Here is a 57,671-nt window from a genome sequence, read left to right as displayed (position 1 = left end):
AAGAGAGTTGGCGAGCGTTTCGCCTCTCTGTGTTTGAGCTGGATGATGAAGAGAAAAGTGAACTGTCTACACACTCGACCGAGCTTGGTCTTGAGCCCAACACCTTGACGCACTGCGGCATTTTACAAGAGATATCAGACAGCAGCAGTCGCAATGACTACTTGCTGACGGATAAGCCGCGTCTTGCCAGCAGCGAGCTCAACCCGTTTCGCCACACTCGCAACCCTGAATCAAACCCCGCTTGCCTCTATTTTGATGCCAAATCCCGTCGCAAAGAGCCGAGGTATCAGTTTCAATCGCCTTTGCAACTGAAAACCGCCGATGGCCAGCGTCACGCTGGGGTTACGTTAGATATCTCCAAGCATGGCGCGAGCATTGCACTCACCTCACCTTGCGGGTTAAAAGCGGGCGATCTGTGTCATGTCGACTTTAGTGAATTAAAGCTTTACGATAAAAAACTCCCGCTTGATGAAGTGCCGTATACGGTGATACGCATCAGCCCTGGCGGCAAGAGGATGCAACTGGCGATCATCGAAGAGCGCCAGACGATGAAGACTATTGCCTTCTTTGGCTCGCTGATTGATCACAACCAAAATAAATTAGTCGCCAAACAAGAGCTACTGCCCAGTAATGCCCTGCTTGAAGGGTTGCACGATATTTTGTTGGATAAAATGGTCAGCTCACCGCTGTTTTTTGAAAAACGCGGCCCGAATCTGCGCCCACGTGTTATCGGGGTCAACTATCCTTTGCCTCCTTACCTTGGACTCCTGGCTAAGCTTGGTGAAGAGAAGAACTTTTCTCTCGAACCTATCTACAAAGGTCGCACCAATACCCTTATCGCCCAACCGATGCGCCGAATCGAAGGTGCTGAACCTCAATATCATGAGATCTACTTGAGTGCGGCAAAGTTTGGTACGCGCATTCAGTCAATCGAATCGAAGTTGGTCAGCGAATTTGAAACACTGAAAGATCGTATTCGCTTCGTCAAACAAGCGATGTCAATTGGCGAATTTTACGCCCTGAGAATATGCGCCGCACCCGTGTTTGATCCTATGACCGCGCTGGTACGCACTGACTTAGCCGAGCTTGCTAACATCAGCCTCCACAAGGCAAAAAGCTTAGAGAAAGAGATCGGTACCATCGTCGGTTACGGTGAGCTAAGCGACATCACAGAAGAAGTCCTGATCCGCCTTGAGCTCACGCGCTAATCCGCTCTTTCGCTTGATCCCATCACCCATCACCCAACATAAAAAAGCCCACTCGAAGGAGTGGGCAATGAGGTTGTCAATTCGGCTCTTATCACTGAGCCTATTGTCGAATCAAACGATTAGGCGTTTTCAGCGATTTTTGCGTGCAGCTCTTGTACAGAAGTGACCGATGCACATGCATCCGCGGTGTGAGACATGCACGTTGCAAACGCTGCGTTTAGCGTTGTGGTGTAGTTCACTTTCTCTGCCAATGCGCCACGACGCAGTACTTTTGAGTCTTCAATCGCTTGGCGACCTGCCGCCGTGTTAACGATGTAGGTGTACTCATTGTTCTTGATACGGTCAAGAATGTGAGGACGACCTTCGTGCACCTTGTTCACCAAGCGAGGGTTGATACCCGCTTCACCAAGAATCACTGCAGTGCCGTGCGTCGCATCCAACTGGTAACCGAGTTTTACTAGCTTAGACGCTAGGTCAACCACGCGTTGCTTATCGCCTTCACGAACAGAAAGAAGCGCTCGGCCACCTTCTGGGTAGACGTTACCACAACCCAATTCTGCTTTCGCATACGCTTCAGCGAATGTCGCACCCACGCCCATGACTTCGCCAGTAGAGCGCATTTCAGGGCCAAGCAGTGGGTCGACGCCAGGGAACTTGTTGAATGGCAACACCACTTCTTTCACTGAGTAGTATGGTGGGATGATCTCTTTGGTAAAGCCTTGAGACTCTAGAGATTGTCCAGCCATCACACGTGCCGCGATTTTCGCCAGTGGAGCACCGGTCGCTTTTGACACGAATGGTACGGTACGCGCAGCGCGAGGGTTAACTTCGATGAGGTACACTTCGTTGTCTTTCACAGCGAACTGCGTATTCATCAAGCCGCGAACACCCAACTCGAACGCCAACTTCTCAACTTGCTCACGCATCACATCTTGAATCTCTTGACTCAAGGTGTAAGCCGGTAGAGAACACGCAGAGTCGCCTGAGTGAACACCCGCTTGCTCGATGTGCTCCATGATACCGCCGATCACAACGCGCTCACCGTCACAGATGGCATCCACGTCGACTTCCGTTGCGTCATCAAGGAAGCGGTCAAGTAGGACTGGAGATTCGTTCGATACACTGACTGCTTCGTTGAAGTAACGACGCAAGTCTTGCTCATCGTAGACGATTTCCATCGCACGGCCACCCAGTACGTAAGATGGGCGAACCACCAATGGGAAACCGATGTCTTTCGACTTCTCGATCGCTTGTTCCATTGTGGTGACTGTCGCGTTTTCTGGCTGTTTTAGACCTAGACGCTCAACCGCTGCCTGGAAACGCTCACGGTCTTCTGCACGGTCAATCGCATCTGGGCTGGTACCGATAATTGGCACACCTGCCGCTTCTAGCGCTCTTGCGAGTTTCAGTGGCGTTTGACCACCGTATTGCACGATCACACCTTTTGGCTTCTCAACACGAACGATAGACAGAACATCTTCCAACGTCACAGGTTCGAAGTAGAGACGGTCAGAGGTATCGTAATCGGTGGATACTGTCTCTGGGTTACAGTTAACCATGATGGTCTCGTAACCATCTTCGCGAAGGGCAAGAGAGGCGTGTACACAGCAGTAGTCAAACTCGATACCTTGGCCGATACGGTTTGGACCGCCACCCAACACCATGATCTTGTCTTTGTCAGTCGGGTTCGCTTCACACTCTTCATCGTAAGAGGAGTACATGTACGCCGTGTCAGAGGAGAACTCCGCCGCACAGGTATCTACGCGCTTGTAAACAGGGTGAATATCGAACTGATCGCGCAGACGACGAATTTCGCTTTCAGACACACCAAGCAGTGCTGACAAACGCGCATCTGAGAAGCCTTTACGCTTCATCACACGCAACACGTCTTCGGTTAAGCCAGCAAAACCGCCTGCTTTAACGTGGTTTTCTAGATTAACGAGTTCTTCAATCTGAACTAGGAACCAACGATCGATGTTGGTAAGATTGAATACGCCTTCTACCGACATGCCTGCACGGAATGCATCAGCGATGTACCAAATACGCTCAGCGCCCGCTTCTTTGAGTTCGTGACGAATGGTGGTGAGTGCGTCAGGCGCATCAAGATCAACCATTTCGTCAAAGCCATTCACGCCAACTTCAAGGCCACGAAGTGCTTTTTGCAGCGACTCTTGTTGGTTGCGGCCAATCGCCATCACCTCGCCCACAGACTTCATCTGAGTCGTCAGACGGTCGTTCGAACCGGCAAACTTCTCGAAGTTAAAACGAGGAATCTTAGTCACGACGTAATCGATGGTAGGTTCGAATGATGCTGGCGTTGCACCGCCCGTGATGTCGTTTTGTAGCTCGTCAAGGGTAAAGCCAACCGCCAGTTTCGCGGCAATCTTAGCGATTGGGAAACCTGTTGCTTTAGACGCAAGCGCAGACGAGCGCGATACACGTGGGTTCATCTCGATGATAACCATACGGCCATCTTTCGGGTTGATACCAAACTGTACGTTTGAACCACCTGTCTCAACGCCAATTTCGCGCAGTACCGCTAGAGAGGCATTACGCATCAACTGGTACTCTTTATCAGTCAGAGTCTGTGCGGGTGCGACAGTGATGGAGTCACCGGTGTGGATGCCCATTGGGTCGAAGTTCTCGATAGCACATACGATGATACAGTTGTCCGCTTTGTCGCGAACCACTTCCATCTCGTACTCTTTCCAACCGATCAGTGACTCATCGATGAGAAGTTCGTTAGTTGGCGACAGGTCTAGGCCACGACGACAAATCTCTTCGAACTCTTCTTTGTTATAAGCGATACCACCACCCGTACCACCCATAGTGAATGACGGACGGATGATACAAGGGAAGCCCACCATATCGAGCACTTTGTACGCTTCTTCCATGGTTTTCGCCGTGTCCGCGCGAGGACACTCAAGGCCGATAGACTTCATCGCTTTATCGAAACGTGAACGGTCTTCCGCTTTGTCGATAGCATCAGCGGTTGCGCCGATCATTTCTACGCCGAACTCAGCAAGCACGCCGTGTTTTTCAAGGTCTAGTGCACAGTTCAGCGCTGTTTGACCACCCATTGTTGGTAGTACGGCATCCGGGCGTTCTTTCTCGATGATCTTGCGAACCACTTCCCATTGGATTGGCTCGATGTAAGTCGCATCGGCCATGTCTGGGTCAGTCATGATGGTCGCAGGGTTAGAGTTAACAAGGATGACTCGGTAACCCTCTTCACGCAGTGCTTTACACGCTTGTGCACCAGAGTAGTCAAACTCACATGCTTGACCGATAACAATCGGGCCTGCACCTAGAATTAGAATACTTTTTAAGTCAGTACGTTTTGGCATTCTCTACTACTCCGAATTAAGCGATGTTTTGCGTGTCTGAAATAGACTGTTTGATCAGTTCGATAAAATGGTCAAAGAGCGGCGCCGCGTCGTGTGGACCTGGGCTTGCTTCTGGGTGACCTTGGAAGCTAAATGCTGGCTTGTCAGTACGGTGGATACCTTGTAGAGAGCCATCAAATAGTGACACGTGAGTAGCACGTAGGTTCTCAGGGAGTGTCGCTTCATCTGCCGCGAAACCGTGGTTCTGAGACGTGATCATCACAACGTTACGGTCTAAGTCTTTCACCGGGTGGTTAGCACCGTGGTGACCAAACTTCATCTTCACTGTCTTCGCACCAGAGGCAAGAGCAAGAATTTGGTGACCAAGACAAATGCCAAAGATAGGTAGGCCTTTTTCTAGGAAAACCTTGGTCGCTTCAATCGCGTAAGTACACGGTTCTGGGTCACCAGGGCCATTAGATAGGAATACACCATCTGGGTTGAGTGCCAATACCTCTTCTGCACTGGTCTCTGCAGGCACGACCGTTAGACGGCAGCCACGATCAACCAACATACGTAGGATGTTACGCTTAGCGCCGAAGTCGTACGCGACAACGTGGTAAGGCAGCTCGCTCTCTGCTTTTGCTTCTGGCAATCCACCTTCTAGCGTCCAAGAACCTTGATTCCATACGTACGCTTCTTTGGTTGACACCACTTTGGCCAAGTCCATACCTTTTAGGCCAGGAAACTCTTTTGCTTTCGCTAGCGCTAATGCCTCATCGAGATTGTCACCCGCGATGATACAACCGTTCTGAGCGCCCTTCTCACGCAAAATACGCGTCAGTTTACGAGTATCAATATCCGCAATGCCGACAATGTTTTGCGACTTTAGGTAATCAGAAAGCGTTTGTTCACTACGGAAGTTTGATGCGATAAGGGGAAGATCGCGAATCACAAGGCCTTGTGCATGAATTGAAGAAGATTCTTCATCTTCGGTATTGGTACCGGTGTTACCAATATGTGGGTAAGTAAGGGTGACGATCTGCTGGGAATAGGAAGGATCAGTGAGGATTTCTTGGTACCCCGTCATCGAGGTATTAAAAACAACTTCACCAACGGACGACCCATCTGCTCCAATGGAAACTCCGCGGAACACTGTCCCATCTTCTAGGACTAACAGTGCTGATTTACTCAAGACAACCTCCAGAATAAAAATGCAAAAATAATAAATTTAACTGCAAATTTGCCTTCCTGTGCGCAATAAAAAAGCGGTTTTAGGTATTTCAGACAAATTGGCGGTATTCTAATGAGGCCTGTGACATGTGTCAACACACACGTAAAAAAACACCGAAACTTTAGGGCTCTTTAGACAAAAAACAGACCAAAAGGCCTAAAAGAACAACTTTTGTAAATGAGTAATCGATTTCAATTCAAAAAACTCAAAATCTCTCTTTGTGTCACCTGTATCAGATCACACTTTTTTTCTTCGCTCTTACGCAAACGATCAACATCGGAAGCAAATACAAACTTTAAAGACATTAAAGACAAAACCAACACCAAGCCACGAAAATAAACAATAAAACTTAAAGAAAAAAGAGCATAACCTGAAGTTAACTCATTCTCTTTCAACGCACATATATAAAAAACGCCGGGCAAGCCCAGCGCATAATTATTTATTTACAGTTCATTGAGTCCTAGGACATCCGTCATGGTATAAAAACCAGGGGATTTTTGGCTAAGCCAGACGGCAGCTTTGACCGCACCATTGGCAAAGGTCATTCTGTCCGTCGCTTTATGAGTGATCTCTACACGCTCACCAATATCAGCAAACATCGCCGTGTGTTCGCCGACAATATCGCCTGCGCGAATGGTGGCAAAACCGATCTCATCTTTGGTTCGCTCGCCGGTAATACCTTCACGAGCATACACAGCAACATCGCTGAGCTGGTTACCCATAGCGCCAGCAATGGCTTCTCCCATACCAATTGCGGTACCGGAAGGCGCATCCACTTTATGACGGTGGTGCGCTTCAACGATTTCAATGTCGCAGTAATCGCCCATCACTTTGGCTGCCTTTTCAAGCAGTTTGAACACAAGGTTAACCCCAACAGAGTAGTTAGGCGCCATCACGACAGGAACGCTCTGAGCAATCTCATCAATAGTCGCTCTCTCTTGCTCACTAAAACCAGTGGTGCCAATCACAATGCTTTTGCCATGCTGACGGCAAAGTTCTAAATTCGCTAGCGTGCTCGCCGGTGCCGTAAAATCGATAATGACATCAAAGTTGTCGATCTCTTTGGCAAGATCATCCGTCAGCACGACATCAAATTTGCCCTCTCCGCACAGTTCGCCGACATCGACACCCACCAAAGAAGATTCCGGACGCTCGGATCCTGCACCAACACGGGCGTCTTGATTTAAAAATGTCGCTCTGACTAAGTTACGACCCATTCGACCGGCCGCACCCGCAACTGCAATTCTGACCATTGCAAAAAACTCCTTGGTTCTTGTTCCATTTGTGCCAATAAACTATCAACAATCTCGGCTTGAAACCAGTATTAAAACTCTTGAATGACACGCTTTAGAATAGGCACGTTTGCTTCAGGAAAGGTGTAGTGACGCAAATCCGCAATCGCCACCCAGGCACCTTGCTGTCCCTCTTTGCCGTACGGCTCACCAGAAAACTCATGCACACAGATAAAATCAAACTTGAGTGATTTATCCGGATAGTCATACTCAAGATGTTCAAACGGGGTTTGATTTGACACGACAATCCCCACTTCTTCTTCCAGCTCGCGCGCCATCGCTTGCTCTATACTTTCCCCCGCTTCGACTTTACCGCCGGGAAACTCCCAAAAGCCGCCCTTATGTTTGTCATCCGGACGCTTGGTGATGAAAATCTTCGATTTGTCTTGGTTGAAGATGATCGCCGCAACGATATGAATACGTTTCATTGACTGGTTCCTATTTGGTTGTGCTATCCATCAGACGGATACAAAAAGAGCCGCCAAAGCGACTCTTTTCCTATAGATCTCACGTTAATCGCTTACGCAATTTTACCGTGACACTGTTTGTATTTTTTACCACTGCCACATGGGCAAGGTTCATTTCGACCCACTTTACGCTCTTCGCGCACCATTGGCTGATGAGCATCATCACTTGCGTCTTCATCACTCAATGGGTTATCGGCGCTCGCGTGTTGCGCTTGTGCCAAACGAGCCGCCTCTTCTGCTTGCGCTCGACGCTGAGCTTCCATACGTTCCACTTCTTCTTGCTGCTGAACGCGCACTTTAGACAAGACAGTGATCACGTCAGATTTCAGTGCTTCAAGAAGACCTTCAAAGAGCTCGAAAGATTCACGTTTGTACTCTTGTTTCGGGTTCTTCTGCGCATAGCCACGTAAATGAATACCCTGACGCAAATGGTCCATCGCAGCCAAATGCTCTTTCCACAAGGTATCGAGCGTTTGCAACATCACTGATTTTTCAAAGTTGCGCAGCACTTGCTCGCCCACCACGGCTTCTTTCTCTTTGTAAACAGAGATAGAGGTCGCAATGATTTTCTCGCGCAGCGCTTCTTCATACAGTTTATCGTCTTCTTCAAGCCACTGCTTGACCGGCGCATCAAGGTCGAAGTCATTTTTCAGGCGTGCTTGAAGCCCGTCCACATCCCACATATCTTCTAGCGATTGTGGTGGGATGTACTCATCTATAACAGCGTTAAGCACGTCGTCACGGTTTTGCTCAATCATCTCACTGATGTCGTCAGCGCTCATCAGTTCATCGCGCAGCTCATACACCACTTTACGCTGGTCATTCGCAACGTCATCGTATTCCAGCAATTGCTTACGAATATCGAAGTTACGTCCTTCCACTTTACGTTGCGCTTTTTCAATCGAACGTGAGAGCATTTTCGATTCGATTGCTTCACCCTCTTCCATACCACTTTGGATAAGGCTAGCCATACGATCCGAGGTAAAGATACGCAGCAGTGAGTCTTCCATCGATAGGTAGAAACGAGAACGAACCTGCATCCCCTTGACGACCAGAACGACCACGAAGCTGGTTATCAATACGACGTGATTCATGACGCTCAGTACCGATAATGTGTAAGCCACCAGCTTCCAGCACTTGATCGTGAACGACTTTCCATTCCGCTTTAATCGCGTCAATTTGCTCTTGAGTTGGGTTGTCCAGTGTCTCCACTTTTGACTGCCAACTGCCGCCGAGGACGATATCCGTACCACGACCCGCCATGTTGGTTGCGATGGTGACTGCACCCGGTTTGCCCGCTTCCGCGACGATCTCTGCTTCTTTCTCGTGGAATTTTGCGTTAAGCACGTTGTGCTTGATTTTCGCTTTCTTCAGCGCATTAGAAAGTAGCTCTGATTTTTCAATCGATACGGTACCCACCAGCGTTGGCTGACCTTTTTCAACGCGCTGTTTGATGTCTTCGATAATCGCAGCGAATTTCTCCGCCTCGGTGCGATAAACCATGTCTGGCATATCATCACGAATCATTGGCTTGTTGGTTGGGATAACCACGGTTTCAAGACCATAGATCGATTGGAATTCAAACGCTTCTGTATCTGCGGTACCCGTCATACCAGACAGTTTCTCGTAGAGACGGAAGTAGTTCTGGAAGGTAATCGACGCCAGCGTTTGGTTCTCGTTTTGGATCTTAACGCCTTCTTTCGCTTCCACCGCTTGGTGTAGACCTTCAGACCAACGGCGACCAGGCATAGTACGACCCGTATGTTCATCAACGATCACCACTTCACCCTCTTCAGTGACGATGTAGTCAACGTTCTTCTCAAACAATACGTGCGCACGCAAGGCAGCATTAACATGGTGCAGTAGACTGATGTTCGTCGGTGAGTACAAGGTGTCACCTTCGACCATCAAGCCGTTTTTAATCATTAACTCTTCAACAAACTCTTGACCGGTTTCAGTCAAATACACTTGCTTGGATTTCTCATCCACCGTGTAGTGACCATCACCACGGTACTCTTCGGAATCTTCTTTGTCTTGCTTCTGGAGTTGTGGGATGAGCGTGTTGATGCGAGTGTACAGCTCAGAGCTGTCTTCAGCAGGGCCAGAAATGATCAGCGGCGTTCTCGCCTCATCAATCAAGATGGAGTCAACTTCATCGACCACTGCGAAAAAGCGCACGCGTTGAACGCGGTCTTCGGCGCGAAACGCCATATTGTCACGTAGGTAGTCAAAACCGAATTCGTTGTTGGTACCGTATAGAATATCCGCTTTGTAGGCTTCTTTTTTCTCTTGAGGTGGCATGTTCGGCACGTTAACGCCTACCGTCATACCGAGGAATTCAAACAGCGGTCGGTTGGTTTCTGCGTCTCGCTTAGCGAGGTAGTCGTTGACGGTCACGACATGAACCCCTTTGCCTGGCAGCGCATTCAGGTATGCAGGGAGTGTCGCGGTGAGTGTTTTACCTTCACCAGTACGCATTTCAGCGATTTGTCCGTTATTCAGAACCATGCCGCCGATAAGCTGAACATCAAAGTGGCGCATCCCATACAAACGTTTTGATGCTTCACGAACCGTCGCGAAAGCTTCAGGCAGCAGACTGTCTAGTGTCTCACCTTGATCTAAACGCTGACGAAATTCGACGGTCTTTTGTTTTAGCTCTTCATCAGATAGAGCCTCAAACGTCGGCTCAAAATTGTTGATCTCTTTTACTATTTTTCTCAGACGTCGCAGGGTTCTGTCGTTGCGACTGCCAATTACCTTTGTCAGTAGCTTAGTTATCATTTGCTATGAATCTCTCTTAACTCAGATCGGGCCCGATCATCTTATAATGCCTTCAGTCTCTACCAGTTTTAAACTAAGAATACTGAGATAAATCACTTTCCTCAGATATTGTGCTATTTACTTTAGAATTCAAGGCTAGAACTGATTTTAGTGGCGCCTATCTTATGAAATTTTCACCCTGACAACCAATAGCAAGGTAATTTGTTTGAAGCGCACTTTATTTTTTGTGCCTATATGACGTAAGTTTATCCAATGCAATGCTACCTACTCGCACGAGCTTCGCTTAGAATGAAACAGACCGTCCAGCAATATAAGGCCCACTATGCGTGACCACCGCCCTACTTTAGGCGACGACATCATCGCTCAATCTCGCTTGTCGACACTGCAACAACACGCCGAAGAGATCATCTTGATCAACCGAGCACTGCAGGCTATTTTGCCTCGTGGTACGGAAAAGCATTGCCGGGTGGCAAACATCCGTGAAGGGCAATTAATCCTCGAGGTGGCTAGCGCAGGGATCAAGATGAAGATCGATCGTGATCGTCTGCATATTTTGAATCAATTACGATCTCACGGATTCGCTCGACTGATCGCTGTCAACGTACAAATCAATCCGGAGCTATATCGATCGAACACTGAGAAAAGCGAGCAGCCAGCGCCACAAAGGGATCCGATCTCTTCCACTGCCGCGAGCTATCTTGAAATGATCGCCTCAAACGCCTCGCCGAAAGTAAAGGCACGACTTGAAAGCTTGGCGAAATTAACCAAGAAATCGTAGAACGTCGCTACACTGATATTTGGCTGATATTGGTTAGGGCGATCAAAAAGGCCAGATCATTCGATCTGGCCTTTAAAATTTTTAGCCTGTTGGCTCAATACCCGCGCTCTATGCAAGCACCATATTAGGCTCTGCAAAAGCCACTGGTGCTGGTGTCTCTTCTTCAAAGGTCACCCACTCCCACGCTTCTTGGTCTGCGAGGACTGCACGAAGCAGTTGGTTATTGAGACCATGGCCCGATTTGTAAGCTCGGAATTCGCCAATGATAGGGTGACCACACATGTACAGATCGCCAATGGCATCAAGCACTTTGTGCGTCACAAACTCATTTTCAAAGCGAAGACCTTCTTCGTTCAGAATACGGTATTCATCCAATACGATGGCGTTGTCAAAACTGCCACCCAGCACCAAGTTTTGAGACTGGAGGTATTCGATATCACGCATGAATCCAAAGGTACGAGCTCGTGAAATCTCTTTCACAAAACCGTTGGTCGAGAAATCAAACACCAAGTGCTGCTCGTCGGCATCAATGGCCGGGTGATTGAACTCGATTTCGAAATCCATACGGAAGCCATTGAACGGAACAAACTCCGCCCACTTGTCTTCTTCTTCAAAACGGATAGGTTTCTTGATACGAATAAAACGTTTTGCGACATTTTGCTCTTCGATACCCGCTTGTTGAAGCAAGAATACGAATGGACTTGCGCTGCCATCCATAATTGGGATTTCTGGCGCATCGACTTCAACGATAACGTTATCGATACCCATACCCGCAAGGGCAGCATTCAAGTGTTCAACTGTTGAAATACGGACACCTGCGTCATTAACCAGAGCGGTACACAATTTGGTGTCGCGCACAGAGTCTGGGTTCGCAGGGAAGTCGACCGCTGGCTCTAAATCCGTGCGGCGATAAATGATACCAGTATTTGCAGCAGCTGGGCGTAGCGTGAGCGTGACTTTACGACCAGAGTGGAGACCCACACCAGTTGTTTTCACTATTTCTTTCAGAGTACGTTGTCTGATCATCTACCTTGCCTCAACAATATTGCCACAAAACGCGGTCAATCTTTAACATCGACCGCGAATCCTACCACATAATCGAACAGTGTCAAATTATGGATGCCATCAATCAGCTTGGCGACGTAGGAAAGCAGGAATATCTAAGTAGCCACTTTCTTTATCGGCTTTCGGTGCAGCAGCGCTTTGGCTTGCCCCACCGCCAACACCTGACGTCGTCGGCTGAGGTGAAACTTGTGGTTTCTCTTGCAAAGATGGTGCCGCTTTTTCTTCCACTTTGTTGACGCTCGCTTGAGGCGTCACCGTTTGTTGTGGTTGAGTTTGCGTAACCGGCTTCGCTTTGCCACCCGCAACCAGAGTAATGTCAGGCTTTTTCTCGTTACCGATACCTGTCGCTACAACGGTGACACGGATTTCATCAGCCATGTCTGGGTCGAGAGAAGTACCAATCACCACAGTTGCATTGTCAGAAGCGAACGCCTTAACTGTGTTACCCACAGTTTCGAACTCATCGAGGCGCATATCCAGACCCGCTGTGATGTTGACCAAGACGCCACGAGCGCCCGCAAGATCAATATCTTCAAGCAGTGGGCTAGAGATTGCCATCTCTGCCGCTTCTTCCGCACGGTCTTCACCTTTCGCGACACCACTGCCCATCATAGCGTGACCCATTTCCGACATCACAGTGCGAACATCCGCAAAGTCGACGTTAATCATGCCAGGGCGAGTGATAAGCTCAGCAATACCTTGTACCGCGTTTTTCAATACGTCATTTGCACTTGCAAATGCTTCGAGTAGTGTGATGCCTCGGCCAAGAACCTTGAGCAACTTCTCATTGGGAATCGTGATAAGCGAGTCCACATGCTTTGAGAGCTCTTCAATACCTTGCTCAGCAAACGCTAGGCGCTTTTTGCCTTCGAAGCTAAATGGCTTAGTGACTACAGCGACGGTCAATACGCCGAGTTCTTTTGCCACTTCTGCAATAACAGGTGCCGCACCGGTACCAGTACCACCGCCCATTCCGGCCGCGATAAATACCATATCGGCACCTGACAACTCTTCTTTAATTCTTTCTCTATCTTCAAGAGCAGCGTCACGTCCTACTTGCGGGTTTGCCCCTGCACCTAGACCTTTTGTCATGTCGCCACCAATTTGGATGACACTACTGACACTGGTTTTTCGAAGCGCCTGAGCATCAGTATTGATACTGATGAACTCAACACCTTCGATGGATTCACGCACCATGTGTTCGACAGCGTTACCGCCGCCGCCACCAACCCCAACGACTTTAATTACTGCATCGTCAGACATTTCCATCATCGGTTCAAACATGTGTTATCTCCGTTTTTCCTGCTGCTCAGGTTAAAACTCTTTTTGTATCCAATTACGCACTCGAGCAAAAAAACCGGTAACTGACTGGCGAGAAGGCTCGTTGTATTCCGTCTCATCATTTACCTGACTGTCGCGCGCGTAATGAAGTAAACCCACAGCCGTAGAATGATACGGCTCTTTGACATAATCCGTTAAGCCGCTCACCTCTAGTGGCTTGCCAACTCGTACTTGGTTGCGGAACACGCGCTCCGCACACTCAACCAAACCTTCAATTTGTGATGCGCCACCTGTGAGCACCACACCTGCGGCAAGATGGTGTTTAATCCCCTCTTCACGCAGTCTTTCTTGAACAGTATCGATCGTCTGGTTCACCAGACCCATTAACTCAGTATAACGAGGCTCTATCACTTCAGATAGAGTTTGACGTTGTAAACTTCGCGATGGACGCCCTCCAACGCTAGGAACGTTAACTGTGTCATCTTTGCTGACCAATTCACTCACTGCACAGCCATATTTGACTTTAATCTCTTCAGCATCGCTGACTGGCGTGCCAAATGCAAAGGCTATATCACTAGTCACCGCATTTCCTGCGTAAGAAAAGACCTCAGTGTGACGCAATGCGCCGCCGGTCCAAATGGCCACATCCATGGTGCCTGCACCAATATCAACCACACACACGCCAAGTTCACGCTCATCTTCTGTAATGACCGCATTACTTGACGCAAGGCCAGAGTAGACCAAATGCTCCACCGTTAAGCCGCAACGCTCAACCGCTTTAATAATGTTTCTCGCCATATCATTGTGGCAAGAAATGAGGTGCACGCTGACTTCCATGCGCACCCCTGACAGACCGAGTGGATTTTTGATTCCCTCTTGGTAGTCGATCGTAAACTCTTGTGGGATGACATGCAAAATACGCTGCTCATCGCCAATTTTAATAGACTTAGCGGTATGAATCGCACGATCCATGTCTTCTTGTGACACTTCTTCTTCGGAGATAGTGCCCATCCCCTTTTCGATACGGCTAGCAATATGGCGACCAGACAGCGAAATGTAGACGTTGCGAATTTGGCACTCAGCCATCAACTCCGCTTGGTCCACCGCGCGCTGAACCGATTTCACTACCGACTCTAGGTCGTTGACTCCGCCTTTATCCATACCACGCGACGGGCTAATCCCAGCGCCAATAATATTAATTTGACCATCAGGCAATACTTCGCCCACCAGAGCCGATACGGTTGCAGTGCCTATATCAAGACCAACAATAATGTTGTCATCAGCGGTCTTAGTCATCTGTACTCTCTTGTTCTAACTCTTGATCAGGGAACCATCCAACGGATGCTCCCGTGTCATACCTGAGGTCAATGTAGCTCACTCTTAACGTGTCGCTACCTAAATTCTGATACAGAGAAACAAATCGATTGATGCGTTCCTCTAACGACTCTTTACCCAATTCCAAACGAATGCCGTTATCTAGAATAATTTGCCACGCTCGGCGCTCGTTTTGCACCAAGGACGTAATCGACAAATTGAGCGCGGTAAATTTCGGGCTAATTCGACGCCACACGTCCAACACTTCTTGGCTGGTACCCTGTGGGCCGTAGAGCTTTACCCGCTCTTCTTCTAGTTGGCTGATGTCACCATTGAAGACGTCTCCCTGCTCATTCAGCAATGCGTTGCCATTCCAAATTGCCGCCGCTTGGTGCTCAGTAAGAAACACTTTGACGGTGTCTGGCCATTGCTTGCGTATTGAGGCGTGAGAGACCCAAGGGATCGCTTCAGCCATCGTCTGCAACACCTTGATATCTTGTGACATAAAGGTTCCGACATGATCCAAATGCGCAAAAGCACGTTGGACATCGAGGGCAGAGACGTAGTGCAATTCACCTTGCAAGACAATTTTAGAGAGTGGCAGACGCTGGTCATCCCACATCCATGAAATCGTTGAATAAAGAAGGGAGCCAATTAACAGCAAAACCACCAGTAAAAACCCACCGCCAACCGCGTGGTTTTTAACAAGTGGGGAAGAGGTTAGATGACGGCTTTCATTAAAAGCACTTTTAATCAAAGTCCATAGTCCTTGCTATTTGTTCGCAATTTTCCCTATCTTCTTTTGCAATAAGGCAAAAGCACTTATTTTAACTTTCGGATTATACTGGCGTCACTGAAAGTATCAAATACTGAAAGTGAGAAATCGCCGCTTAAAACACAGAAAGTGCATCAAACCACGATTTTTCACCCTTAAATCTACGCCTGACGCATCTTATCGATATTTAACTCAAAAGCCGCCAACTGTTTTGCCACTTTACCGACATCCCCAGCCCCTTGAGTAAGCACTAAGTCACCGTCTTGTAAGACATTCGCAAGAACGGAAGGTAACGTACTGCTGTCCGGGACAAAAATGGGATCAATACGGCCACGTGAACGAATCGTTCTGCACAATGATCGACCATCTGCACCAGCAATGGGCTTTTCACCTGCCGCATAGACATCCAGCATGATCAAGACATCCACTTGTTCCAGCACGTTGGCGAAATCATCGTAGAGGTCTCGCGTTCTGCTGTAACGGTGAGGCTGAAAGATCATCACTAAGCGCTTTTCTTGCCAACCGTTTCTCGCGGCTTGAATGGTCACATCCACTTCTGTCGGGTGGTGGCCATAATCATCAACCAGCATTGCATGTCCCTTGCCAGTTTCGAACTCACCTAGATGATCAAAGCGGCGGCCGGTTCCTTGAGTGCCTGCCATGGCGCGTAAAATCGCCTCATCGCTGACATCATCTTCCGTTGCCACGGCGATGGCCGCTGATGCATTGAGCGCATTATGGCGCCCCGGAATATTCAGGGTAATGTCTAGGTTAGCGCGATGTTTACGTACGACAGTAAACTTGCCCTGTTGGCCTTCTTGGCGATAGTTTTCAATGCGCACATCGGCATCTTCTGAAAAACCGTAAGTAATCACTTGGCGGCTCACTTTAGGAATCAGTTCACGCACGACCGGGTCATCGACACACAAAATCGCTTGGCCATAAAACGGCAGGTTGTGCAGGAAATCGATGAACGTTTGTTTGAGCGTTTCAAAATCGCCGCCATAGGTGTCCATATGATCCGCTTCAATATTGGTAACGATACTGACCATAGGCTGCAAATGGAGAAACGAAGCGTCGCTTTCGTCCGCTTCCGCAATCAAGATACGGCTAGAGCCCAGTCGCGCATTGGTTCCCGCGCTTTTGACCAAGCCACCGTTGACGAACGTCGGGTCTAAGCCTTCTTCAGAATAAATCTGCGTGACCAAGGCCGTTGTCGTGGTTTTACCATGTGTGCCCGCCACCGCAATACCGTGACGAAAACGCATCAGCTCAGCCAACATTTCTGCGCGGCGAACCACAGGGATACGGGCTTCGCGGGCAGCCTTAATTTCTGGGTTTTGCTCGTTGATGGCAGTAGAGACAACCACCACACTGGCGTTGGCGACGTTGTCTGCATGGTGACCGATATAAATCGTCGCCCCTTTTTGCGCGAGCCCCTGCGTAACCGGATTCTCTGCGATATCTGACCCCGTGATTTGGTAGCCTTCGTTGAGCAACACTTCTGCGATGCCACTCATACCCGCACCACCGATGCCGATAAAGTGAATGCATTTCACGCGGCGCATTTCTGGCACCATGGCACGAATCTGCGCCAAATCTTGTGTATGTTGAATTGTCATAATCGTTCTCTATTTCTGTGCCAGTTCGATGATCGCCGTTGCCACCACTGTATCAGCGTCCAGTTTGGCGGCCGCGCGTGCCTTCTCTGCCATAGAGAGAAGATCATCACGGCTCAGATGGCGAATACCTTCGGTCAATGACGCCACACTGAGCGCCGGCTGCTCAATCATTTTTGCGGCGCCGCATTCTACCAGATGATCCGCGTTCAACGCTTGTTGGCGATCTTTGTGCATAAAGGGAATAAAAATCGCCCCGACCCCCGCCGCTGACACTTCCGACACCGTCAACGCACCAGAGCGGCAGACCAGAAGATCGGCCCAAGCGTATGCCGCAGCAACATCATCGATGAATTCCACCACTTCAGCCTGCTCGACGTTTTGATCTTGATAGGCTTTTTTCACAGAATCCGCGTTATTTTTACCCGCTTGATGACGAACTTGATAACCACTTCCTAGGTTGGCCATCACCTCTGGTAAGGTTTGATTTAAAATCCTCGCACCTTGACTGCCACCCATAACCAAAATACGAATCTCATCGCTACGCTCACTCATGCGCACTGTTGGGCTTGGCAGTGAAATCACATCCTCACGCACGGGGTTCCCCACCACTTCTGCATGAGTAAATGCACCCGGAAACGCCTGAAACACCTTGCTCGCAATACGTGATAACCATTGATTGGTGAGACCTGCAACCGCATTTTGCTCGTGCAGTACTACTGGAATGCCCAACAGTTTCGCTGCCACGCCACCTGGGCCACTGACATAGCCGCCCATGCCCAATACCACATCCGGTTGCCAGCGTTTCATGTGCGCTTTGGCCTGAAAGATCGCATTGATGATTTGAAACGGCGCCGCGAGAAGTTTCGCTAACCCCTGTCCACGCAAGCCTTTGACTTTGATAAAGTCGATATCGATACCGTGTTTGGGTACCAACTCGGCTTCCATTCGATCCGCAGTTCCTAGCCAGCGAATTTCCCAACCTTGCTGCTGAAGTTTTTTGGCAACGGCTAAGCCAGGGAAAACATGACCGCCCGTACCACCGGCCATGACCATAAGTTTTTTAGTCTGAGTCATTATTCGATTTCTGTGTTGAGTCAGGCGCATCAACCCGGCATTCGAAGTCAATGCGAAGTAAGATAGAGACGGCCACCGCCATGATAATCAAGCTAGATCCGCCGTAACTGATAAGCGGCAAGGTGAGACCTTTGGTCGGCACCATACCGGCCGCCGCACCGACATTGACTAAGGTTTGAAACGCAAACCAAATGCCGATACCAAATGCCAGATAGCCGCCAAAAAGATGCTGGTTCTCAAACGCTTTTCTGCCAATAAAAATGGCTTTGATCACCAAGCTAAAAATCAGCATTAGCACGAGCACAACGCCAACAAAGCCCAACTCTTCCGCTAACACGGCAAACACAAAGTCCGTGTGCGCTTCAGGTAAGTATTCGAGCTTTTGAATTGAATTACCAAGGCCTTGACCAAACCACTCACCTCGGCCAAAAGCCATCAATGACTGCGTCAATTGGTAACCGCTGCCGAAAGGGTCTTCCCACGGGTCGAGAAACGAGGTGACGCGGCGCATGCGGTAAGGCTCGATCCAAATCAATCCGACTACCGCTGAAATGCCGACCACCATCAAGGCAAGAAACTGAGTCAGCTTGGCTCCGGCGATAAACAGCATGCCAAACAGCGTCACCAACATCACGATAACGGTGCCTAAATCGGGCTGAAGAAGCAGCAAACCGGCTAATGTTCCAAATACGATGATGGGCTTAATAAACCCACCAAAGAAGCTCGATTGAACCTCATCGCGTTTACGCACTAAGTATCCGGACATAAAAATAAACAGTGACAATTTCGCCACTTCGGCAGGCTGTAAGTTAAACAGTCCTAGCGGAATCCAACGTGAGGCGCCATTGACCGATTTTCCCGCCACCAGCACCACGCACAGCAAGAAAATAGACAACAGCAGCAACCAAGTACTGTAGTCGAGCCATTTGCGCATCGGGACTTGTAAAATAACCGCGGACGTTCCGAGCGCGAGGACAAGAAAAAGCGCATGGCGAAACATAAAGTGGAAAGGCTGGTCAGTAAGACGCGAACTGATAGGAAACGATGCGGATGTCACCATCACCAAACCTGTCAACATTAACCCAAGCGCAATCCAGACCAATTGTCGATCGTACAGTGAGTCTGGGCTGTCACTGGTGAGCCAATGTTGCACTCTGTGGATGGCACTGGAAATCGGCATATCGTCCTTGCTGTTATGCGTAGGTGAGAGCAAGCTCGCGGAATGCATCACCGCGCGCCATAAAGTTGTTGAACTGATCAAAGCTCGCACAAGCCGGTGAAAGCATCACCATGTCACCCTCGCTGAGCTGAGGGGCAACCCACTCAATCACATCACTCATACGGTCAAATCGTTTGGCACTAGGATGCAAGGGCATAAACGCCTCACCATCCACGCCAAAGCAGCAAAGCTGCACGTTGAGCTTCGACAGTGGCGATACCAATTCGGAAAAATCTGCCCCTTTACCGACACCGCCGACAAGTAGGTAGAGTCGTCCTGTCAAGGATAGTCCAGATAGCGCCGCCAACGTACTGGCAACATTGGTCGCTTTAGAATCATTGACCCACTTAACGCCGCGTTTGTCAGCCACCACTTGGCAACGATGTGTTAAACCTTGATAAGCCTTGATAGCCGGTAAGGCTCCCTGGAGCTCTATACCCGCTTGATTCAGCAGCGCCAGTACCACCATCACATTCGCAACATTGTGCTGGCCCACCAGAGCAAGCTCATCGGTCGCTAAAATAGGGCTATCTTGAAACACAATCCAGTCACGACCTTGAGATTGGCGTAAATGGTAATCAGCCTCTTGCTTGAGCGAGAACGTCACGAGCGCGCAAGTGTTGTGTTCTGGGTAGGTTTGCTTGTCGTCTGCATTCACAACCCCTTTGATAGCATGGTCGAAAATGCGTAGCTTGGCCGCACGATACGCCGCCATTCCAGAGTAGCGGTCCATATGGTCTTCACTCAGATTGAGAAAAGCCGCGGCCACTAGATGCAAAGAAGAGGTTGTCTCTAATTGAAAGCTCGACAGTTCAAGAACGTAAAGATCCGCCTCTTGCTTTAGCAGATCCAGCGCGGGAACGCCGATATTTCCACCCACGGCGGTCTTGACGCCCGCAGCGTTCGCCGCTACACCGGTCAGATCCGTGACGGTACTTTTGCCATTCGAGCCAGTAATCGCGATCACCGGTTTGCTGACATGCCAAGCAAATAGCTCAATGTCGCCCACGACCGGCGTGCCTTTAGCAATCACTTGCTGAATCTCAGCCGTCGCCAACGCAATACCCGGGTTGACCACGACCAAGTCTGCACGCTCTAGCCATTGCGTTTGCCATCCACCACTGTGCAATGCAACATCACTCGGCAGCGACTCTTGACCTGGCGGGCACTGGCGCGTATCGATCACCTTAATGTCGAGCGCATTCGGTAAACGCTTAAGGTAATTCACCACCGACAAACCGGTGATACCCAAGCCAACCACGACGACGTGGTGAATCGACTCCCATCGAGAGGGGTTGGCATGAATAGACTCGCGCATGGCCATTCCTTTTATCCTATTGGCGAAACAAAACGGGGATTAGCGAACTTTCAGCGTCGCCAGTCCAATCAAAACAAGTACGATAGAGATGATCCAAAAACGAACGATAACCCGAGGTTCCGGCCAGCCTTTTAACTCGTAGTGATGGTGAATCGGCGCCATACGGAAAATTCGCTGCCCACGCAATTTGTATGAGCCCACTTGAAGGATCACCGATAAGGTCTCCATCACAAACACGCCGCCCATGATCACCAATACAAACTCTTGACGCACCAACACCGCAATCGTACCAAGCGCACCGCCAAGAGCCAGTGAACCGACATCGCCCATAAAGACTTGTGCAGGGTAGGTGTTAAACCATAAAAAGCCTAGCCCCGCTCCCACGATCGCCGTACACACGACGACTAACTCTGATGCGTGAGGCACGTATGGAATGTGCAGGTAATTGGCGAAATTAACGTTACCAGTAGCCCAGGCAATGGCGGCAAAACCTGCAGCGACCAGCACCGTTGGCATGATCGCCAACCCATCCAAACCGTCGGTTAAATTGACCGCGTTGCTGGTGCCGACAATCACAAAATAAGTCAGCACGATATAGAACAGACCTAACTGCGGCATAATGTCTTTGAAAAAGGGCACCACCAGTTGTGTCGCCGCGGTATCTTTACCGTGAGCATAAAGTGCAAACGCCACCACTAATGCGATCGCGGATTGCCAGAAATACTTCCAACGCGCGATCAAGCCATCGGTGTTTTTGCGCACAACTTTGCGATAGTCATCGACAAACCCGACGGCGCCGTAGCCCGCAAGTACGGCGAGCACAGCCCAAACATATGGGTTAGCCAGATCCGCCCAAAGCAGAACCGTTGTCATGATCGCTGTTAAGATCATCACACCGCCCATGGTTGGCGTGCCACGCTTACTAAAGTGTGACTCTGGCCCTTCGTTACGTACCACCTGACCAATTTGCAACATCTGCAAACGGCGAATCATACGAGGCCCCATCCACAAAGAGATCGCTAAGGCCGTCAATACACTGACAATGGCTCGGAACGACAAATATTCGAACAGGCGAAAAAATGAAAAGTATGGCTGTAGCAGCTCCGCAAGCCAAATAATCATGCAAACATCTCCTTCACAGCAGCCGCGACTTTAAACATACCGGCGCTATTGGCACCTTTGACCAGCAAAGTTTGTGGCCCTTGGTGCGTCTTTATCTGCTGCTTAATATAATCAATCATGCTCTCATGAGAGCAAAAATGTGTCCCCTGGCAAACCTGGCTGATAACCTCTGCGTCATCACCATAGGTCAACACATAAGGGAAGTTAAAGGGGGCAGCATGTTCACCGACTTGACGATGAAGTGCAAGGCTTTCGTCACCAAGCTCTGCCATATTCCCCAAAATTAGCCAGCGCGTCCCATCAAAACTCGACAAGAGATCCACCGCCGCTTTCATGGCGGGGACGCTGGCGTTGTAGCTGTCATCGATAAGACGAATCTCATCGGTCAATGCGACGGTTTCGACGCGCCCTTTCACTTTGGCAAGACTTTCTAGCCCTTTGACAATCATCTCATCGCTGGCACCTAACTCTTTCGCCAGAGCCGCCGCAGCCAGTGCGTTGGCAACATTGTGCTGACCAATAATACCGAGTTTGACGCTCAGCTCACTACTTGGAGTGCGCAAAATAAAACTTGCCTCACCCAACGCGTTTAACACCACGTGAGTAGCAAAGTAATCTGCGCTTGCATCGGTCATAGAAAAGGTTTTGACCTGTTTATCGGCCAAGACACCACTCCAATGCTCACCACCATGACTATCGAGATTGACGATCGCCACTGAGCCAGACGCAAGCCCTTGGTAGATCTCTCCTTTTGCTTGCTTCACGCCCTCAATCGAACCAAAGCCTTCTAAATGCGCCGCCGCAACGTTGTTCACGAGGGCAACATCGGGTTTGACCAAGGCGGTCGTATAGGCGATTTCACCAATGTGGTTGGCGCCGAGTTCAATCACGGCATAATCATCTTCCGGCGTCGAACGGAGCAAGGTCAACGGCACACCTATATCGTTGTTGAAGTTACCCGCAGTAAACAGCACTTGTCCTTGAAGACTCATGATGCTAGCGACCATCTCTTTCACCGTGGTTTTACCGCAGCTTCCTGTGATCGCCACCGTCGGGGTTCGGCATAACTGATGAACGAAGGCGCCTAACTGCCCTAGCGCCACTTTGGAGTCTTTGACCAATAGCTGAGGGATATCAAGCGGCAAAACGCGACTGACCAACAGCGCCGCCGCGCCGGAATCAACGGCTTTGGCCGCAAAATCGTGCGCATCAAAACGCTCACCGACCAAGGCAACAAACAGCGCGCCCGTTTCGATGGCACGCGTGTCAGTTGACACACTCTCGATCGCCACATCTTGGCCAATCAACTCCGCCGACAGTGGCTCGACTAATTGAGATAACATCATAGTGATCATAAAGGAGACTCCAATAGCTCTGCCGCCGACTCACGATCAGAGTAGTGCACGGTTTTATCTGCCAAAACTTGATAATCTTCATGGCCTTTGCCTGCAAGCAAGATAATGTCTTGCGCTTGGCTGTTAGCTAGCGCGTAACGCAAGGCTTGATAGCGATCATGCTCGACAATCGCCAAGTTTGGCTTCGCCATGCCATCCAGCATATCTTGCACGATGGTCTTAGGATCCTCGCTGCGCGGGTTATCATCGGCCAAAATAACCTGATCAGCCAGTTGTTCACCAATCGAAGCCATCATTGGACGCTTACCCGTATCCCGATCGCCACCGCAACCGAAAATCGCCCACAGTTTGCCGTGACAATGAACGCGCAGCGCTTGCAACGCTTTTTCTAATGCGTCTGGCGTGTGCGCATAATCGACCACCACTTTTGCTTTCCCGGGTGAAGCGAACAGCTCCATACGTCCAATGACGGGCTCTAGTTGAGGCGCTGTCGCCATCAAGGCCGATTTATCAAAACCCAACTCAAGCAGCGTTGTCATCGCCACAAGCACATTACTGGCATTGAACTGGCCGATGAGGGGTACCTGAAGCTCACCTTGGCCATAGAGACCATCAAAGTGCAGCTCGATACCCTGTTCTGAATACAATACATGATGAGCAAACACGGCACGTTTGTGGGTCGTTGGAGAGAGAGAAACCGCCGTCACGTGATCAAGCTCAGTCAGCCACTGGGCACCGACGGCGTCATCGGCATTGATGATCGCGTGCTGGCAGGCATGATCAGTAAAGAGCATTTGCTTAGCACGAGCGTATTCATCCATCGTGCCGTGGTAATCGAGGTGATCACGACTTAGGTTGGTAAACACGCCCGCTGCAAACGGAAGCGCTTTCACCCGGCCTTGAACCAAACCATGAGAGGAGATTTCCATCGCAGTGTAGTGTGCACCTCGCTGCTGAAGCTGAGACAGCATCTGACAAATCGTCACGGCACTGCCTGTGGTATTGACCGCAGGCTGCAAGTTCTCGAGAAAACCATTACCCGCAGTGCCGAGAACCGCCGCGCGCTGCCCTAGCAGCTCTAACCATTGAGCGATGAGCTGCGTCACTGTGGTTTTACCGTTCGTACCGGTGACGCCAATCAGATGATTCCCTGCGACTGGATATAGGGAGAGCGCCAACTGAGATAAACGCTGATCAAGTGCATCGACATACACCACAGGCACCGACTGAATGTATTCCACCAAACCATGCGGAGCACGCGAACACGCCTGTGCAATAACGGCATTGGCCCCTTGAGCAATCGCGGCCGGAATAAACCTCCTCGCATCCAAAGCGTGACCTTGGATGGCAACAAAGGTCGATCCTTTGGTTACTTGGCGACTGTCGAGCTCAAGTTGGCGAACAGGTATCGCGAGCTCATCGCCCAACTCAAGCCAAGGTCGTAATAATTGCGTTAATGTGAGTGTTGTTGGCATTGGCTCTCTCACTTACTCATTTTTAAATCGGTTTTCATCAGGGGCAACATTAAGCAGTTGCAGTGTCCCTTTAAGAATTTCAGCAAACACGGGACCCGCGACCGAGCCTCCGTAGTAGTTATCACCTTGAGGCTCATTGATCACCACTACCAGCGCCACTCGCGGTTTGCTGGCCGGCGCTACCCCCGCGGTATAGGCGAAGTATTCATCTCCGTATCCCCCCGCGATCGCTTTGCGTGATGTGCCGGTTTTCGCCGCAACTCGATAGCCCGGCACTGCCGCTTTGGTTGCAGTGCCGCCCGGCTGTGTGACAGTTTCTAGCATTCTCAACACCATTTTCGCGTGCTCGCTGTCAATGACCTGACGTGAAAAATCTTGTTGGTTGTTCTCTATGATGTGCACGGGCTGATAGACGCCGAAGTTGCCCAAGGTGGAATACGCATGCGCCAGTTGGAGCGGGGTAATGGTCAAGCCATACCCGAATGATAAGGTCGCAATTTCAAACTTCGACCAGCGACGGCGATTGGGGAAGATACCGGAGGTTTCACCGACCAAGTTTAATCCCGAAGGTTGACCAAATCCGACCGAACTGTACATACCAAGCAGAGCCTCAAGCGGCATATCGAGTGCCAGTTTGGTCACGCCGATGTTACTCGATTTCTGCAAGATGGTCGTCAGATCGGCTTTGCCCACTTTCGACGTATCTCTAACCTTGCTGCCACCAATTTCAAACACGCCATTGCCGGTATCGATGACCGTATTGGCATCGGCGCTGCCATTGTCGAGTGCCGCTAATACCACAAAGGGTTTCACGGTTGAGCCCGGCTCAAACGCGTCGGTGATCACACGGTTGCGCATTTTCGCTGATTGAAGGTCACTACGATTGTTGGGGTTGTAGGACGGCGCATTCACCATCGCCAACACCGCGCCCGTTTGTACATCAAGCACCACAGCCGATCCTGACGTTGCACGGTGATCGGCGACCGACTGCTTAATCGCTCGATACGCAATCGCTTGAATTCGCTGATCGATGGTCAGCTCAAGCGGTTTGCCCTCTTCACGCTCTTCGAGTGAGATATTTTCAACGACTCGGCCATAACGGTCTTTACGAATGATCTGTTTACCCGCTTCTCCGGTGAGCCATTTATCATAACTGCGCTCAACCCCTTCGAGGCCGTGACCATCAATTCCCGTCACACCCACTAAGTGTGCACTGACTTCGCCTGCGGGGTAATAGCGACGTGATTCCGCTTTTAATCCTACGCCAGACAGCTTCAGCTCTCGCACGTAATTGGCCATAGCTGGGCTAACTTGCCGTTGCAAATAGACAAAGCGTCTTGAGCGGTTACGATTGATTTTGTCGATCAGCTCCTCGCGCTTAAGGCCCAATACATCGGCCAACGCGTGCCAACGATCAATATCGCTCAGGCCACCATGTTTGAAAATATTAACAGGGTCGGCCCATACAGCCTCAACGGGCACGCTGACCGCAAGTGGCTCACCATTACGATCGGAAATAATGCCGCGCGCCGAGTGCAAGGTTTTCGCGCGCACTGAGCGAAGATCGCCCTGTTTGATCAAGTTGCCCGGCTCAACCACCTGAATAAACGCAATACGAGCAACGAGAGCCATAAAAATGCAGAACACAATAAAGATCACCAAATAAAAGCGCCAGCGAATCAGGCTCGCCGGAGTGTCCTTTTCTTGCGGTTTGATGGGTTCGACGTTCTTTTTGCTCATGGGAGTGTAATGATGACTTCTTTGTCTGAATCGGGGCGCTTCATCTCGAGCTCTTTGATCGCCACATCTTGGACTCGGCTGTGCTCAGCCAGAGCCGTCTCTTCCAAGATTAAGTTGCGCCACTCGTTATCAAGGCGCTCTCGCTCACCAAGAGCACTATCTTTCTCAGAGACCGCCTGTCTCGTGTGATGGGTAGTAAAGACCACCGCCATAGCGCTGGAAAAAATCAACATCAATAAAAGCAGCGGCACTCGACCTACGGTCAGTAGATCGAGTGCGATAATTTTAGCGAGGTTCCCTTTTGCCTGACTCATAGGAGGTTACAGCTTCTCGGCAATCCTTAACACCGAGCTGCGCGAGCGCGCATTGAGCTCAATTTCTTGTTGGGTCGGTTTAATCGCCTTACCCACCGCTTTGAGGTTGGCACTACCAAGCGCACGAATCTGCGCTTCAGTCATTGGGATGCCATGTGGCACCTCTGGGCCTTTGCTCTCTTTGCGGATAAAACGTTTCACCATACGATCTTCAAGGGAATGGAAGCTGATCACTGACAGTCGTCCCTGCGGCGCAAGAATGCTCGCGGCGCCCTTGAGTGCGGTGTCGATCTCTTCAAGCTCACTGTTGATGTAGATTCGAAAGGCTTGGAAGGCGCGCGTCGCTGGGTGTTTTTTCTCTTTGAAGCTTTTCGGAGCCGCGTCGGAAATCAGCTTCGCCAGCTGACCGGTGCGCACCAAGGGCTCGTTCTCTTCGTTTTCACGATAGGCAACAATGGCTTTGGCAATTCGGCGAGCATGCTTATCTTCGCCAAACTCACGAATTACCCAAGTAACATCATCAAGGTCTGCTTGTGCGAGCCATTGAGAGACCGGCATGCCGGAAGTGGGGTCCATACGCATATCGAGGGGGCCATCTTTCATAAAGCTGAAGCCGCGTTCTGCGTCGTCAAGCTGTGGCGATGACACGCCAAGATCAAGCAGCACGCCATCCACCTTACCCACGAGATCATACTGTTTCGCGTATTCAGCCATGCCTGAAAATGGACCATGGATGATGGTAAATCGCGGATCATCAATCTTGTTGGCTTCTGCAATCGCTTGTGGATCACGGTCAATACTATAAAGGCGTCCGTTTTCACCAAGCTGAGATAAAATCGTACGGCTATGACCACCTCGTCCAAATGTGCCATCGATATAGACGCCATCAGGTTTAATGGCCAATCCATCAATCGATTCATGAAGTAAGACGGATATGTGTTTAAATGCTTCGGTCATAGTTATCTCGGTTTGCTCTCGCATTCACGCGCTAAGGGTTCCAGTGTACTGATTTAACGCTCATTCGCCACCTTTAGACACAAGGAAGGCGTGATTTTGCGCTAAGTTTATTGCTTACAAAATAAATTTCGTCAGCGTAAAGCAAAAAACCCATCATAACCTAAGTTACGATGGGTCTTAAAAAGGTGGAGCCGACATATAAGCCGGGTTCTGTACCGTTTGCACGGTGGTAGCCATTCGTCTAGGCCAGCAATCACTCACTGGCTCGAGCAACCTACCCGCCCCCTTACGCGAGCAACGCAATGTGGAGGCCTATTTGGTCTTGCTCCGGGTGGAGTTTACCTTGCTACGAACTGTTGCCAGTCGCACGGTGCGCTCTTACCGCACCCTTTCACCCTTACCTGTGCTCATTCCGAAGAAATTGAGCCATCGGCGGTCTTCTCTCTGCTGCACTTGTCGTAGGCTTGCGCCCCCCAGGCGTTACCTGGCACCCTGCTCTATGGAGCCCGGACTTTCCTCCCCTTCATCAGTCTCCCCCACACAAGGTAAGGGGACATCAATAAAGCAGCGGCTACCGAGTCGACTCCGGTGGCGGATTGTATAGAGAAGCCATCAGCCTGTCTAGGGGAATGTGTGTGAGCGCCTAAATAACCAACAACTTGACTAGATTAGAGATGTTCCAGCCCCCACTTATAGAGTGCATTTTTTTTCAGGTTGTAGATCTCAGCCGCCAGCGCTGCGGCCTTTTTTAACGGCAGTTCTTGGGTCAAAATAGCCAATGTTCGAGTAGCTTCATCCGGCAGGCCATCATCACTGTCGGCGCGATAACCGTGAATTAATAGCGCCATTTCGCCTTTTTGTTGGTTTTCATCACTGCGCACCCAATCAACGAGCTCACCCAGCGGCATGCCTTGAATGGTTTCGAACGTTTTCGTCAGTTCTCGCGCTAACACCACTTCACGCTCAGGGCCTAAGATCTCCAGCATGTCAGCAAGAGAGTCAAGAATGCGGTGTGGCGACTCGTAAAAAATACAGGTTCGCTCTGCCTTTGCGATCTCTAAGAACTTGTCTTTACGACCTTTGCTTTTGGCAGGCAGAAATCCCTCAAAACTGAAACGGTCAGAGGGGAGACCGGAGGCGCTTAATGCTGTGACCACCGCACATGCTCCAGGCAAAGGCACAACTTTGACGCCCGCTTGACGACATTGAGTGACCAAATGGTAACCTGGGTCACTGATCAGTGGCGTTCCTGCATCCGAGACCAGCGCAATGGAGTGCCCAGCTAACAATTTATCAACTAACACTTGCGCTTTTTGCTGTTCATTATGATCATGGAGGGCGAAAGTTCGAGTTGGGATATTGAAGTGAGACAGCAGCTTACCCGTGTGACGGGTATCTTCTGCAGCAATCAAATCCACCGATGACAACACCTCTATCGCTCGCTGAGTAATGTCGCCCAGATTACCGATCGGGGTGGGTACAATGTAGAGGGTTGGCACCTCTGTCGGTAAGGTTTTGCTATCTGTCATTTGTTTACCATCACTTCAACGATTAATATAGACACAATTTTATACGGAATTACGAAAGAACTCATGGCTAACAATCACCATAAGCGCCCAAGTGTAACACGCTTACTTACTCCTGTAGCACTCGCTATTACATTGGCTGCGTGTTCCTCATCGCCGAAAACGCCGCAGTCTGTCGATATTTTACTCGATCCCTCTCAACCGGTAGAAACCTACCTAATGCGGGCAGACAGCACGACCGGCAGTTTGCAAGTGGATTGGTTGATCATGGCACTGAAAGCCTCCGTTGAGGCCGGTGACGTGGTGCAGTCAGAGTTACTGATTAAGCGCCTTGCGAGACAAAGCCTCACGCCACAGCAGCAAGCAGAGTGGCAATTGACTCGTGCCGACTTGCTCATCAGTCAAGGTCAGCACAGCGATGCCTTGTCTCAGCTGAATTTTCCAGTGTCTTGGTCACTGCCTCGTCAGCAGTGGCAAGAGTACTATCAAAAACGCGCCGCGCTGCAGAGCAAGCAAGGTCTCTACCTTGACGCGTCGCGATCCTTAATTGCCCAAAGCGAACTACTCAATGCCTCAGAGCAAGCCTCTATCGCCGATGGCGTCTGGCAGAACCTGTCGCAGTACTCGCTGTCTGAGCTTGCCAAACTGCGTGTGGCACCGAATGAAACCGTGCTGACAGGTTGGCTAGAATTGGCCAATGACAGTAAAGCGTTTGCCAGCAACATTCCGCAATTAAAATCGCGCTTGGAACGTTGGATGGCGAGCAATCCTGACCATCCAGCCGCGCTGTATACACCCCAAGCCCTCAGCGACATTCTGGCACTCGATATTACAAAACCCGTGAACACTGCGCTGCTGCTGCCTCTTTCTGGCAAGTTTGCTAAACAAGCGCAACTGATTCGCGATGGGTTTATTTTCAATATGATGAATGATGATGCGCGTGATGAGAACGCGACCCTGACCGTCATTGATACCAATACACTGGATATGGCGAACTTAGACGCGACGCTAATCGAAAAGAACATCGACTTTATCGTTGGTCCGCTATTGAAAGAGAACATCGAAGCGCTGCAAGAAGCACAACAAGCCAGTGCCCACTCACTGCCGATGTTGGCTCTCAATATTCCGGATGAAACCAACTTTGGTCACAACACCTGCTACTTAGCGCTTTCTCCTGAACAGGAGGTGGCACAAGCGGCGAAGCACTTGTTTGAACAAGGCGCTCGCTACCCACTCATCCTTGCGCCGCAAGGTCGTTTGGGCGAGCGCGTCGTCGAGTCCTTCGAACAAGAGTGGGATAAATACAGTGAGAATAAAGTGGCAGTGAGTCTCTTCGGTGACAAGCGCCAGTTGCAAAAGAACATCAACACCATTTTTGGTTTGCAAGAGAGCCAGCAAAACATCGCGCAAATGGAATCACTGTTGAATATCCCACTTGAAACACAGCCACGCAGCCGTCGAGATGTGGATGCGGTGTACATCGTGGCGACCAGTGCCGAAATTACCCTGATCAAACCCTTCATCGAAGTGGCGATCAACCCAGACACGACGCCTCCTGCACTCTACTCTAACTCTCGCAGTAACAGCGGCCAACGTCAGTACGAGGATTTGACGGGCGTCAGCTACAGTGATATTCCACTCCTTATCCACCCTGATGTCCACCTGAAGCAGCAGATGGACAGTCTGTGGGCCAACAGCTCACACGCGGAGAAACGACTTCAAGCGATGGGGATGGACGCCTACACCCTGATGGAAGTGCTGCCACAAATGAAAGTGATCGAAGGCTACTCAGTCGAAGGACAAACAGGAATTCTGAGTATCGATGAGCACTGTGTCGTACAACGTGAAATCAGCTGGGCTCAACTCGGTAGTGCGCAATAAACGCGCGCACGGCGAACACTATGAACGCCTGGCTGAGCAGCACCTGCTGAGTCAGGGGTTAGTCCCGCTTGAACGCAATTTTACTGCGAAAAGCGGCGAGTTAGATCTGATCATGCGCGATGGCGACGCCATCGTATTTGTTGAAGTTCGTTACCGAAAGAGCACTTCGTTTGGTCATGCGGCTGAAACCGTGACCTACAGTAAAATGCAAAAACTCGTGCGAGCCGCCAATGTGTGGCTCCTCAAGCATGGCCTTTCGGTGCACGATACCCATTTTCGATTTGACCTAGTGGCGATTCATGAGCAAGGTAGCCAAATCGAATGGATAAAAAACGCAATCACTCAAGGATAATCAATGCTAGAGAGCATTAAAGACAGTTTCAAAGAAAGCATTCAAATTCAAATTGCCGCCGCAGAAGCGCTACCCGATGCGATCACTCACGCAGCGCAAGGTATGGTGGCAAGCTTACTCAACGGTAACAAGATTCTATGTTGCGGTAATGGTGGATCCTCATCGAACGCACAACAATTTGTCTCTTGCTTGCTCAATCGCTTTGAAACAGAAAGACCTAGCCTGCCCGCGATGGCGCTGACTGCCGACAACACAACGCTGACCGCCGTCGCCAACGATTACCACTACACTGAGATTTTCTCAAAACAAGTGCGTGCTTTTGGCCAACCTGGTGATATTTTACTGGCGATCTCAACCAGCGGTAACAGCAAGAACATCATCAAAGCGATGGAAGCGGCAGTGACTCGCGATATGACCATCATCGCGTTAACCGGCAAAGACGGTGGCGAGATGGCTGGGTTACTCGGTGAGCATGATGTGGAAATTCGCATTCCATCTCACAGAACCGCGCGAATTCATGAGGTTCATATGGTGACTTTACACTGCTTGTGCGATCTTATTGACCAAGTGTTGTTTCCTGCTCACGAAGAGTAAGCCATGAAGTCATTGAAAACGATTATCTTTGTTTTAATTACCAGCCTATCCCTCACAGGCTGTGCCGGGTTGTTTATTGCCGGCGCTGCAACAACGGCCGCTATTGTGATTGACCCACGCACCACACAAGAGATCTGGAACGATAACAATATTGAGTTCGAAGTGGCGGGAATCGCAAACAAAGAGCCGGTTCGTGGTAATGCTCGTGTTACCGCCAGCTCCTACGAAGGAACAGTCGTCCTAATGGGGCAAGCAAACGATGCGGCGTTGAGTGAGCAAATTGAACAAAAAGCTCGTGAAGTGAAAGGCGTTAAAACCGTCTATAACCAAATTCGCATCAAAGCGCCGCTGAGTGCTGGCGAAGTAAGTCATGACAGTTGGATCACAACCAAAGTGAAATCAGCGATCTTGACCGACTCTGAGCTGAGCGGCATCAAAATCAAAGTGATCACAGAGGATAAAGAGGTCTTCTTGCTTGGCTATGTCTCACCACAACATGCCGATAAAGCGACCGACATTGCGCGTAATATCTCTGGGGTAAAACAAGTCATCCGCGCCTTCCAGATTGCAGAAAGCAACGAATAAACGACTCGTCGCTTATCCCTAATCGAGCTGTTCCCTAATCGATATATAAAAAAAGCCGCATCACAATGCGGCTTTTTGCTATCGTTTCATTCGCGTTACTTGATGACACGCAAACTCGGTCGACCTTTGGGCCTAGGTGGTTCATCACTTGGCTCAGTCTCTTCGACCTCTTCCTCAGTCGCTACAGACAGTGGGAATAGAGGTTCATCTTCCAAGCTTTCTTCAATCTCACCAAGGTAAGCATCTTCGGGTTCAAACATCGTCCCTGCACCATTTTCACGGGCATAGATGGCCTGAACAGCATAAAGAGGCACGATCACAGAGTGTGGGCGGCCACTGAAACGGGCGCTGAAGGTGATCGCCTCATTGCCTAGTTCCAAATTACCCACAGCGCGAGGCGCAATATTGAGGATAATTTGGCCATCTTGAATAAACTCTTCCGGCACACGAACGCCTGGTAATGTTGCTTCAACAACAAGGTGAGGCGTTAAATCGTTGTCCACCAACCAGTCATAAAATGCACGAAGCATATACGGTCGGCGTGGGGTCATTTTCTCGATATCCATGCCAACCATTAACGCATTAGACGCATTTCACGTTCAGCTTCAGTCAAGGATGCTAGGAATGAATCACGCTCAAAGACACGGTTCATGTAAACCTTCAGCTCTTTTGAGCCTGGGCCAACCAGTTCGATTCCCATTTGTGGTAAACGCCACAATAAAGGAGCAAGGTAACAATCGACCAAGCTGAACTCTTCGCTCATGAAGTATTCGTATTCCGCGAAGACTGGGCCAAGAGTCAAAAGATCCACTCTGAGTTTGTTACGTGCAGATTCTGCTTCATCAGCTGTGCCGTTAAGCACTTTTTCAGCCAATGAGTACCAGTTTTTCTCGATACGGTAGATCATCAAACGCGTGTTACCGCGAGCAACCGGATAAACCGGCATCAATGGAGGATGAGGGAAACGCTCGTCCAAGTATTCCATGATGATCTTTGAGTCATACAGTGACAACTCACGATCTACTAAGGTTGGTACTGATTTGTATGGGTTCAGTTCACCAAGTTCCGCAGGTAGGTTTGCTTCATCAACAAGCTCTACTTCAACACTTACGCCTTTCTCTGCTAGAACAATACGTACCTGATGGCTATACATATCAGATGCACTTGAGAATAGAGTCATCACAGAACGTTTATTGGCAGCTACAGCCATGGAGCCCTCCAGCACACTTACATAAATAAAACAATGGAGGCTAAGCCTCCATTGTCAACATAAAAATTTGGAAATTAGCTCAGTATGATAGCACAATTAATGCACATCACGCCAATACTCTTTCTTGAGCAGCACAACCACGATACTAAAGATCACTAGGAAGCCCATTACCCACCAACCTAGCGCATGGCGCTCAAGTTTCACTGGGTCACCGGAGTACTCAAGGAAGTTCACCAAATCGCGTACCGCGTTGTCGTACTCTTCTTGGTTAAGCTCGCCCGTCCCATCCGATTCAATACCGACGACCACTTGCACCTCTTCACCATTCACGACTTTGGTGCCGTAAACAGGTTTAGGAATGCCTTGCAGCTCTTCCAATACATGCGGCATACCGACACTTGGGAACACAACGTTGTTGACCCCAAATGGGCGCGCAGGATCTTCATAAAACGAACGTAGGTAAGTGTACAACCAATCCGTACCACGCACTCGAGCGACAAGCGTCAAATCAGGTGGTGGCGCACCAAACCATTTAGCGGCCGACTCTTCAGGAATGGCATTTTCCATCAAGTCGCCAACCTTGGCTTCTGGGTCAAAAATCAAGTTCTCTTTGAGCAGATCCACTGGAATGCCAATGTCACGTCCAACACGCTCATAACGCTGATACTGCGCGGAGTGACAGCCAAAACAGTAGTTCATAAAGAGCTTGGCACCGTTTTGCAACGACGCTTGATCTGAGATGTCGTTGTTCGCTTTATCGAGTGGAACGCTCACACCCGCTGCCATTGCCAACGATGGCAGCATTGCAAATAAAACTACAATCCATTTTTTCATTTGAATGTCACCCTTTCTGGTAATGGTTTCGTCGCTTCATTTTTGCTGTAGAAGAACAGCAAGACGAAGAACATGAAGTAACCCAAGCTAAAGATCTGCGCAAGGAGTGTGTACGTCGGAGTCGCTGGAAGCGCACCCAAAATACCCAAGGCGATAAAGCTGATGGTGAACTGGATGATATTGAATAAATGGAACTTACTGCGGTAGCGGTAAGAGCGAACTTTACAACGGTCAAGCCAAGGCAAAATGAACAGCACAGCAATCGATGCGCCCATAGCAAGAACACCGATAAGCTTATCTGGCACCGCACGTAAGATGGCATAGAATGGCGTAAAGTACCAAACAGGGGCAATGTGCTCTGGCGTTTTCAGCGGGTTTGCCGCTTCAAAGTTTGGCGGCTCAAGGAAGTAACCGCCCATTTCTGGGTTGAAGAACAACACATAACAGAACAGGAACAAGAAACCAGCCACACCAATCAGATCTTTCACCGTGCCGTAAGGGTGGAACGGGATAGAGTCGATGATGTCGTATTTCTTAGTGTAGTACTCATGGAATTTAAATTGAGGTTGGTAATCATCACCCATTGAGCCTTTTGGCAGCTTAGTTTCGATACCATCTGGGTTGTTTGAACCCACCTCGTGCAGCGCAAGAACGTGCAACACAATCAGCAGCAGCAACACGATTGGCAGAGCGATGACGTGCAAGGCAAAGAAACGGTTCAATGTGGCGCCCGAGATAACGTAGTCACCACGAATCCAAAGGGTGAGATCATCACCAATGACCGGAATCGCGCCAAAGAGTGAGATGATAACCTGAGCACCCCAGTAGGACATTTGGCCCCAAGGCAGCAGGTAACCCATGAATGCTTCGGCCATCAAGACCAAGAAGATCAACATACCGAAGATCCAAAGCAGCTCACGAGGCTTCTGATATGAGCCGTAGATCAAACCACGGAACATGTGCAGGTAGACAACAACAAAGAACGCAGACGCGCCTGTGGAGTGCATGTAGCGAAGTAACCAACCGTACTCCACGTCACGCATGATGTATTCAATCGATGCAAACGCCCCATCGCCTGATGGCACGTAGTTCATGGTTAACCAAATCCCCGTCAGGATCTGGTTCACTAACACCAACATTGCTAGAGAGCCAAACAGATACCAAAAGTTAAAGTTCTTCGGCATTGGATACTCAGACAGGTGCTTTTTGTACGCATTCATTGCGGGTATGCGTTTTTCTACCCAATCAAGTAGAGCTTGCATTATGCCTCCCCAGTTTCATCAACACCGATAATGATTTTGGTATCACTCAGGTACATATGTTTAGGGACCACTAGGTTTAGTGGTGCCGGAACGCCTTGGAATACTCGACCAGCCATATCAAATTTTGAACCGTGACATGGACAGAAGAAACCGGATTTCACGCCTTGAACTTGCTCACTAAAAGTGTCGGGTAGATAAGTCGGCGAGCAACCTAGGTGTGTACAAATCCCCACAGCAACGAAGTACTCTGGTTTGATAGAACGGTAGGCATTTTGTGCATATTCAGGCTGTTGTTCTTCGCCTGACTGCGGGTCTCGAAGTTGGCCTTCGAGGTTTTTCAATCCATCGACGACGGCTTGTGCACGACGGACAACCCAGACAGGCTTACCACGCCACTCAACACGAACCATCTGCCCTTCTTCGAGCTTTCCGATTTCCACTTCAACAGGGGCACCCGCAGCTTTTGCTTTTTCACTTGGGTTCCAAGATTTTATAAAAGGAACGGCGACAGCAGCAGCTCCTAAACCACCGACAACCGCAGTTGTCGCAGTCAAGAAACGTCTGCGGCCGTTATTTAAAGGCGCATTGCTCATCCAAACATTCTCCCATTTGCTCCCTATGGTCTGGGCCTCGTGACCCTATTAAAATCCCTTAAAGAGCATGGCTAACAAAATACGAATTTAGTTGTATTTATTTGATGGCAAATGATAAATAAAACCCTACTTTTTGACAAGATAAAGCTACCTTTTTGTAACATTCATCAAGTAATTCGCCTATGACGTCACAAAAGATGAACAGCGGCTGAAGCAGAGTTGAGAAGCGTAGTAGGAAAGCCAGAATGGGGGAGACTAAAAAACAAAAAGCCTGGCATGAAGCCAGGCTTTTGAGACCACAATCCAGTAAAAACTGGACGCCAATCTTTGCAAGAAAGATTAACGCTTAGAGAACTGTGGACGACGACGTGCTTTACGTAGACCAACTTTCTTACGTTCAACGCAACGAGCGTCACGAGTGACGTAACCTGCTGCACGTAGAGTAGGACGTAGAGACTCATCGTATTCCATTAGAGCGCGAGTGATACCGTGACGGATAGCACCTGCTTGACCTGAAATACCGCCACCTTTAACAGTCACGTATAGGTCTAGTTTCTCAGTCAATTCAACTAGCTCTAGAGGCTGTTTAACAACCATGCGAGAAGTTGGACGACCGAAGTACTCATCAAGGCTACGCTTGTTGATTACGATGTTGCCGCTGCCTGGTTTGATGAAAACACGTGCAGCTGAGCTTTTGCGACGGCCAGTGCCGTAGTATTGATTCTCTGCCATTTTCGAAATCCCCGATTAGATGTCTAGTACTTGTGGTTGTTGAGCAACATGGTTGTGCTCAGCGCCAGCGTAAACTTTAAGCTTACGGTACATAGCACGGCCTAGAGGACCACGTGGAAGCATACCTTTAACCGCTAGCTCAAGCGCCATTTCAGGCTTACGATCGATCAACTTTTCAAAAGTGATTGATTTTAGGCCACCTGGGAACTCAGAGTGACGGTAGTAAACTTTGTTTTTAGCCTTGTTGCCTGTTACAGCAACTTTCTCAGCGTTGATAACGATGATGTAATCACCAGTGTCAACGTGAGGAGTGTATTCAGCTTTGTGTTTGCCACGTAGGCGAGATGCAATTTCACTTGCTAGACGGCCAAGAGTTTTACCTTCAGCGTCTACAACGTACCAGTCGCGTTTTACAGCTTCTGGTTTAGCAACGAAAGTTTTCATGCTAACAATAACCCGTTAATTTATTAAATTTACACTTAAAGGAGCTTTCGCTCCCACTGACTAAGAGTCCAGTCAACACCCCTTCGAGTGGTTGGTTCTCTCGACCCGTTATCTCGAAATACCTTCGATAATCAAGGTCTGCAGTAACGGTGGGTCGCAGGATTATAGAGAAGTCAGTAGAAAAAATCACCTTTTTTTCAGTGAAAATTGAATTTTTTTTCGCCTCTCCCTTCCCTCGCAAGCGTGTCACGCTAAATGCTCGCGCGCAAGATACTCATGACTTTGCATTTCGATCAAACGAGACTGGCAGCGTTTAAATTCGAACGCCAATTGACCTCCGGTGTATAGCGCATCGAGTGGCACTTCTGCCGAGATGATCAAAGTGACATGACGCTCATAAAACTCATCCACCAACGCGATAAAACGCCGCGCCGCATCGTCTATGGTGTGGCCCATCTGTTTCACGTCAGCCAGCAACACTGTATGGTAGAGTTTAGAGAGCTCAATGTAATCATTTTGACTGCGTGCACTTTGACACAGCTGCGCAAACGTCGCATGCAGGACACCTTCAGCGCTTTGGACGACTTCTACCTGACGGTGGTTGATTTCAATGCGCACTTCACCGACTTTCCCATCGCCCACCAGTTGATGAAAGTAGTGATCCAGATTTTGACTGGCCTTATCATCCAGAGGGAAATGGTAAATTTCCGCTTGCTCAAGGGTGCGCAAGCGATAATCAATGCCGCTGTCGACATTCAATATGTCACAGTGCGTTTTGATTAATTCAATAGCAGGCATAAAGCGCGTACGTTGCAAACCATTTCGATAAAGATCATCGGGAGGAATATTGGACGTGGCCACTAAAATGACGCCGCGTTTGAACAGCGCTTGAAACAAGGTACCCAAAATCATCGCGTCAGTGATATCCGACACGAAGAACTCATCAAAACAGATGATCTCCGCTTCTGCCTTGAAGATGTCGGCGACCTCCTCTAGCGGATCGTTCCTTTCCCCCAGTCGATTCAACTCATCGTGAACTCGATACATAAAACGGTGAAAGTGCACACGCATTTTTTTCTCAGAGGGCAGCGCATCAAAAAACGTGTCCATCAGATAGGTTTTTCCTCGTCCGACGCCCCCCCAAAAATAGAGACCTTTCGGCGCTGTCACAGGTGTGGCAGTACGCTTGCCAAACCATGCTTTCCAGCCGGTGACTTGAGGCTGGGGCTGCGCTTGATAATCAATAAATTGGTGATAGAGACGATCCAGCGCTGACACCGCTTGCAACTGAGCAGGGTCAGACTGAAAACCGTTTTTTTGGATATCGTTTTGGTAAATCTCTAGTGGTGTCATGACTTCACGGCCTATTAGGGAGTCGTTGAAACTGCTAACGAGAGCACACGCATTTTTCTTTATCGGCTCAGGAAGTCATAGTACCATGTCAAAACAGCATGTGTAATCAATACGTAAAAAACATGTTAAATAACAATCATAAGGAGCCATTATGCCTTGGATTTACGCCCTCGTAGGTTTGCTTGTTGGTGCCGTTTTAGGCGTGCTTTTTTCCCGTATCAGCACTCCAGGTTACAAAAAACAGAAGAACATGCAAAAAGACCTCGACAACACTAAGTTTCAACTCGAGCAACAAAAGCAAGACCTTACCGATCACTTTGCCCAAACGGCTGAAATGCTTGATGCCCTCGGCAAAGAGTACACCAAGCTTTACCAGCACATGGCCAAGACTTCTGGCGAGCTTTTGCCGAATATTCCTGAACAAGACAATCCTTTTGTTAAAAAAATCACAGAGCAAGCCAGTACAGAATCTGAGGTAATTTCCGAGCAAACACACAGTGTGGATACACCAATGGATGAAGCACCTAAAGACTACGCTCAAGGTGCGACGGGGCTTCTTAAAGAACAAAAGAAACCCATCGTCGATGAAAAAGAAGTGCTGTCTGCTAAAGCTTCTTGATTGAATTTCATGAACTTTACAAAGGTTTTTGAGTCATAACTCCCATGAGTGGCCATTGAGTTTTGATTTTGACGTACAAATATCAGACGAGAGCCTTCACTTAATAGGAGTATCCGATGAAAAAACCTTTGCTTGCCTTAACCGTTCTATCCTTAAGCTTAAGTTCCATCATCGCCCCCATGCCGGCGAGCGCAGCCCTACCACTCTCCGTCAATGGAGAGCAGCTTCCTTCTCTTGCCCCGATGCTTGAGAAAGTGACGCCAGCTGTGGTGAGCATTTCTGTTGAAGGTACCCAAGTATCACGTCAACAGATCCCCGATCAGTTCCGCTTCTTTTTTGGTCCAGACTTCCCTACCGAGCAACTGCAAGAGCGTCCATTTCGTGGCTTAGGCTCAGGCGTCATTATCGACGCCAAAAAAGGGCATGTCGTGACCAACTACCACGTCATCAACGGCGCGGAAAAAATTCGCGTCAAACTGCATGATGGTCGCGAGTATGATGCCGAGCTAGTCGGGGGCGACCAGATGTCAGATGTGGCCCTGCTCAAGCTAGAAAAAGCCAAGAACCTCACTCAAGTCACCATCGCGGATTCTGATCAGCTGCGCGTCGGCGACTTTACCGTCGCGATAGGTAACCCGTTTGGCCTCGGCCAAACCGTGACCTCAGGTATCGTCTCGGCCTTGGGACGCAGTGGTCTCAATATCGAAAACTTCGAGAACTTTATTCAGACCGATGCGGCGATCAACAGTGGCAACTCTGGGGGGGCTTTGGTCAACCTCAAGGGGGAGTTGATTGGTATCAACACTGCTATTTTGGGTCCTAACGGCGGCAACGTCGGGATTGGCTTTGCGATTCCATCGAATATGATGACCAACTTGACCGATCAAATTCTTGAGTTCGGTGAAGTGAAACGCGGCATGTTGGGTGTACAAGGCGGTGAAATCACCTCAGAGCTGGCAGAAGCACTAGGCTATGAGTCAAGTAAAGGCGCCTTTGTCTCACAAGTGGTGCCAGACAGCGCTGCTGATGACGCGGGGCTGCAAGCCGGTGACGTGATCGTGTCGGTCAATGGTAAAGAGATCAACTCGTTCAGTGAACTGAGAGCGAAAGTCGCCACCTTAGGCGCGGGTAAACAGATCACCTTGGGTATCGTGCGAGACGGTAAGTCAAAATCCTTCGATGTCACCCTAGGCGAACAAACCGATGTGAAAACCACCGCCGATAAGCTGCACGAAGGGCTATCAGGCGCTCAACTGACCAACACCAATGCGAGCGACACTGTTCAAGGGGTGAAAGTGGCATCGGTTGAAAAAGGCTCGAAAGCGGAAGCGTATCAGCTTCAAGCGGACGACATCATCATCGGCGTCAATCGCAAACGAGTGAAAAACTTGGCTGAGTTCCGCAGCGCACTGGAAAAACAACCGGGCGTATTGGCACTCAATATCCAACGTGGTGAGCGTACCCTGTACCTTGTGATTCGCTAACCCGTTCGAGATTTTCTTTGGTTAAGGCAGCCTTCTCACGGCTGCCTTTTTGTTGATGCTCGCACTGCGCCGCTCACTAACTTCACGTCTGACGGGGTTAGTGCTATTCTTGGCCATCTTACCTGTTGAAAATGAATAACAAATGAGGAAAGCATGCTGCGATTTTTATTGCGCTCAGTCGGATTGGGGTTAATCACAGCATTGCTCTTGTTATTGGCGATTCCGTCGTTGCGCTCCAATATTTTACCGAAACATGTGCCAACTGACCTTCCTCTCTTCTCCCGTGAACAAATTTCGTTTAACCAAGCGGTTAGAAATGCTGCGCCAGCCGTGGTCAACATTTACAGTCGAAAATACACCGAATCCGATCGCACTAAGCTCTCGACACAGGGGCTAGGTTCTGGGGTTATCGTCAGTGAAAAAGGCTATATCATCACCAACTATCATGTTGTCGCTCAGGCGGATCAAATCATCGTCGCAGTACAAGATGGTCGCGTTGCCGCTGCGCAATTAGTCGGGAAAGATCGCCGTACAGACATCGCGATATTGCAGATCGAGGGCAGTAACCTGCCGGTCATTCCGCTCAATCCAGAGTACACCCCAAAAGTTGGTGATGTAGTGCTTGCCATCGGTAACCCGTATAACCTAGGGCAAACCACCACATTTGGAATTATCTCCGCAACCGGTCGCTCCTCCATCAGTGCCGATGGCCACCAAGCCTTTATTCAAACCGACGCGGCAATCAACGAGGGGAACTCGGGGGGCGCTTTGGTCAATACTCGTGGTGAATTGGTCGGCATCAATACGGCCTCTTTCCAACAAGCAACTGAGCTCGAAACCTACGGTATCTCTTTTGCGATTCCCTACTCGTTAGCAAATAAAATCATGCAAAAAATCATCGCCGATGGACGCGTAATTCGTGGCTATATCGGTATCGATGGTCAAGACATCAACTCTGTGACGTCGCGTTTACTCGGCAATGAGCATCTCGGTGGCATCGTGGTGTTGGGGGTCGACCCGAATGGACCTGCCGCGCAAGCTGGGTTTGAATCGCAAGACATCATCTTGAAAATCGACGGCAATAAGATCAATGGTCGTCAAAGTGTGTTAGACATAGTGACAGAACTTCGTCCCGGTACGGTTGTGGATGTTCTTATTCTGCGTAAAGGGGAAGAGAAGACATTGTCTGTGACCATTGCTGAAGATACTCGCCTCAATTAACGCGACTTTTAGAACACACATAAACCAAATAAAACGCCCACCTTATTGATTAAGGTGGGCGTTTTGCTTTTCTATCACGATGATCTTAGCGTTAAGACTCCGACGTCTCGCTGTCCGAACTGACGTTGCCTACATCAATCTCAATGGCTGTCACACGCTGCAAGCCACGTGGCAGCAAACCACCACGACGACCACGCTCACCGCGGTAGTTGTCGAGATCGTTAGGCTTCAAGCCCAACTTGCGCTTACCGGCGTACAGCGTCACGGTTGCCGCTTTCGGCACTGCAATCAGGTGAGAGACAATCTCTTCACGCTCTTTGGCTTTGGCGGCAGGGATATTGATGATCTTGTTGCCTTTACCTTTACCAAGCTGAGGCAAGTCTTTAATTGGGAACAAGAGCATGCGACCTTGGTTGGTGATGGCCAAGATCTCATCATTGTCTAAATCGCCCACGGCATGAGGTGGCATGACTTCCGAGTTGGCAGGCAAGGTGACCAGCGCCTTACCACTGCGGTTTTTCGACAATAAATCACTGCCTTTACAAACAAATCCGTAACCGGCATCAGAGCCCACCAACCACAGCTGATCTTCTTCGCCCATCACAACCTGACGAACGGTCGAACCTGCACTGATGTTCAAACGACCGGTGATCGGCTCACCTTGGCTACGCGCCGAAGGTAACGAGTGCGATTCAAGCGAGTAACTGCGACCATCACTGCCAAGGAAAACCGCCGGCTGATTGCTCTTACCACAGGCATGAGCGAGATAGTTATCGCCAGACTTGTAGTTCAAGCTTTCCACGTTCACATCATGGCCCTTCGCGTGGCGAATCCAACCTTTCTCTGACAGCACTACCGTGATCGGTTCACTTGGTACTAAATCACGCTCTGTAAGCGCTTTGGCTTCTTCACGCTCGACCATAGGTGAACGGCGGTCGTCGCCGTACTTCTCAGCATCGGCTTTGATCTCTTTTTTTAGCAAGGTGTTGAGACGACGTTCAGAACCCAGCAGTTGCTCCAGTTTTTCTCGCTCTTTTTGTAGCTCGTCTTGTTCACCACGGATCTTCATCTCTTCCAATTTGGCGAGATGACGAAGTTTGGTGTCTAAAATCGCGTCAGCTTGAATGTCGGTGATGCCAAAGCGTGCCATTAACACGGCTTTTGGCTCATCTTCCGTGCGGATGATTTCAATCACTTCATCCAAGTTGAGATAAGCGACTAGCAAGCCTTCCAAAATGTGCAAACGCGCCATGACTTTATCCAGGCGATATTGCAGGCGGCGACGCACTGTCGAACGACGAAACTCGATCCACTCAGAGAGGATTTGCACCAACCCTTTCACTTGAGGGCGGTTATCCAAACCGATCATGTTTAAGTTCACACGATAGTTTTTCTCGAGATCCGTTGAGGCAAACAAGTGATTCATCAATTGGTCGCAGTCAACGCGATTGGAGCGTGGCACCACCACGATACGCGTTGGGTTCTCGTGATCCGACTCATCACGCAAGTCATCCACCATCGGCAGTTTTTTCGCTCGCATCTGGGCGGCGATTTGCTCAAGTAGTTTCGCGCCGGATACTTGGTGTGGCAGCGCGGTGATCACAACATCACTGCCCTCTTTGTGCCAAACCGCGCGCATTTTCACACTGCCGCGACCGGTGCGATAAATCTTCTCTAGGTCCGCTTTGGGCGAGATGATTTCGGCTTCGGTTGGGTAATCAGGGCCTTGCACAAAGCCCATCACATCATTGAGGTCCGCTTTAGGGTGGTCAATCAGATGAATGGTTGCCTCAGCCACTTCGCGCACATTGTGCGGCGGAATATCCGTGGCCATACCTACTGCAATACCGGTGACGCCATTAAGCAAGATATGCGGTAAACGTGCCGGCAGCATTTGCGGCTCTTTCATCGTGCCATCAAAGTTAGGCTGCCACTCAACGGTGCCTTGACCTAACTCACCCAGCAATACTTCCGCAAACTTTGACAATTTCGCTTCGGTATAACGCATCGCAGCGAAGGATTTCGGGTCGTCCGGCGCCCCCCAGTTCCCTTGACCGTCAACCAATGGATAACGGTAAGAGAAGGGCTGAGCCATCAACACCATCGCTTCGTAACAGGCTGAGTCGCCGTGCGGGTGATACTTACCCAGCACGTCACCCACCGTACGAGCGGATTTTTTGTATTTCGCCGATGCCGAGAGACCGAGCTCCGACATGGCGTAGATAATGCGTCGTTGAACCGGTTTTAATCCGTCACCGATATAAGGTAACGCACGGTCCATAATGACGTACATTGAGTAGTTTAAATAGGCGTCTTCCGTGAACTTGCGCATTGGCAACTGTTCGACACCATCATAGGTAATTTCTGTCGACATTCACTATACCTCTGCCAAATCGCCGTTGCTCTGTAACCATGAGCGGCGGTCATCCGCACGCTTTTTACCCAACAACATATCCATCATCTCTAATGTCGCTTCATTGTCATCAATGGTTAGCTGCACCAGACGGCGGGTGTTCGGGTCCATAGTGGTCTCACGCAATTGCAGTGGGTTCATCTCACCCAGACCTTTGAATCGCTGTACGTTGATCTTGGCTTTTTTCTTCGACAAACGCTCCAAGATGCCTTCTTTTTCATCGTCATCCAGTGCGTAAAACACTTCTTTTCCGCAATCGATACGATACAAAGGAGGCATAGCAACATAGATGTGTCCCGCTTCCACCAGCGCACGGAAGTGGCGAGTAAACAGCGCACACAGCAGCGTGGCAATATGCAGACCATCGGAATCCGCATCGGCAAGAATACAGATCTTGCCATAACGCAGTCCTTCAAGATTGTCGTTGTCTGGGTCAATGCCTAGTGCCACGGAAATATCGTGCACCTCTTGCGAAGCGAGCACTTGGTCAGCCGAGACTTCCCACGTATTGAGAATTTTACCCCGCAGTGGCATCACCGCTTGGAACTCTCTATCACGCGCCTGTTTGGCAGAGCCGCCCGCCGAGTCACCCTCGACAAAGAAAATTTCGGTTCGGTTGAGATCTTGCACCGAGCAATCGGTCAGTTTACCCGGTAAGGCTGGGCCAGAGGCCACTTTTTTACGCACGACCTTCTTGCTCGCTCGCATGCGGCGATGAGCATTGGCAATACAGACTTCAGCCAATTGCTCTGCCAGTTGCGGCTTTTCGTTCAGCCACAAGCTAAAGGCATCTTTGACCACCCCAGACACAAACGCTGCGGTTTGGCGCGAAGAGAGACGCTCTTTAGTTTGGCCTGCAAATTGCGGATCTTGCATCTTGACCGAGAGCACGTAAGAACAGCGATCAAAAATATCATCGCCCGTCAGTTTGACGCCGCGTGGCAGCAAGTTGCGGAACTCACAGAATTCACGCATCGCATCCAACAAGCCTTGGCGCAAACCATTGACGTGCGTACCGCCTTGTTTGGTCGGCACCAAGTTAACGTAACTTTCCGTGATCATCTCGCCGCCTTCTGGCTGCCAAATCACGGCCCAATTGGCCATTTCTGTCTCAGCAACGAATTCACCAATGTACGGCTCCTCAGGCAAGACCGGATAGCCTTTAACCCCTTCTGCGAGATAATCTTTTAGGCCATCTTCGTAGAACCATTTATGCTCTTCGTTGTTAACTTGATCGACGAAAGTGATCTCAAGTCCTGGGCAAAGTACCGCTTTTGCGCGCAGGTTGTTGACCAACCGAAGGACAGAGAACTTAGCACTGTCGAAGTATTTGGCATCTGGCCAGAAGTGAACGGCGGTCCCCGTATTACGGTTACCACAGGTGCCCGTCACCGTGAGTTCTGTGACTGCGGCGCCATGTTCAAAAGCAATTTCGTGCACTTGCCCTTGACGCCTAACGGTCACTTCCACGCGTTTTGACAACGCGTTTACCACAGAGATCCCCACTCCGTGGAGACCGCCAGAAAATTTGTAATTGTCGTTGGAGAACTTACCACCCGCATGGAGCTTGGTCATGATGAGTTCTACGCCAGAAATTCCTTTCTCTGGGTGAATATCCACCGGCATGCCGCGGCCATCATCAATCACTTCTAATGATTGATCGGCGTGCAGAATGACTTTGATCTTCTTAGCATGTCCAGCGAGAGCCTCATCCACTGAGTTATCAATCACTTCTTGCGCTAAGTGGTTGGGTCGCTCTGTTTCGGTATACATGCCAGGACGATGTCGTACTGGGTCGAGACCTTCAAGAACCGAGAGGTCTTTCGCATTATATTGTTCAGTCATAATACGGAGTTCGTTATAAAGAATGAAAACATGACTGTGCGCTGATGAAATCAGGCTTCGAATTGAAAAAGTGGCTCGTGTGACAAATCAACACTTTTGCCAAAACCGCACAAGTATAGGTGGAACATAGTCTGGAAGAGTATCAACTATGTCAAGTGAGACAGCGAAGTAACAAGCAAATTTATGACTCTTCCCTCAATGAGGGCTAGAGCGCTAGGAACTCCACGATCGCCGCAGGGTAGTATTCAAAGCCGACAAAACTGTGATCGCCGCCTTCGATAACGGTCTGTTTCGCACCAGCGAATTTGCTCACGGCTTGACGGTAGTCCAACACTTCATCGCCGGTTTGTTGCAGCAGCCAAAAATCACTCGGATTTGCAATCACCTCAGTGTCGAGCGCTTTAAGCTCCTCGATATGGCACGCTTGTAAACAATACTCTTCTTGAGTGTAGGGGTTTTTCTGAGGGCCTAAGAAATCCGCCAATAGTTCATAGGGCTTGATAGCAGGGTTAATCACTACCGCTTTAAAGCCAAATTTTTGATTGAGCCACATCGATAAATAGCCACCGAGCGAGCTGCCCACCAGGGCTATCTGATAGTCATGTCGATGCTGTTCGACAATCGCCAGTAAATGCGCGGCCGCTTGCTCAGGAAAGCCGGGCAGACGGGGGATCTCTACTCGAATATCTGGGCGGTGAAACTGGCAATAATCTCGCATCACATTGGCTTTTAGCGACTGAGGTGAGCTGTTAAAGCCGTGAATGTACAAGAGCATTGAAGGTTTCATGATCAGTATCCTGCTGAGCTAAAGTCCGGTTGAAATTGCCCTTCTGGCAATCGCTGAACACGAGTCTCAAGCGAGCCATCGTCATTAAGAATCAGTTCTCGCCAGCCTGGTGAGCGCGCATCAAGCGCAAAGTCGTTCGAGTTGGGTTTAAATTGCACGCAAGTAGACGGCGTCGCCATCACTTGTACACCCTGATGATTCACGTTCATATCTTGATGGACATGACCACACAGCACCGCTTTGGTGTTGTTGTGTTTACTCACAACCTGCCAAAAGTTATCTGCGTCTTTTAAGCAGTGCTGATCAAGCCATGCACTACCAACCAAAATTGGGTGGTGATGCAACAAAACCAAAGCGTGTTTGTCTGGGTATTGCGCCAGCTTGCTATCGAGCAGGTCTAACTGACTGTCGCTTAAACGACCATGAGGAACGCCAACCACTTGCGAGTCAAGTAAGATAAGTTGCCAATGCTCACCGAGTAACACATGCTCAGCAGGTTGAATTTGTGAAGATGGCAATACCGAGGTCATACTGGGCTTGAAATCGTGATTGCCCGGTAGCCAAAAGCACGTTTTCTCAAGCGGAGCAATACCATTGACGAAGCGTTGATAGGACTTTTCGGTGTGATCCTGAGAGATATCGCCAGTCGCCAGAATGGCATCAAACTCGACGTGACGTTCGACAATGGCGTTGACCACTGCGTGGAAGCTGTCGCGCGTATTGACGCTCAGTAAGCTGCCATCTTCGGGTTCAAAAAGATGCGTATCGGTAATCTGAACTAATTTGATACTGCCATTCTGCGCTGTATTAGACACTACTTTCAAAATATAAACCTAGATATTTAACGGAGCTTTACTAATGCCCTGCTTCAAACAAAACGACAGCCAATCGCCTAAAAAGCGGTTGAGTTGCACTTTTTCATCTTGTTGAACCATCTTATCGTTCGGATAGTCGTAACGAGGGTTCACCCGTTTTAGATGCTCGCAACCACACACTTCCGCCACGCGAGCATCGTGGTAGAGCCTGACAGACATTTTTGGCAATGGAAATACTGGAACGTCATCACTTTGACAAATATCGACCAAAGTTGTGTACTTTGTGACTTCGCACACTTGAATTTGATACGTCATGCTCGCCGCTTCATAGCAGCGAACGTCGTCGATGCTCGGCTGCGCAGGCAGCAAGGCATTCAACTTGGCGTAATTGGTCTCATAAGTCCGCATCAGATCCGCTAAATCAACATGATACGGTTTCTTCATTGCTACTTGTGTCATCATTCTCTCAAGTGAGTTATGCCTTAGTGGCCCAGTTGGCTCGGACTCGTTGTTGGTTCAATTGCAACCATTGTAGCGCGATGATCGAGGCACCATTTTCAATCGAACCATCCAACACCGCTTGGTACGCGTGTTCACGAGTCATCACGTGCACTCGAATGTCCTCTCCTTCATAGTCTAAACCATGAACGCCATGCGCTTTAGAGGCATCCACCTCTCCAACAAAAACATCCAGCTTTTCAGAGCAGCCACCAGACGATGGATAATAAGAGGTCACTTTCTCAAGGCGCCCAACTTCAATCCCTGCCTCTTCCACCGCTTCTCGGCGCACTACCGACTCGGCGTGCTCGCCAGGCTCAATCATGCCGGCGACAATTTCTAACTGCCAAGGGGAGTCATGCTCTAGAGCGCCAACACGAATCTGCTCGATGATCACCACTTGATCCCGCTCTGGATCGTAAGGGAGCATCGCCGCGGCATGGCCGCGTTCAAACATCTCACGCTCAATGGGTTCACTCCAGCCCCCCTCAAACAGCTTATGTCTAAAACAATATTTGACCATTTTAAAGAAACCGTCGAATAGCGTCTTCTTCGAGATGATTTCAATATCGCGTCGGGTAAAATGCGTTTTCTGCGGGCTCGATTGTTGCATTTGGCACCTCTCTGAGTGAATCTTATAGTTTACTCAGTCAATTGCTGAACTTCCAAGGGCATAGCTCAACTTTTTGTGCAAAATTTATAGATTTATTTAAATTGATTAATTTTTTATATTGCACAGTTGGACAGTTACATGTAAAACTCTGAAAAGATTCGAGCAAAATGACAACAAATTGGGTTAAACTCCATGAGTCAACTTTTTCATATATAGGCAGGAATAGGACCAATGAAGAAACTGCTTCCCCTTTTTATTAGCGCAGCGTTAGGCGGCTTAAGCACTCAAGTATCAGCTGACACGCTGGCAGAAATCTACGATCAGGCCAAAGAAAATGATCCCACCCTTTTGAGTGCAGCGGCTCAGCGTGATGCAGCGTTTGAAGCGGTGACTTCCAGTCGCGCCACGCTACTGCCACAAATTAACTTAACGGCAGGTTACAACCTGACCCGTGGTGAAAAAGAACCCGATGTGGGCTCGTCATACGATACAGATGTGAATTCGTTGACGGCGGGTATTGGTTTCTCACAGCAACTTTATAACCGCACCAGTTGGATTACATTGGACACCGCAGAGAAAAGCGCCCGTCAACAAGACGCCTCTTATGCAGCGATCCAACAAGCATTGATCCTACGTGTTGCCACTGCCTACTTTGATGTGTTGCGCGCACAAGACAACCTCGAATTTGTCCAAGCGGAAAAAGCCGCGGTTGGTCGTCAGCTTGAGCAGACTAAGCAGCGTTTTGAAGTGGGCCTATCGGCGATTACCGATGTGCATGATGCCCAGGCGCAATACGACTCAGTGCTGGCTGATGAAGTGCTGGCGCAAAACACATTGACCAATAGCTATGAAGGGCTACGTGAAATCACGGGTCAATCGCACTCTGAACTGTACGTGCTCGATACTGACCGTTTCTCGGCGACCAAAACTCAAGCGGCCATTGACGCCCTAGTGGAAGAAGCGCAGCAGAAGAACCTCAGCTTACTCTCAGCGCGTATCGCGCAAGATGTGGCAAAAGACAACATCTCTTTGCAAAGCTCTGGTCACCTACCATCATTAACCCTCGACGGTGGTTACAGCTACACAGACCTAGATAAACATGTCAGCGCCAACGGCACCACTAACGACTTTAATATCGGCGTTAACCTTAGCGTACCACTGTACACCGGTGGTGCGACGACCTCGCTCACCAAGCAAGCGGAATTCAACTACGTTGCTGCCAGCCAACAACTTGAAGCGACCTACCGCAGCGTGGTGAAAGATGTCCGTGCATTCAACAACAACATCAGCGCATCGATTGGTGCCCTGCGTGCTTACGAACAAACCGTCGTCTCTGCAAAATCCGCGCTGGAAGCGACAGAAGCGGGCTTTGATGTCGGTACACGTACCATCGTTGACGTACTTGATTCAACACGTCGTCTGTACGATGCCAACAAAAACCTCTCCAATGCACGTTACGATTACATCCTAAGCGTGCTTCAATTGCGTCAAGCTGTTGGTACCTTGAGTGAGCAAGACATTCTTGATATCAACGCGGGTTTGAAAGCGTCAAGCTAAGCCCACACGTGACTGACAATAAAAAATGGTTGGCTTGTGGGCCAACCATTTTTTCATCTCGATTCTTCTAACCTAATAGCGTTTAGTAGACCTTATCAACCGTCACTTGGTTTTGCACCAGCCACTTCACCATGCCTTGGTAAGTAAGAGCGACGGCTACATCAATCGGCTCTTCGCTGCCCACATCGAACGGCTGACTGAAGGCCACTTCCCAGTGATGCTCATCTTGAGTACGCAAATCAAATTGGTCTGGCGTCAACTGCCAACGCTGATCGCCCTGCTTGAGCGTGACAGTTTCCACATCAAGCTCCGCAGGTAACACGGCATTGCTTTTGAGGTACAAGGCCCCATGCAGCGTATCTTTGATGTCATCACCCACAGTGGGCATTTTGTCCAACCAGAGGTTGCTTTCAAGCACCACGGTTGCCTCAGCGACGTCGAGTTGATCGCTGCTGTTCCACACCACATCTTGTGCCGCACATCCAAGCAGCAAAGCACTGCCCAATACAAGAGAGACTAACTTTTTCATCACGTTACCTTTGTGCTAACCAGTCTTTGAGAACTTGGATATCATACTGGTATTCGTTTTTCATTTCCTCAACCCAATCATCGATGTTTTCCCACCAAGCGGGTAATTGGGGTGATTGCGCCTTTTGCGCCACACTTTGAATGCGTTTTAACCCTATCGAGCCGGCCGCCCCTTTGATCTTGTGTGCTTCAGAGACGATACCCTCTTGATGTTTGGCAGTCATGTTGGAATCGAGCACTTGCAAATACTCTGGCATCATCTCTTCAAACATGGTGATGCTGTCAAGCACGGGCTGTGGCCCGACGATGCCGACATAAGACTCCAACATATCGATATCGAGCAGCTGCTGATAGGCTTCAAGATGTTCGTGGCTGTCAGGCGCGGTTTCGCTCTCTGTTGGCTCACTGCCCGATTGCACCTCGGAGAACTTAGCGATCACATCTAACACCGCTTTCACCGACAGTGGTTTACTGATCGCATCGTCCATCCCTTGGTTGAGATACTCGCTCTTATCCTTTATCACGTTAGCCGTGAGCGCGACCAAAGGCGGCAGGTGAGAGTATGTGCGACGGAAATAACTCGCCACATCAAAACCGGTCATATCGGGCAATTGGATATCGAGGAACACCAGATCATAGATCTCTGGATCAAACATCTCCATCGCTTCAGCGCCATCCATCGCAATCGTCACTTCATGGCCGAGGCTTTCAAGCAGTGAACGCGCTACGGTGACATTCAGCTCGATATCTTCCACCATAAAGATATTAAGCTCTTGTGACGCGGCTTGCGTCACAGACTCAGGTTCATTCAAAGAGACAAGCGGCGCTTTGAGCGTCACAGTAAAGGTACTGCCAAAGCCCTCTTCACTGCTGACGGTAATGTCACCTTCCATCATGTTGATCAGTTGTTTAGAGACCGCAAGACCAATCCCCGTCCCGACTGCGTGCAGGTTGTCCGTTTCCGATTTGACTTGATAATACATGGCAAAGATCTTATCGAGCTCCGCCTCTGGAATGCCGATACCACTGTCTTCCACCTCAAAGCTAATGTAGGCATGGGCGTCGTCTGTTTCTGCACTGACGCTCATCACCACCCCACCTTCTTTGGTAAATTTCATCGCGTTGCTGATCAAATTCCACAGCACCTGACGCAGACGAGTCGCGTCCACTTCGATACCGTGAGGCAGCTCGCTAAGCCGCTCAAGATCAAAACGTAGGCCTTTTTGCGAGGCCATCAGCGCAGAGATACTCTCCATCTCAGCCACGAACTCTTCAAAGTTCATCGGCTCTGGGTAGAGCTCCAATTTGCGACGATCAAACTTATCCATATCGATGATGTCGTTGAATATATTCCCGAGCGTAATCGCGCTGACGTTAATGGTTTGCATGTGCTTGCGCTGCTCTTCATTCAGCTGCGTATCAAGCAACATGCGGCTCAATCCCACAATGCCATTCAGCGGAGTGCGCAGTTCATGGCTGATGGTGGAGATAAACGTGGTTTTATCGCGACTGGCTTTCTCCAGCGACTCTTCATGACGTTTACGCTCGGTGATATCGCGGCCAAAACCCACCAACCCTAAATGACGACCGTCCTTGCTGTAAAACGGTACTTTGCGCAGCTCAAAGTAGTTTTTGCGTCCATCTGGGTATTCCAGCCACTGTTCGTAGGTCAAGGCGCGATTGTCAGCAAACACCTTTTGGTCGGTATCGACAATCGGTTCCGCGATTTCTCGACTGTAGACATCCCAAGGGGTTAAACCGACTAACTGGCTCTCTTTCTTACCAGTCAACTCTTCCATCGCTCGGTTACATCCAGAAAAGACCCCATCGGCGTTACGATAATAGATAAGATCGGGCGAGGCATCGATGAAGGATCGCAGCAGCGCGGTGCGCTCCGCCAACTCGACTTGAGTGCGCTCACGTTGATAGACCTCATTTTCAAGATCTTTCATCGCTTCTTCGCGCGCCGATTCGGCTTTGATCCGCTCTTCAATTTCTTGATTGAGTTTTTCGATGTTTTGTTGAAGTTTGTAGTTCAGCTCTTGGTCTCTTGAACGCATGTCTTTGAGTTTAGAGACGAGCTTGGATAAACGTTGACGAGACTCTTCAAGCTGATCCACCACCACAGAAAGAAAATAGACCGCCCAAGGCGTGATGAGTAGACCAAAGAAGACTGAGCGAACAATGTCAATATCATCCACGTGGCCACTCAACACCAGCGTGATCCCCACCTGGACCACCACGGCCAGTGCCACCAACGCCAAAGCAAGCAAAATTGAGAAACGTAAAATGCCAAGTTTGACCAAGAGGTCGACATAATACTGAGCGAGGTTTTTTATCGGTTTCATTAAACGCTCCGAGCCTAGAATCACCACTGCCTCATGATGGACAGTGGTTTCATACTACCTGTTTTGCCCTTGGGCTGCTAAGGCTTCTCTGACTCCTGAACGTTTAAATGTGGGATGTGTGAAGCGACAAGGCTTAGGGCGTGGCAAGTGGCGGCGCTGTGTAAACGAATGGACGCTCAATCAACGAACCTTGCGCACCCAACGCATTGAGCGAGCGCCCAATTTCCGTCATCGCCAGCCAGCGGTTTTCACACCAAAGCGGTGCCAACAAGGTAGGTCTGCGTGCCGCCGAAGAGACGCGATGATAGACCACTTCCGGTGGCGTCATGCGGATCATTTCACTGGCAATAGCAACATATTCATCAAGCTCAGGCGCCTGCAGTTTACCAGCTCGCCACGCTTTAGCCATGGTACTGCCTTCTACAATGTGCAAGCCGTGCAGTTTGATGCCATCGGTACCCACCGCCAACACTTGGCGCAAAGTCTCCAGGTTGTCATCACGTGTTTCGCGCGGCAAGCCGACAATCAGATGAGTACACACTTTGATCCCGAGCGCTCTAGCGCGCTCGGTGATGCGTGCATAACACTCAAAGTCGTGGCCACGGTTGATGCGTTTAAGGGTGTCGTTGTTGGCGGTTTGTAAACCAAGCTCTAGCCAGATTTCATAACCTTGCTCCACGTAGTCAGAAAGCAGTTCAAGCACCGCATCAGGTACACAATCTGGTCGCGTCCCTACGCACAATCCAACGATGTCCGCCGCTTTGAGCGCCTCTTCATACATCGACTTGAGCACTTGCACCTCAGCGTAGGTACTGGTGTAAGCCTGAAAATAAGCCAGATACTTGTTCGCGCGGCGAATCTCCCCCGCTCGGTCAGTGAGCTGGGCTTGAATGCTTTTCACTTGAGCTTGCTCATCAGCAAAGGAAGCGACATTGCAAAAGGTACAGCCACCACGGCCAATCGTTCCGTCGCGATTCGGGCAACTGAACCCACCGTGCAAGGTCAGCTTGTGCACTTTCTCTTTATAGCGACGCTGGAGATCTTGACCAATGGTATTGACTAATTCGTGTAGCTGCATTTTCCACCCAAACGTAAATAAATCTCATTAAGATTTATGTAAAAAAATTACAATCATGAAAATAATTCGGGGAGGAATCTACCGATTTCAAACAGGCGCAACTTTAATCAGAGTCAATAAACATTCATTAAATACAGGCATTTCGCTAAATGTTACGCAAAAGTTAAACGCAATGGTGCATGTTCATGCGAAAAAAGTGGGCGACAAGGGCGAGTTTTCATTGCATTTGCTGCTGACAAAATTGTAGGATACTTACAGTTTTTGTGATTTTTATTACAGACAAAATTGCAAAATCATCGGCGGTATCCACCTCCCACCTATATAAATCACTACATAGTGACAATAAAAACATGGATATCACCAAGGATTGTTTTTCTCGCAATATTTTTCCTGCGAGATACGGAACGGAATCTAAGTCTCCCACCTCGGTTGACTTCGAATCATACAAATCAAGGACAAGACGCCCCTGCGGATTAGGGTAATTGCGTCTAATTGAACTGGAAGGATGTATCTATGGTAGATAGAGAGCAAAGTTCTCAGGGTCTATATACTCCAGAACTGGAGCATGACGCCTGTGGTATCGGTTTTGTTGCTCACCTGAAAAACCGTAAATCACACGAAGTTGTGACTCAAGCACTCGATATGCTCGCTCGCATGGAACACCGCGGTGGTCAAGGTTGTGACCCTTGTAGTGGTGATGGTGCGGGTATCTTGTTGCAAAAACCCCATGAATTTCTTTTAGAAGAAGCAGTAAAGCTCGGTATCAAACTGCCTTCTTTTGAAAAATACGGCGTTGGCGTAGTTCTCTTCCCGAAAGATGAATACAAACGCGAGCAATGTCGTGACATCTTAGAGCGAAACGCCAAGCGTCTCGACCTAGAAATCATCGGCTACCGCGTACTGCCAACCGACAACTCTATGATCGGCGCCGATCCTCTCAGCACTGAGCCTCAGTTCGAGCACGTGTTTGTCACCGGCGGCCCAGGTATGACGCCAGAAGAGCTTGAGCGCAAGCTGTACGTGCTGCGTAACTACACGGTACGCGTCTGCCTTGAGAGCGTGTCGAACATTGGTGATGATTTCTACATCAACTCCATGTCTTACAAAACCTTGGTGTATAAGGGTCAATTGACCACAGAGCAAGTGCCTCAATACTTCCTCGACCTGCAAAACCCAACCATGGTGACGGCGCTCGCGTTGGTACACTCTCGCTTCTCTACCAACACCTTCCCGAAATGGCGTCTGGCTCAACCTTTCCGTTATATCGCCCACAACGGTGAGATCAACACCGTTCGCGGTAATTTAAACTGGATGAAAGCCCGCGAGGCGATCATTGAATCGGATCTGTTTACACAAGCAGAAATCGACATGCTATTGCCTATCTGTCAAGAAGGCAGCTCGGACTCTTCAAACTTCGATATGGCACTTGAGCTACTGGTCCTCTCTGGTCGTAGCCTGCCACACGCATTGATGATGATGATCCCAGAGGCGTGGCAAGAAAACAAAACCATGGATCCGACACGTCGCGCGTTCTACCAGTATCACGCAAACATCATGGAACCTTGGGACGGCCCAGCGTCAGTCTGCTTTACCGATGGTGTCCAAGTCGGTGCAACGCTCGATCGTAACGGCCTGCGCCCGTCTCGCTACACCGTGACTAAAGACAACTTCCTTGTGATGGCGTCTGAGTCTGGTGTTGTGGATATTGCCCCAGAGAACGTCGAGTTCCGCGGCCGCTTGCAGCCAGGTCGTATCTTCGTTGCGGACTTAGAGCAAGGTCGCATTATCTCTGACGAAGAAGTCAAAGATACCATCGCAGGCGCTCAGCCTTACGAACAATGGGTGAAAGATAACCTACTTAGCCTGAAGAAACTGCCTGATGCGAGCAACCAGTTCAGCCAGCCTTCTCCAGAGCGCCTTCTCCATCGTCAACAAGCGTTTGGTGTCAGCACTGAAGAAGTGAATGAAATCATTGTTCCAATGGCGAAAGAAGGCAAAGAGCCACTGTCTGCCATGGGCGCAGACTGGCCATTGGCTGTCTTGTCTCACCAGTCTCAGCATCTATCCAACTACTTTAAGCAGTTGTTTGCTCAGGTTACCAACCCACCGATCGACCCGATCCGTGAGCGTATGGTGATGTCACTCAATACCTACCTAGGTAAAGATCATAACCTGCTGACTGAAACTCCGCTTCACTGTCAAAAAGTGGAACTGGAATCGCCAGTGCTCGCGAACTCTGAGCTAGAGAAATTGCGTGCGATCGACAACGAACACCTACAGGCGAAAACGCTCGATATCGTGTTCCAAGCCAATGAAGATCAAGGCAAACTAGAGCGTGCATTGAAGCGTATCTGTCAATACGCCGAAGATGCGGTGGTCGATGGCTACTCGATCATCCTACTCACAGACCGCGCAGTGAACTCAAACCACGCGGCTATTCCAGCCATGTTGGCCGTCGGCGCCGTTCACCATCACCTGATCCGCAAAGGTCTACGCGCGAAGTGTGACATTGTGGTTGAAACCGGTGATGCGCGTGAAACGCACCATTTCGCGACGCTACTTGGCTACGGCGCCAATGCCGTCAACCCGTACTTGGTAATTGAGACCATTGTTGAGCTGCAACGCACCAAGAAGCTCGATCCAGAAGCCAGCCCACGCGATCTGTTTGATAACTATCGCAAGGCGATCAACGGCGGCCTGCTGAAGATCTTCTCTAAAATGGGCATTTCAACCTTGCAGTCTTACCATGGCGCACAGATCTTTGAAGCGCTTGGTATCCACA

47 protein-coding genes, 1 other RNA gene and 1 pseudogene (1 of these 49 running past the window's edge) are annotated in these 57,671 nt (G+C 49.6%); 11 read left to right on the top strand and 38 right to left on the bottom strand.

The features are described 5' to 3' along the window. Positions 1-1,208: the 3' portion of a PilZ domain-containing protein gene (locus AC6R0S_RS13435; RefSeq protein WP_500633940.1), read on the top strand. Its footprint begins 1,138 nt before the window's first position; the window shows 1,208 of its 2,346 coding nt (coding positions 1,139-2,346); its start codon lies off the left edge, out of view; the stop codon is at positions 1,206-1,208. A 119-nt stretch (positions 1,209-1,327) separates the two neighbouring features. On the opposite strand, the gene carB is transcribed toward AC6R0S_RS13435, so the two are convergent. The 5 genes and pseudogenes from carB to secA all read right to left on the bottom strand — a co-directional run bounded on the left by carB (position 1,328) and on the right by secA (position 10,308). Next, entirely contained in the window at positions 1,328-4,555 is a 3,228-nt protein-coding gene (carB, locus tag AC6R0S_RS13430) for a carbamoyl-phosphate synthase large subunit (protein WP_500638125.1), read from the bottom strand. 16 nt (positions 4,556-4,571) lie between these two features. Beyond that, the gene (gene carA / locus AC6R0S_RS13425; RefSeq protein ID WP_500638124.1) at positions 4,572-5,729 is read right to left on the bottom strand and encodes a glutamine-hydrolyzing carbamoyl-phosphate synthase small subunit; all 1,158 of its coding nucleotides are present in this window, start codon (positions 5,727-5,729) and stop codon (positions 4,572-4,574) included. Between the two features lie 482 nt (positions 5,730-6,211). Continuing rightward, positions 6,212-7,021: a 4-hydroxy-tetrahydrodipicolinate reductase gene (gene dapB / locus AC6R0S_RS13420; RefSeq protein ID WP_334554362.1), complete on the bottom strand. Its 810-nt coding sequence runs from the start codon at positions 7,019-7,021 to the stop codon at positions 6,212-6,214. A 71-nt stretch (positions 7,022-7,092) separates the two neighbouring features. Beyond that, positions 7,093-7,488 carry an 8-oxo-dGTP diphosphatase MutT gene (gene mutT, locus AC6R0S_RS13415; RefSeq protein WP_500638123.1) on the bottom strand — a complete coding sequence of 132 codons (396 nt, stop codon included), beginning with the start codon at positions 7,486-7,488 and terminating at the stop codon, positions 7,093-7,095. 92 nt (positions 7,489-7,580) lie between these two features. Beyond that, positions 7,581-10,308 (bottom strand): annotated as a pseudogene (gene secA / locus AC6R0S_RS13410) (preprotein translocase subunit SecA). A 322-nt stretch (positions 10,309-10,630) separates the two neighbouring features. On the opposite strand from secA, the gene AC6R0S_RS13405 reads away from it, so the two are divergent. Next, the gene (locus AC6R0S_RS13405; RefSeq protein WP_500638122.1) at positions 10,631-11,086 is read left to right on the top strand and encodes a DUF721 domain-containing protein; all 456 of its coding nucleotides are present in this window, start codon (positions 10,631-10,633) and stop codon (positions 11,084-11,086) included. Between the two features lie 108 nt (positions 11,087-11,194). Here AC6R0S_RS13405 and lpxC read toward each other — a convergent pair whose 3' ends face one another. The 16 genes from lpxC to rsmI form a co-directional block, all read right to left on the bottom strand. Then, the gene (lpxC, locus tag AC6R0S_RS13400; RefSeq protein WP_500638121.1) at positions 11,195-12,112 is read right to left on the bottom strand and encodes a UDP-3-O-acyl-N-acetylglucosamine deacetylase; all 918 of its coding nucleotides are present in this window, start codon (positions 12,110-12,112) and stop codon (positions 11,195-11,197) included. Positions 12,113-12,211: 99 nt separating this feature from the next. Next, positions 12,212-13,435 (bottom strand): cell division protein FtsZ, encoded by a 1,224-nt coding sequence (gene ftsZ, locus AC6R0S_RS13395; RefSeq protein WP_500626517.1) that lies wholly within the window; start codon positions 13,433-13,435, stop codon positions 12,212-12,214. A 30-nt stretch (positions 13,436-13,465) separates the two neighbouring features. Further along, positions 13,466-14,728: a cell division protein FtsA gene (ftsA, locus tag AC6R0S_RS13390; protein WP_487901317.1), complete on the bottom strand. Its 1,263-nt coding sequence runs from the start codon at positions 14,726-14,728 to the stop codon at positions 13,466-13,468. Then, positions 14,721-15,503: a cell division protein FtsQ/DivIB gene (locus AC6R0S_RS13385; protein ID WP_500633943.1), complete on the bottom strand. Its 783-nt coding sequence runs from the start codon at positions 15,501-15,503 to the stop codon at positions 14,721-14,723. Before AC6R0S_RS13385 ends, ftsA begins: the two co-directional genes overlap by 8 nt. A 179-nt stretch (positions 15,504-15,682) precedes the next feature. Beyond that, positions 15,683-17,143 carry a UDP-N-acetylmuramate--L-alanine ligase gene (gene murC / locus AC6R0S_RS13380; protein ID WP_334554346.1) on the bottom strand — a complete coding sequence of 487 codons (1,461 nt, stop codon included), beginning with the start codon at positions 17,141-17,143 and terminating at the stop codon, positions 15,683-15,685. 9 nt (positions 17,144-17,152) lie between these two features. After that, positions 17,153-18,217, bottom strand: a complete 1,065-nt coding sequence (gene murG / locus AC6R0S_RS13375; RefSeq protein WP_500633944.1) for an undecaprenyldiphospho-muramoylpentapeptide beta-N-acetylglucosaminyltransferase — start codon at positions 18,215-18,217, stop codon at positions 17,153-17,155. Next, a complete protein-coding gene (ftsW, locus tag AC6R0S_RS13370; RefSeq protein ID WP_500631762.1) occupies positions 18,204-19,397 on the bottom strand; it encodes a cell division protein FtsW in 1,194 nt (397 codons plus the stop codon). The genes murG and ftsW overlap by 14 nt, the downstream gene beginning before the upstream one ends. A gap of 13 nt (positions 19,398-19,410) precedes the next feature. Further along, entirely contained in the window at positions 19,411-20,754 is a 1,344-nt protein-coding gene (gene murD / locus AC6R0S_RS13365; protein WP_500631763.1) for a UDP-N-acetylmuramoyl-L-alanine--D-glutamate ligase, read from the bottom strand. Between the two features lie 39 nt (positions 20,755-20,793). Then, on the bottom strand, positions 20,794-21,876 hold the full coding sequence (gene mraY / locus AC6R0S_RS13360; RefSeq protein ID WP_334554339.1) for a phospho-N-acetylmuramoyl-pentapeptide-transferase: 1,083 nt from the start codon (positions 21,874-21,876) through the stop codon (positions 20,794-20,796). Continuing rightward, complete coding sequence (locus tag AC6R0S_RS13355; RefSeq protein ID WP_500638120.1) at positions 21,873-23,231, bottom strand: UDP-N-acetylmuramoyl-tripeptide--D-alanyl-D-alanine ligase; 1,359 nt, start codon at positions 23,229-23,231, stop codon at positions 21,873-21,875. Before AC6R0S_RS13355 ends, mraY begins: the two co-directional genes overlap by 4 nt. Further along, positions 23,228-24,706 (bottom strand): UDP-N-acetylmuramoyl-L-alanyl-D-glutamate--2,6-diaminopimelate ligase, encoded by a 1,479-nt coding sequence (murE, locus tag AC6R0S_RS13350; protein WP_500631766.1) that lies wholly within the window; start codon positions 24,704-24,706, stop codon positions 23,228-23,230. The genes AC6R0S_RS13355 and murE overlap by 4 nt, the downstream gene beginning before the upstream one ends. 12 nt (positions 24,707-24,718) lie before the next feature. Continuing rightward, positions 24,719-26,446 carry a penicillin-binding transpeptidase domain-containing protein gene (locus AC6R0S_RS13345; RefSeq protein WP_500638119.1) on the bottom strand — a complete coding sequence of 576 codons (1,728 nt, stop codon included), beginning with the start codon at positions 26,444-26,446 and terminating at the stop codon, positions 24,719-24,721. Then, the gene (ftsL, locus tag AC6R0S_RS13340) at positions 26,443-26,760 is read right to left on the bottom strand and encodes a cell division protein FtsL (RefSeq protein WP_500638118.1); all 318 of its coding nucleotides are present in this window, start codon (positions 26,758-26,760) and stop codon (positions 26,443-26,445) included. Before ftsL ends, AC6R0S_RS13345 begins: the two co-directional genes overlap by 4 nt. Positions 26,761-26,766: 6 nt before the next feature. Continuing rightward, on the bottom strand, positions 26,767-27,717 hold the full coding sequence (rsmH, locus tag AC6R0S_RS13335) for a 16S rRNA (cytosine(1402)-N(4))-methyltransferase RsmH (protein WP_500631768.1): 951 nt from the start codon (positions 27,715-27,717) through the stop codon (positions 26,767-26,769). A gap of 183 nt (positions 27,718-27,900) precedes the next feature. After that, positions 27,901-28,304: RNase P RNA component class A (gene rnpB / locus AC6R0S_RS13330), an RNA gene on the bottom strand. Between the two features lie 81 nt (positions 28,305-28,385). After that, positions 28,386-29,246: a 16S rRNA (cytidine(1402)-2'-O)-methyltransferase gene (rsmI, locus tag AC6R0S_RS13325; RefSeq protein WP_334554327.1), complete on the bottom strand. Its 861-nt coding sequence runs from the start codon at positions 29,244-29,246 to the stop codon at positions 28,386-28,388. 63 nt (positions 29,247-29,309) lie between these two features. Here rsmI and AC6R0S_RS13320 point away from each other — a divergent pair, with 63 nt between their 5' ends. From AC6R0S_RS13320 to AC6R0S_RS13305, 4 genes are read left to right on the top strand one after another with little or no spacing between them, the layout of a single operon-like run. After that, complete coding sequence (locus tag AC6R0S_RS13320; RefSeq protein WP_500638117.1) at positions 29,310-31,124, top strand: penicillin-binding protein activator; 1,815 nt, start codon at positions 29,310-29,312, stop codon at positions 31,122-31,124. Beyond that, a complete protein-coding gene (locus AC6R0S_RS13315; protein WP_500633949.1) occupies positions 31,066-31,476 on the top strand; it encodes a YraN family protein in 411 nt (136 codons plus the stop codon). The genes AC6R0S_RS13320 and AC6R0S_RS13315 overlap by 59 nt, the downstream gene beginning before the upstream one ends. Before the next feature lie 3 nt (positions 31,477-31,479). Continuing rightward, positions 31,480-32,070, top strand: a complete 591-nt coding sequence (locus tag AC6R0S_RS13310; protein WP_334554322.1) for a phosphoheptose isomerase — start codon at positions 31,480-31,482, stop codon at positions 32,068-32,070. A 3-nt stretch (positions 32,071-32,073) separates the two neighbouring features. Further along, positions 32,074-32,655, top strand: coding sequence for a BON domain-containing protein (locus AC6R0S_RS13305; protein WP_487901328.1), 582 nt, complete (start codon positions 32,074-32,076; stop codon positions 32,653-32,655). Between the two features lie 95 nt (positions 32,656-32,750). Here the strand turns inward: AC6R0S_RS13305 and sspB are convergent, their stop codons facing one another. The 8 genes from sspB to zapE all read right to left on the bottom strand — a co-directional run bounded on the left by sspB (position 32,751) and on the right by zapE (position 39,083). Beyond that, entirely contained in the window at positions 32,751-33,221 is a 471-nt protein-coding gene (gene sspB, locus AC6R0S_RS13300; RefSeq protein ID WP_334554318.1) for a ClpXP protease specificity-enhancing factor, read from the bottom strand. A gap of 8 nt (positions 33,222-33,229) precedes the next feature. After that, complete coding sequence (gene sspA / locus AC6R0S_RS13295; RefSeq protein WP_334554316.1) at positions 33,230-33,865, bottom strand: stringent starvation protein SspA; 636 nt, start codon at positions 33,863-33,865, stop codon at positions 33,230-33,232. Between the two features lie 96 nt (positions 33,866-33,961). Next, positions 33,962-34,699, bottom strand: coding sequence for a cytochrome c1 (locus AC6R0S_RS13290; RefSeq protein WP_487901329.1), 738 nt, complete (start codon positions 34,697-34,699; stop codon positions 33,962-33,964). Next, entirely contained in the window at positions 34,696-35,961 is a 1,266-nt protein-coding gene (locus AC6R0S_RS13285; protein WP_334554312.1) for a cytochrome b, read from the bottom strand. The genes AC6R0S_RS13290 and AC6R0S_RS13285 overlap by 4 nt, the downstream gene beginning before the upstream one ends. Continuing rightward, the gene (gene petA / locus AC6R0S_RS13280; protein WP_334554311.1) at positions 35,961-36,554 is read right to left on the bottom strand and encodes a ubiquinol-cytochrome c reductase iron-sulfur subunit; all 594 of its coding nucleotides are present in this window, start codon (positions 36,552-36,554) and stop codon (positions 35,961-35,963) included. The genes AC6R0S_RS13285 and petA overlap by 1 nt, the downstream gene beginning before the upstream one ends. A gap of 339 nt (positions 36,555-36,893) precedes the next feature. Further along, positions 36,894-37,286: a 30S ribosomal protein S9 gene (gene rpsI / locus AC6R0S_RS13275; RefSeq protein ID WP_005436094.1), complete on the bottom strand. Its 393-nt coding sequence runs from the start codon at positions 37,284-37,286 to the stop codon at positions 36,894-36,896. Between the two features lie 15 nt (positions 37,287-37,301). After that, positions 37,302-37,730: a 50S ribosomal protein L13 gene (gene rplM / locus AC6R0S_RS13270; RefSeq protein WP_500638116.1), complete on the bottom strand. Its 429-nt coding sequence runs from the start codon at positions 37,728-37,730 to the stop codon at positions 37,302-37,304. Positions 37,731-37,976: 246 nt separating this feature from the next. Then, the gene (zapE, locus tag AC6R0S_RS13265; protein WP_500638115.1) at positions 37,977-39,083 is read right to left on the bottom strand and encodes a cell division protein ZapE; all 1,107 of its coding nucleotides are present in this window, start codon (positions 39,081-39,083) and stop codon (positions 37,977-37,979) included. 151 nt (positions 39,084-39,234) lie between these two features. Here zapE and zapG point away from each other — a divergent pair, with 151 nt between their 5' ends. The 3 genes from zapG to degS all read left to right on the top strand — a co-directional run bounded on the left by zapG (position 39,235) and on the right by degS (position 42,407). Further along, a complete protein-coding gene (zapG, locus tag AC6R0S_RS13260; protein WP_500638114.1) occupies positions 39,235-39,702 on the top strand; it encodes a Z-ring associated protein ZapG in 468 nt (155 codons plus the stop codon). Positions 39,703-39,818: 116 nt separating this feature from the next. Next, positions 39,819-41,186, top strand: a complete 1,368-nt coding sequence (locus tag AC6R0S_RS13255; protein WP_334554305.1) for a DegQ family serine endoprotease — start codon at positions 39,819-39,821, stop codon at positions 41,184-41,186. Positions 41,187-41,339: 153 nt separating this feature from the next. After that, the gene (gene degS, locus AC6R0S_RS13250; RefSeq protein ID WP_487901332.1) at positions 41,340-42,407 is read left to right on the top strand and encodes an outer membrane-stress sensor serine endopeptidase DegS; all 1,068 of its coding nucleotides are present in this window, start codon (positions 41,340-41,342) and stop codon (positions 42,405-42,407) included. Positions 42,408-42,498: 91 nt separating this feature from the next. Here the strand turns inward: degS and parC are convergent, their stop codons facing one another. The 6 genes from parC to nudF all read right to left on the bottom strand — a co-directional run bounded on the left by parC (position 42,499) and on the right by nudF (position 49,378). Further along, a complete protein-coding gene (parC, locus tag AC6R0S_RS13245) occupies positions 42,499-44,781 on the bottom strand; it encodes a DNA topoisomerase IV subunit A (RefSeq protein ID WP_500638113.1) in 2,283 nt (760 codons plus the stop codon). 3 nt (positions 44,782-44,784) lie between these two features. Then, entirely contained in the window at positions 44,785-46,665 is a 1,881-nt protein-coding gene (parE, locus tag AC6R0S_RS13240) for a DNA topoisomerase IV subunit B (protein WP_500638112.1), read from the bottom strand. A gap of 205 nt (positions 46,666-46,870) precedes the next feature. Next, positions 46,871-47,452: an esterase YqiA gene (gene yqiA, locus AC6R0S_RS13235; protein WP_500638111.1), complete on the bottom strand. Its 582-nt coding sequence runs from the start codon at positions 47,450-47,452 to the stop codon at positions 46,871-46,873. Between the two features lie 2 nt (positions 47,453-47,454). Next, positions 47,455-48,276 (bottom strand): 3',5'-cyclic-AMP phosphodiesterase, encoded by an 822-nt coding sequence (gene cpdA / locus AC6R0S_RS13230; protein ID WP_500638110.1) that lies wholly within the window; start codon positions 48,274-48,276, stop codon positions 47,455-47,457. Positions 48,277-48,285: 9 nt separating this feature from the next. Beyond that, on the bottom strand, positions 48,286-48,726 hold the full coding sequence (locus tag AC6R0S_RS13225; RefSeq protein ID WP_334554536.1) for a DUF1249 family protein: 441 nt from the start codon (positions 48,724-48,726) through the stop codon (positions 48,286-48,288). Between the two features lie 16 nt (positions 48,727-48,742). After that, positions 48,743-49,378, bottom strand: coding sequence for an ADP-ribose diphosphatase (gene nudF, locus AC6R0S_RS13220; RefSeq protein WP_500633469.1), 636 nt, complete (start codon positions 49,376-49,378; stop codon positions 48,743-48,745). Between the two features lie 231 nt (positions 49,379-49,609). Between nudF and tolC the strand changes: the two genes are divergently transcribed. Continuing rightward, the gene (gene tolC / locus AC6R0S_RS13215; protein ID WP_500638109.1) at positions 49,610-50,935 is read left to right on the top strand and encodes an outer membrane channel protein TolC; all 1,326 of its coding nucleotides are present in this window, start codon (positions 49,610-49,612) and stop codon (positions 50,933-50,935) included. Between the two features lie 82 nt (positions 50,936-51,017). Here the strand turns inward: tolC and AC6R0S_RS13210 are convergent, their stop codons facing one another. The 3 genes from AC6R0S_RS13210 to mnmL form a co-directional block, all read right to left on the bottom strand. Further along, positions 51,018-51,464, bottom strand: a complete 447-nt coding sequence (locus tag AC6R0S_RS13210) for a hypothetical protein (protein WP_500628111.1) — start codon at positions 51,462-51,464, stop codon at positions 51,018-51,020. A gap of 4 nt (positions 51,465-51,468) precedes the next feature. Then, entirely contained in the window at positions 51,469-53,811 is a 2,343-nt protein-coding gene (gene arcB / locus AC6R0S_RS13205; protein ID WP_500631780.1) for an aerobic respiration two-component sensor histidine kinase ArcB, read from the bottom strand. A gap of 133 nt (positions 53,812-53,944) precedes the next feature. Further along, positions 53,945-54,889 carry a tRNA modification radical SAM protein MnmL/YtqA gene (mnmL, locus tag AC6R0S_RS13200; RefSeq protein ID WP_500638108.1) on the bottom strand — a complete coding sequence of 315 codons (945 nt, stop codon included), beginning with the start codon at positions 54,887-54,889 and terminating at the stop codon, positions 53,945-53,947. A 513-nt stretch (positions 54,890-55,402) separates the two neighbouring features. On the opposite strand from mnmL, the gene AC6R0S_RS13195 reads away from it, so the two are divergent. Beyond that, on the top strand, positions 55,403-57,671 hold a 2,269-nt coding region (locus AC6R0S_RS13195), incomplete at its 3' end, for a glutamate synthase central domain-containing protein (RefSeq protein ID WP_500638107.1).

It is taken from the genome of Vibrio sp. R15-SG3-ISO1B, assembly GCF_059833835.1.
This window is presented reverse-complemented; position numbering and strand designations above follow the sequence as displayed.

What these genes read in the sequence shown, in the direction of transcription:
- tolC (WP_500638109.1), top strand. Translation starts at nt 49,610, where the DNA reads ATGAAGAAACTGCTTCCCCTTTTTATTAGCGCAGCGTTAGGCGGCTTA.
- yqiA (WP_500638111.1), bottom strand. Translation starts at nt 47,452, where the DNA reads ATGAAACCTTCAATGCTCTTGTACATTCACGGCTTTAACAGCTCACCT.
- ftsW (WP_500631762.1), bottom strand. Translation starts at nt 19,397, where the DNA reads ATGCCGATTTCCAGTGCCATCCACAGAGTGCAACATTGGCTCACCAGT.
- AC6R0S_RS13225 (WP_334554536.1), bottom strand. Translation starts at nt 48,726, where the DNA reads ATGACACAAGTAGCAATGAAGAAACCGTATCATGTTGATTTAGCGGAT.
- rpsI (WP_005436094.1), bottom strand. Translation starts at nt 37,286, where the DNA reads ATGGCAGAGAATCAATACTACGGCACTGGCCGTCGCAAAAGCTCAGCT.
- AC6R0S_RS13315 (WP_500633949.1), top strand. Translation starts at nt 31,066, where the DNA reads ATGAGCACTGTGTCGTACAACGTGAAATCAGCTGGGCTCAACTCGGTA.
- AC6R0S_RS13285 (WP_334554312.1), bottom strand. Translation starts at nt 35,961, where the DNA reads ATGCAAGCTCTACTTGATTGGGTAGAAAAACGCATACCCGCAATGAAT.
- ftsL (WP_500638118.1), bottom strand. Translation starts at nt 26,760, where the DNA reads ATGAGTCAGGCAAAAGGGAACCTCGCTAAAATTATCGCACTCGATCTA.
- AC6R0S_RS13310 (WP_334554322.1), top strand. Translation starts at nt 31,480, where the DNA reads ATGCTAGAGAGCATTAAAGACAGTTTCAAAGAAAGCATTCAAATTCAA.
- AC6R0S_RS13345 (WP_500638119.1), bottom strand. Translation starts at nt 26,446, where the DNA reads ATGAGCAAAAAGAACGTCGAACCCATCAAACCGCAAGAAAAGGACACT.
- degS (WP_487901332.1), top strand. Translation starts at nt 41,340, where the DNA reads ATGCTGCGATTTTTATTGCGCTCAGTCGGATTGGGGTTAATCACAGCA.
- parC (WP_500638113.1), bottom strand. Translation starts at nt 44,781, where the DNA reads ATGTCGACAGAAATTACCTATGATGGTGTCGAACAGTTGCCAATGCGC.
- rsmI (WP_334554327.1), bottom strand. Translation starts at nt 29,246, where the DNA reads ATGACAGATAGCAAAACCTTACCGACAGAGGTGCCAACCCTCTACATT.
- petA (WP_334554311.1), bottom strand. Translation starts at nt 36,554, where the DNA reads ATGAGCAATGCGCCTTTAAATAACGGCCGCAGACGTTTCTTGACTGCG.
- zapE (WP_500638115.1), bottom strand. Translation starts at nt 39,083, where the DNA reads ATGACACCACTAGAGATTTACCAAAACGATATCCAAAAAAACGGTTTT.
- sspB (WP_334554318.1), bottom strand. Translation starts at nt 33,221, where the DNA reads ATGGATATCGAGAAAATGACCCCACGCCGACCGTATATGCTTCGTGCA.
- AC6R0S_RS13210 (WP_500628111.1), bottom strand. Translation starts at nt 51,464, where the DNA reads ATGAAAAAGTTAGTCTCTCTTGTATTGGGCAGTGCTTTGCTGCTTGGA.
- zapG (WP_500638114.1), top strand. Translation starts at nt 39,235, where the DNA reads ATGCCTTGGATTTACGCCCTCGTAGGTTTGCTTGTTGGTGCCGTTTTA.
- sspA (WP_334554316.1), bottom strand. Translation starts at nt 33,865, where the DNA reads ATGGCTGTAGCTGCCAATAAACGTTCTGTGATGACTCTATTCTCAAGT.
- ftsA (WP_487901317.1), bottom strand. Translation starts at nt 14,728, where the DNA reads ATGACTAAGACCGCTGATGACAACATTATTGTTGGTCTTGATATAGGC.
- lpxC (WP_500638121.1), bottom strand. Translation starts at nt 12,112, where the DNA reads ATGATCAGACAACGTACTCTGAAAGAAATAGTGAAAACAACTGGTGTG.
- murC (WP_334554346.1), bottom strand. Translation starts at nt 17,143, where the DNA reads ATGACAATTCAACATACACAAGATTTGGCGCAGATTCGTGCCATGGTG.
- mnmL (WP_500638108.1), bottom strand. Translation starts at nt 54,889, where the DNA reads ATGCAGCTACACGAATTAGTCAATACCATTGGTCAAGATCTCCAGCGT.
- nudF (WP_500633469.1), bottom strand. Translation starts at nt 49,378, where the DNA reads ATGCAACAATCGAGCCCGCAGAAAACGCATTTTACCCGACGCGATATT.
- arcB (WP_500631780.1), bottom strand. Translation starts at nt 53,811, where the DNA reads ATGAAACCGATAAAAAACCTCGCTCAGTATTATGTCGACCTCTTGGTC.
- AC6R0S_RS13320 (WP_500638117.1), top strand. Translation starts at nt 29,310, where the DNA reads ATGGCTAACAATCACCATAAGCGCCCAAGTGTAACACGCTTACTTACT.
- carB (WP_500638125.1), bottom strand. Translation starts at nt 4,555, where the DNA reads ATGCCAAAACGTACTGACTTAAAAAGTATTCTAATTCTAGGTGCAGGC.
- murG (WP_500633944.1), bottom strand. Translation starts at nt 18,217, where the DNA reads ATGACTCAGACTAAAAAACTTATGGTCATGGCCGGTGGTACGGGCGGT.
- AC6R0S_RS13305 (WP_487901328.1), top strand. Translation starts at nt 32,074, where the DNA reads ATGAAGTCATTGAAAACGATTATCTTTGTTTTAATTACCAGCCTATCC.
- murE (WP_500631766.1), bottom strand. Translation starts at nt 24,706, where the DNA reads ATGCCAACAACACTCACATTAACGCAATTATTACGACCTTGGCTTGAG.
- murD (WP_500631763.1), bottom strand. Translation starts at nt 20,754, where the DNA reads ATGCGCGAGTCTATTCATGCCAACCCCTCTCGATGGGAGTCGATTCAC.
- rsmH (WP_500631768.1), bottom strand. Translation starts at nt 27,717, where the DNA reads ATGACCGAAGCATTTAAACACATATCCGTCTTACTTCATGAATCGATT.
- AC6R0S_RS13255 (WP_334554305.1), top strand. Translation starts at nt 39,819, where the DNA reads ATGAAAAAACCTTTGCTTGCCTTAACCGTTCTATCCTTAAGCTTAAGT.
- dapB (WP_334554362.1), bottom strand. Translation starts at nt 7,021, where the DNA reads ATGGTCAGAATTGCAGTTGCGGGTGCGGCCGGTCGAATGGGTCGTAAC.
- mutT (WP_500638123.1), bottom strand. Translation starts at nt 7,488, where the DNA reads ATGAAACGTATTCATATCGTTGCGGCGATCATCTTCAACCAAGACAAA.
- ftsZ (WP_500626517.1), bottom strand. Translation starts at nt 13,435, where the DNA reads ATGTTTGAACCGATGATGGAAATGTCTGACGATGCAGTAATTAAAGTC.
- AC6R0S_RS13290 (WP_487901329.1), bottom strand. Translation starts at nt 34,699, where the DNA reads ATGAAAAAATGGATTGTAGTTTTATTTGCAATGCTGCCATCGTTGGCA.
- rplM (WP_500638116.1), bottom strand. Translation starts at nt 37,730, where the DNA reads ATGAAAACTTTCGTTGCTAAACCAGAAGCTGTAAAACGCGACTGGTAC.
- AC6R0S_RS13405 (WP_500638122.1), top strand. Translation starts at nt 10,631, where the DNA reads ATGCGTGACCACCGCCCTACTTTAGGCGACGACATCATCGCTCAATCT.
- parE (WP_500638112.1), bottom strand. Translation starts at nt 46,665, where the DNA reads ATGACTGAACAATATAATGCGAAAGACCTCTCGGTTCTTGAAGGTCTC.
- AC6R0S_RS13355 (WP_500638120.1), bottom strand. Translation starts at nt 23,231, where the DNA reads ATGATCACTATGATGTTATCTCAATTAGTCGAGCCACTGTCGGCGGAG.
- mraY (WP_334554339.1), bottom strand. Translation starts at nt 21,876, where the DNA reads ATGATTATTTGGCTTGCGGAGCTGCTACAGCCATACTTTTCATTTTTT.